The sequence below is a fragment of the Hymenobacter convexus genome (assembly GCF_030580955.1).
Lineage (GTDB): Bacteria > Bacteroidota > Bacteroidia > Cytophagales > Hymenobacteraceae > Hymenobacter.
The window spans coordinates 515,322-569,345 of sequence record NZ_JAUQON010000004.1 but is presented as its reverse complement, the minus strand read 5'-3'; the positions used below and the strand labels follow the sequence as shown (position 1 = coordinate 569,345).

43 protein-coding genes, 1 tRNA gene and 1 pseudogene are annotated in these 54,024 nt (G+C 62.1%); 19 read left to right on the top strand and 26 right to left on the bottom strand.

What is annotated here, in order from left to right; genetic code table 11:
* Positions 1 to 3,499 (bottom strand): annotated as a pseudogene (locus Q4S41_RS11650) (hypothetical protein); the annotation flags it as partial.
* Between the two features lie 99 nt (positions 3,500 to 3,598).
* Positions 3,599 to 5,860 (bottom strand): GEVED domain-containing protein, encoded by a 2,262-nt coding sequence (locus Q4S41_RS11645; protein WP_305031285.1) that lies wholly within the window; start codon positions 5,858 to 5,860, stop codon positions 3,599 to 3,601.
* A gap of 285 nt (positions 5,861 to 6,145) precedes the next feature.
* On the opposite strand from Q4S41_RS11645, the gene Q4S41_RS11640 reads away from it, so the two are divergent.
* Complete coding sequence (locus tag Q4S41_RS11640) at positions 6,146 to 6,955, top strand: SDR family oxidoreductase (protein ID WP_305031284.1); 810 nt, start codon at positions 6,146 to 6,148, stop codon at positions 6,953 to 6,955.
* A 206-nt stretch (positions 6,956 to 7,161) separates the two neighbouring features.
* Here the strand turns inward: Q4S41_RS11640 and Q4S41_RS11635 are convergent, their stop codons facing one another.
* The gene (locus tag Q4S41_RS11635; protein ID WP_305031283.1) at positions 7,162 to 8,892 is read right to left on the bottom strand and encodes a S8 family peptidase; all 1,731 of its coding nucleotides are present in this window, start codon (positions 8,890 to 8,892) and stop codon (positions 7,162 to 7,164) included.
* Positions 8,893 to 9,132: 240 nt separating this feature from the next.
* Here Q4S41_RS11635 and Q4S41_RS11630 point away from each other — a divergent pair, with 240 nt between their 5' ends.
* The 5 genes from Q4S41_RS11630 (at position 9,133) to Q4S41_RS11610 (ending at position 17,234) form a co-directional block, all read left to right on the top strand.
* Complete coding sequence (locus tag Q4S41_RS11630; RefSeq protein ID WP_305031282.1) at positions 9,133 to 11,754, top strand: PIG-L family deacetylase; 2,622 nt, start codon at positions 9,133 to 9,135, stop codon at positions 11,752 to 11,754.
* A gap of 269 nt (positions 11,755 to 12,023) precedes the next feature.
* The gene (locus tag Q4S41_RS11625; protein ID WP_305031281.1) at positions 12,024 to 13,400 is read left to right on the top strand and encodes an aspartate kinase; all 1,377 of its coding nucleotides are present in this window, start codon (positions 12,024 to 12,026) and stop codon (positions 13,398 to 13,400) included.
* A 102-nt stretch (positions 13,401 to 13,502) separates the two neighbouring features.
* Positions 13,503 to 14,144, top strand: a complete 642-nt coding sequence (locus Q4S41_RS11620) for a phosphatase PAP2 family protein (protein ID WP_305031280.1) — start codon at positions 13,503 to 13,505, stop codon at positions 14,142 to 14,144.
* Positions 14,145 to 14,325: 181 nt separating this feature from the next.
* Positions 14,326 to 15,216 carry a glycerophosphodiester phosphodiesterase gene (locus Q4S41_RS11615; protein ID WP_305031279.1) on the top strand — a complete coding sequence of 297 codons (891 nt, stop codon included), beginning with the start codon at positions 14,326 to 14,328 and terminating at the stop codon, positions 15,214 to 15,216.
* An 80-nt stretch (positions 15,217 to 15,296) separates the two neighbouring features.
* Positions 15,297 to 17,234 carry a CocE/NonD family hydrolase gene (locus Q4S41_RS11610; RefSeq protein WP_305031278.1) on the top strand — a complete coding sequence of 646 codons (1,938 nt, stop codon included), beginning with the start codon at positions 15,297 to 15,299 and terminating at the stop codon, positions 17,232 to 17,234.
* Positions 17,235 to 17,458: 224 nt separating this feature from the next.
* Here Q4S41_RS11610 and Q4S41_RS11605 read toward each other — a convergent pair whose 3' ends face one another.
* From Q4S41_RS11605 to Q4S41_RS11540, 14 genes are all read right to left on the bottom strand, one after another.
* The gene (locus Q4S41_RS11605) at positions 17,459 to 18,355 is read right to left on the bottom strand and encodes a DUF2911 domain-containing protein (RefSeq protein WP_305031277.1); all 897 of its coding nucleotides are present in this window, start codon (positions 18,353 to 18,355) and stop codon (positions 17,459 to 17,461) included.
* 77 nt (positions 18,356 to 18,432) lie between these two features.
* Positions 18,433 to 18,762 (bottom strand): DUF5615 family PIN-like protein, encoded by a 330-nt coding sequence (locus Q4S41_RS11600; RefSeq protein ID WP_305031276.1) that lies wholly within the window; start codon positions 18,760 to 18,762, stop codon positions 18,433 to 18,435.
* Positions 18,746 to 18,985, bottom strand: coding sequence for a DUF433 domain-containing protein (locus tag Q4S41_RS11595; RefSeq protein ID WP_305031275.1), 240 nt, complete (start codon positions 18,983 to 18,985; stop codon positions 18,746 to 18,748). The genes Q4S41_RS11600 and Q4S41_RS11595 overlap by 17 nt, the downstream gene beginning before the upstream one ends.
* 63 nt (positions 18,986 to 19,048) lie before the next feature.
* Positions 19,049 to 20,896, bottom strand: a complete 1,848-nt coding sequence (locus Q4S41_RS11590) for an ABC transporter ATP-binding protein (RefSeq protein ID WP_305031274.1) — start codon at positions 20,894 to 20,896, stop codon at positions 19,049 to 19,051.
* Positions 20,897 to 21,048: 152 nt separating this feature from the next.
* Complete coding sequence (locus Q4S41_RS11585; protein ID WP_305031273.1) at positions 21,049 to 21,555, bottom strand: energy transducer TonB; 507 nt, start codon at positions 21,553 to 21,555, stop codon at positions 21,049 to 21,051.
* A 6-nt stretch (positions 21,556 to 21,561) separates the two neighbouring features.
* Positions 21,562 to 23,064, bottom strand: coding sequence for a sodium:solute symporter (locus Q4S41_RS11580; RefSeq protein WP_305031272.1), 1,503 nt, complete (start codon positions 23,062 to 23,064; stop codon positions 21,562 to 21,564).
* Between the two features lie 119 nt (positions 23,065 to 23,183).
* Positions 23,184 to 24,203: an MBL fold metallo-hydrolase gene (locus Q4S41_RS11575; RefSeq protein WP_305031271.1), complete on the bottom strand. Its 1,020-nt coding sequence runs from the start codon at positions 24,201 to 24,203 to the stop codon at positions 23,184 to 23,186.
* Between the two features lie 189 nt (positions 24,204 to 24,392).
* Positions 24,393 to 25,217, bottom strand: a complete 825-nt coding sequence (locus Q4S41_RS11570) for an ATP-binding cassette domain-containing protein (RefSeq protein ID WP_305031270.1) — start codon at positions 25,215 to 25,217, stop codon at positions 24,393 to 24,395.
* A complete protein-coding gene (locus Q4S41_RS11565) occupies positions 25,217 to 25,996 on the bottom strand; it encodes an ABC transporter permease (RefSeq protein WP_305031269.1) in 780 nt (259 codons plus the stop codon). Before Q4S41_RS11565 ends, Q4S41_RS11570 begins: the two co-directional genes overlap by 1 nt.
* 147 nt (positions 25,997 to 26,143) lie before the next feature.
* Complete coding sequence (locus Q4S41_RS11560) at positions 26,144 to 27,922, bottom strand: OmpA family protein (RefSeq protein WP_305031268.1); 1,779 nt, start codon at positions 27,920 to 27,922, stop codon at positions 26,144 to 26,146.
* A gap of 54 nt (positions 27,923 to 27,976) precedes the next feature.
* Positions 27,977 to 28,975, bottom strand: coding sequence for a PspA/IM30 family protein (locus tag Q4S41_RS11555; protein WP_305031267.1), 999 nt, complete (start codon positions 28,973 to 28,975; stop codon positions 27,977 to 27,979).
* 21 nt (positions 28,976 to 28,996) lie between these two features.
* Positions 28,997 to 29,689, bottom strand: coding sequence for a hypothetical protein (locus tag Q4S41_RS11550; protein WP_305031266.1), 693 nt, complete (start codon positions 29,687 to 29,689; stop codon positions 28,997 to 28,999).
* Between the two features lie 213 nt (positions 29,690 to 29,902).
* Positions 29,903 to 31,765, bottom strand: coding sequence for a M61 family metallopeptidase (locus tag Q4S41_RS11545; RefSeq protein ID WP_305031265.1), 1,863 nt, complete (start codon positions 31,763 to 31,765; stop codon positions 29,903 to 29,905).
* A 174-nt stretch (positions 31,766 to 31,939) separates the two neighbouring features.
* On the bottom strand, positions 31,940 to 32,629 hold the full coding sequence (locus Q4S41_RS11540; RefSeq protein WP_305031264.1) for a class I SAM-dependent methyltransferase: 690 nt from the start codon (positions 32,627 to 32,629) through the stop codon (positions 31,940 to 31,942).
* A 192-nt stretch (positions 32,630 to 32,821) separates the two neighbouring features.
* Between Q4S41_RS11540 and Q4S41_RS11535 the strand changes: the two genes are divergently transcribed.
* Positions 32,822 to 32,903: transfer RNA gene (locus tag Q4S41_RS11535), tRNA-Leu, on the top strand.
* A gap of 87 nt (positions 32,904 to 32,990) precedes the next feature.
* On the top strand, positions 32,991 to 33,665 hold the full coding sequence (locus Q4S41_RS11530) for a phosphatase PAP2 family protein (RefSeq protein ID WP_305031263.1): 675 nt from the start codon (positions 32,991 to 32,993) through the stop codon (positions 33,663 to 33,665).
* A 131-nt stretch (positions 33,666 to 33,796) separates the two neighbouring features.
* On the opposite strand, the gene Q4S41_RS11525 is transcribed toward Q4S41_RS11530, so the two are convergent.
* From Q4S41_RS11525 to Q4S41_RS11505, 5 genes are all read right to left on the bottom strand, one after another.
* A complete protein-coding gene (locus tag Q4S41_RS11525; RefSeq protein WP_305031262.1) occupies positions 33,797 to 36,160 on the bottom strand; it encodes a GAF domain-containing protein in 2,364 nt (787 codons plus the stop codon).
* Between the two features lie 75 nt (positions 36,161 to 36,235).
* A complete protein-coding gene (locus Q4S41_RS11520; RefSeq protein WP_305031261.1) occupies positions 36,236 to 36,760 on the bottom strand; it encodes a hypothetical protein in 525 nt (174 codons plus the stop codon).
* Between the two features lie 98 nt (positions 36,761 to 36,858).
* Positions 36,859 to 37,518, bottom strand: a complete 660-nt coding sequence (locus Q4S41_RS11515) for a hypothetical protein (protein ID WP_305031260.1) — start codon at positions 37,516 to 37,518, stop codon at positions 36,859 to 36,861.
* A 196-nt stretch (positions 37,519 to 37,714) separates the two neighbouring features.
* Complete coding sequence (locus Q4S41_RS11510) at positions 37,715 to 39,118, bottom strand: dicarboxylate/amino acid:cation symporter (protein ID WP_305031259.1); 1,404 nt, start codon at positions 39,116 to 39,118, stop codon at positions 37,715 to 37,717.
* Positions 39,119 to 39,280: 162 nt separating this feature from the next.
* Positions 39,281 to 40,492 (bottom strand): DUF6799 domain-containing protein, encoded by a 1,212-nt coding sequence (locus Q4S41_RS11505; protein ID WP_305031258.1) that lies wholly within the window; start codon positions 40,490 to 40,492, stop codon positions 39,281 to 39,283.
* A gap of 205 nt (positions 40,493 to 40,697) precedes the next feature.
* Between Q4S41_RS11505 and Q4S41_RS11500 the strand changes: the two genes are divergently transcribed.
* Positions 40,698 to 41,720: an enolase C-terminal domain-like protein gene (locus Q4S41_RS11500; RefSeq protein ID WP_305031257.1), complete on the top strand. Its 1,023-nt coding sequence runs from the start codon at positions 40,698 to 40,700 to the stop codon at positions 41,718 to 41,720.
* 134 nt (positions 41,721 to 41,854) lie between these two features.
* On the opposite strand, the gene Q4S41_RS11495 is transcribed toward Q4S41_RS11500, so the two are convergent.
* Positions 41,855 to 42,433, bottom strand: coding sequence for a DUF6799 domain-containing protein (locus tag Q4S41_RS11495; protein WP_305031256.1), 579 nt, complete (start codon positions 42,431 to 42,433; stop codon positions 41,855 to 41,857).
* Between the two features lie 157 nt (positions 42,434 to 42,590).
* Between Q4S41_RS11495 and Q4S41_RS11490 the strand changes: the two genes are divergently transcribed.
* Positions 42,591 to 43,082, top strand: a complete 492-nt coding sequence (locus Q4S41_RS11490; protein ID WP_305031255.1) for a MarR family winged helix-turn-helix transcriptional regulator — start codon at positions 42,591 to 42,593, stop codon at positions 43,080 to 43,082.
* A 78-nt stretch (positions 43,083 to 43,160) separates the two neighbouring features.
* A complete protein-coding gene (locus Q4S41_RS11485) occupies positions 43,161 to 43,805 on the top strand; it encodes a YceI family protein (RefSeq protein WP_305031254.1) in 645 nt (214 codons plus the stop codon).
* A gap of 107 nt (positions 43,806 to 43,912) precedes the next feature.
* On the opposite strand, the gene Q4S41_RS11480 is transcribed toward Q4S41_RS11485, so the two are convergent.
* Positions 43,913 to 44,470, bottom strand: a complete 558-nt coding sequence (locus tag Q4S41_RS11480; protein ID WP_305031253.1) for a hypothetical protein — start codon at positions 44,468 to 44,470, stop codon at positions 43,913 to 43,915.
* A 176-nt stretch (positions 44,471 to 44,646) separates the two neighbouring features.
* On the opposite strand from Q4S41_RS11480, the gene Q4S41_RS11475 reads away from it, so the two are divergent.
* The 8 genes from Q4S41_RS11475 (at position 44,647) to Q4S41_RS11440 (ending at position 53,137) form a co-directional block, all read left to right on the top strand.
* Positions 44,647 to 44,928, top strand: a complete 282-nt coding sequence (locus Q4S41_RS11475; RefSeq protein WP_305031252.1) for an ATP-dependent Clp protease adaptor ClpS — start codon at positions 44,647 to 44,649, stop codon at positions 44,926 to 44,928.
* 89 nt (positions 44,929 to 45,017) lie between these two features.
* Positions 45,018 to 45,632, top strand: coding sequence for a recombination mediator RecR (recR, locus tag Q4S41_RS11470; protein ID WP_305031251.1), 615 nt, complete (start codon positions 45,018 to 45,020; stop codon positions 45,630 to 45,632).
* A gap of 209 nt (positions 45,633 to 45,841) precedes the next feature.
* Positions 45,842 to 46,786 carry a helix-turn-helix domain-containing protein gene (locus Q4S41_RS11465; RefSeq protein ID WP_305031250.1) on the top strand — a complete coding sequence of 315 codons (945 nt, stop codon included), beginning with the start codon at positions 45,842 to 45,844 and terminating at the stop codon, positions 46,784 to 46,786.
* Between the two features lie 92 nt (positions 46,787 to 46,878).
* On the top strand, positions 46,879 to 47,631 hold the full coding sequence (locus Q4S41_RS11460) for an SDR family NAD(P)-dependent oxidoreductase (RefSeq protein WP_305031249.1): 753 nt from the start codon (positions 46,879 to 46,881) through the stop codon (positions 47,629 to 47,631).
* 266 nt (positions 47,632 to 47,897) lie between these two features.
* On the top strand, positions 47,898 to 49,913 hold the full coding sequence (locus Q4S41_RS11455) for a glycosyltransferase family 2 protein (protein WP_305031248.1): 2,016 nt from the start codon (positions 47,898 to 47,900) through the stop codon (positions 49,911 to 49,913).
* Positions 49,914 to 50,068: 155 nt separating this feature from the next.
* Positions 50,069 to 51,289, top strand: coding sequence for a pyridoxal phosphate-dependent aminotransferase (locus Q4S41_RS11450; protein WP_305031247.1), 1,221 nt, complete (start codon positions 50,069 to 50,071; stop codon positions 51,287 to 51,289).
* A gap of 133 nt (positions 51,290 to 51,422) precedes the next feature.
* On the top strand, positions 51,423 to 52,433 hold the full coding sequence (locus tag Q4S41_RS11445; protein WP_305031246.1) for a bifunctional heptose 7-phosphate kinase/heptose 1-phosphate adenyltransferase: 1,011 nt from the start codon (positions 51,423 to 51,425) through the stop codon (positions 52,431 to 52,433).
* A gap of 101 nt (positions 52,434 to 52,534) precedes the next feature.
* Positions 52,535 to 53,137, top strand: coding sequence for a hypothetical protein (locus tag Q4S41_RS11440; RefSeq protein WP_305031245.1), 603 nt, complete (start codon positions 52,535 to 52,537; stop codon positions 53,135 to 53,137).
* Between the two features lie 27 nt (positions 53,138 to 53,164).
* Here Q4S41_RS11440 and Q4S41_RS11435 read toward each other — a convergent pair whose 3' ends face one another.
* Together Q4S41_RS11435 and Q4S41_RS11430 are read right to left on the bottom strand one after the other, a co-directional pair.
* Positions 53,165 to 53,722: a sugar O-acetyltransferase gene (locus Q4S41_RS11435; RefSeq protein ID WP_305031244.1), complete on the bottom strand. Its 558-nt coding sequence runs from the start codon at positions 53,720 to 53,722 to the stop codon at positions 53,165 to 53,167.
* Between the two features lie 13 nt (positions 53,723 to 53,735).
* Positions 53,736 to 53,945 carry a zinc ribbon domain-containing protein YjdM gene (locus Q4S41_RS11430; protein WP_198068951.1) on the bottom strand — a complete coding sequence of 70 codons (210 nt, stop codon included), beginning with the start codon at positions 53,943 to 53,945 and terminating at the stop codon, positions 53,736 to 53,738.
* Between the last annotated feature and the right edge of the window lie 79 nt (positions 53,946 to 54,024).

Genomic DNA, 54,024 nt, shown 5'->3' with positions numbered 1-54,024 from the left:
TGGGGTTGAGCACCGTAGCGCTGCTCAGGCCCGTGGTTGGGCTCCAGGCATAAGTGGTGCCGGCCACGGCCGTGCCGGTGCCAATGGCTACGGGCACGTTCGAGCAGGTTGCTTTGGCCAGGCCCGCATCAGCCACAGCGGCGGGGTTCACGGTCACGGCCACGGTGCTGGTGGCGGTACAACCCTGGGCCGTGGTGGCGGTCAGGGTGTAGGTGGTGACGATGGGCGCGCCGGTCAGGTTGGGCAACGTCACGGTGGGGTTGAGCACCGTAGCGCTGCTCAGGCCCGTGGTTGGGCTCCAGGCATAAGTGGTGCCGGCCACGGCCGTGCCGCTGCCAATGGCCACCGGTACATTCGAGCAGGTCGATTTGGCCAGGCCCGCATCAGCCACCGCCGCCTGATTCACCGTTACCGCTACCGTACCCGTGGCCGAGCAGCCGTTGGCCGTCGTAACCGTCAAGGTGTAGGTGGTGGTGATGGGGGCGCCCGTGGTGTTGGTCAGCGTAATGGTCGGGTTCAGCACCGAAGCGCTGCTGAGGCCCGTAGCGGGGCTCCAGGCGTAGGTGGTGCCGGCCACGGCCGTGCCGCTGCCCAGCGTAGCGCTGGCTCCCGAGCAGAAGGCCACGGCTGGGCCAGGCGTGGCCACTGCGGCCGGGAATACCGTGACAACTACCGTGCTGGTGGCCACGCAGCCGTTGGCCGTGGTAGCCGTCAGCGTATAAGTCTGGGTGATGTTGGCGCTGGTCAGGTTGGGCAGGGTCACGGTGGGGTTGAGCACCGTGGCGCTGCTCAGGCCCGTGGCCGGGCTCCAGGCGTAGGTGGTACCGGCCACGGCCGTGCCGTTACCAATGGCCACCGGTACATTCGAGCAGGTCGATTTGGCCAGGCCCGCATCCGCCACGGCAGCCGGGTTAATGGTCACAACCACGGTGGCGGTAGCCACGCAGCCGTTGGCCGTGGTGGCCGTCAGGGTGTAGGTGGTGTTGATGGGCGAACCAGTGGTATTGGTGCCGGTCACCGTGGGGTTCAGGATGTTGGGGTTGCTCAGGCCCGTAGTTGGGGTCCAGGCGTAGGTAGTGCCGGCCACAGGCGTGGCCGTGCCGCCGAGCGGGGCCGAAGTCGTGCCCGAGCAGAAGCTGATGGCCGGGCCGGGCGTGGCTACGGCGGCCGGGTTCACCGTCACTACCACCGAAGAAGTGGCCGTGCAGCCCGTGGCGCTGGTAGCCGTCACGGTGTAAGTTTGGGTGATGGGGGCGCCGGTGGTATTGGGCAATGTCACGGTCGGCTGGGCAGCAGTAGCGCTGCTCAGGCCGGTAGCGGGGCTCCAGCTATAGGTATAGCCGGTCAGGGCCGCCGTGCCGATGGGGGCCGAAGCCACGCCCGAGCAGGTGCTCAGGGCCGGGCCGGCATTGGCCGTGGCGGCGGGGTTCACCGTCACGCGCACCGTGCCCACGCTCGAGCAGTTGCTGCCGACGGATACAGTGAGGGTGTAAGTCGTGACGATGGGCGCGTTGGTCGTGTTGGGCAGCGTCACGGTGGGGTTGGCCACGGTGGTGCTGCTCAGGCCCGTGGCCGGGCTCCAGGCGTAGGTGGCACCCGCAATGGGCGTGCCACCGAGCGGCGTTGAGGCCACGCCGGGGCACACGCTGCGGTCGGCGCCGGCATCGGCGGTGGGCGGGGGCGTCACGGTCACCGTCACGGTGTTCGAGATGGTGCAGGTACCGTCGGTGCCCGTAATGGTATAGGTGGTGGTGGCCGTGGGGTTCACGGTCACGGTGGTGCTGGTCGAGCTGATGCCGCCGCCGCTCCACACGTAGGTCAGGCCGGCCTGGCCCGTCACGGTGAGCGTGGTACTGCCGCCCAGGCAAATAGTGGGCGACGCCGCCGCCACCACCAACGCGGGCAGCGGGCGGATATCCACAGTTTTCACCACCGAGTCGGTGGGGCAGCCGCGCGAGGAAATGCCTTTCAAAATCAGCGTGCCGGTGGTGTTGGCGCTGTTCCAGGTCACGTTCACCGAGCTGGTGCCCTGGCCGCTGCTGATGGTGCCGTTCAGCACGCGCCAGCTGTAGGAGGTGGGCGTGGGGCCGGCGGCGGTGTAGGTGCGCACCACGGCCGGGTCGCACACCGTGGCCGGGCCGTTGATGGCGTTGGGGCCCGCCGCGCGCGTCACCGTAACGCGGAACACATCCGACGCCAGCTTGCCGCCGCAGCCGTTGTCGCGCACCGTGATGGCGATGTCGTAGGGCGTGGCGCGGGCCTGGCCGCAAGCCGAGTTATACACGAACGTGCCCGATACCGTGCCCGTGCCGGTAGCCGTGGCCGTGCCCGTGCCCGTGGTGGACTGCACCGTGCCCGTGCTGTTGTTGAAAGTGGTATTAAACGGGCCGCTGCCGTCCAGCAACACACTATTGGCCGTGAGCACCAAGGGGTGTCCCGGCGTGCTGGACTGGGTGGCCGTAATCGGAATGCTCAGCGACTGCCCTTCCTCAATCGTATAGTTGCGGGGGATACTGATAGTTGAAGGCAACACAGGGGGCGGCGTGGCCGGACAGGTCGAAACCACCAGCTGCAAGTCGCGTCGCGTAGTCCCAATCAGCACTTCGCGCCCGTTGATGTTGCGGTATTCCTGCACATCCACCGCCACCACGTAGAGGCCGTTGGTGGTAGCGCCGTATTTGGCCACGCCGGTGCTGGCGTTAAGTAAGGCAAAATTGCCCGCTCCGGTGCCGAAAGGATTGGTGGTGCTATAGCTGGTGTTGGCGTAGGGCACGGTCTGGAACGTGGGCGGCGAGGTAGCCGCGCTGGTCAACAGGTTGTAAGGCGTGCCAAAGGAGTATGCCAGGCGGTCACCGTCGGCGTCCACGGCGTTGTTGAGCGAGATGGTGGTATCGTTCTGGCAGACGATGGCCACGGCCGTGTCCGAAAAAACGGGGGAGCGGTTGTAGATGAGCGGCGGAGCCATGCTCACGTAGAGCGTCAGGTTCTGGCTGCCCGAGTTGGAGAGGTTGGTGATGCCGGCGTTGCGGGCGCCCACCGAATACACGGCGTAGTAGCCGTCGAACGAAACCGGCAAGTTCACCACCTGCGTGAACTTACACAGGTAGAACGGCTGGCTGGGGCCCTGCACGGCGCAGCCCGTGGGCACGGGCGGCGAAATGGGCGCCGGCAGGTTGGTATTGGTGGGCGTGGGCAGCACCCGGGGAATGTTGAGGTTCAGCAGCACGCCGCCCGTGGTGCGGTTGTACACCGTGACCGGGGCAGTGGTAGGTGGCGGGGCAATGCCATTGGCGTTGGCATTGGTGTAGAGGCCGTTGCTGTAGATGGTGACCGTTATTTCGTAGCGAAACGGCGCCGCCGTAGTGCCGTTGGCGTCGAGGTAGCGGTAGCTCATCTCGCCACCCAGCAAGTGGGTAGCGTGCGCCGGGGCCATGCTCAGCACAAGCAGTGCCAGCAGCAGAATTGACCCGAAAAAACGCTGTGGTAAGGTTTTAAGCATACAAAGAGGTAAAGGGAGGGAATGCGGAACGAAAATCCGGCGGCCCGCAGGCCGCCGGATTGGTGAAGCGGATAATTGGAAAAACGAACCGACAGAAAGCTACTCGCGCACCACGCGGCGCACGGCGGTTTCGCCCTTGGCGTTGCGCAGCTGCAGCATATACACGCCGGGGGCGAGGCGGCTCAGGTCCAGCTCGGCATCGGCGGCGGGGCCGAGGCGCAGGCTGGTGGTGAGCAGGGTGGCGCCCAGCAGGTTTTGCACGGTGGCGGCGTAAGCGCCGGCGGCGCCGGCATCGGGCAGGCGCAGGTGCACCCGGCCGTCGGGGGTGGGGGTGGGGTAGAGGCTGAGGCTGGGCAGGGCCTGCGCCTCACGGGCCGCCAATGGGCCGAACACCAACTGATAGTCTTCTACCTCGGCGTTCAGCACGTTCACGCCGCAGGGGTTGGGCGTGTTGTTATTGGCCGCTATCATCACCCGCATCCGGGCGCTGAGGCCCGCGGTGGGGGTCGGCACGGTGAAGGAAGTGGTGTAGGTAGCCGCGTTGGGGCCCGCAGTGGTGGTGCCGTTTACCAGCAGCTCGTTGGTGGCGAATACTCCGTTCTGATTATAATCAACCCACACCCAGGTGCTATGGGCAGCCGCCAGGTTCGCCGTCACCGTGATGTTAACGGTGCGGCTGGCGCCCATGGTGATGGGCTGCGTGGTGTAGTTGCCGTAGCCGCCCGTCGAGTTGCCCGTCGTGTTGTTATACGCCGGCTGGGCGTTGCTCACCAGCACCGTCTGGATGCTGAAGGGGCTGGGTTGCTGAACGCCGCCGACGCCGGTGCCTCCCGTGCCATTGGCAGCGCAGTAGTTGAAGCACGGCAGCTGAATGGTGAGGTAGTTGAGGCGCGTGGTGGTGGCCGAGCCGTTGGTATTGGTGGCCGTCAGGCTCACGGTGTAGGTGCCAGCCGTGGTGTATTGGTGCGAGGGGTTCTGGGCGGTGCTGGTGGTGCCATCGCCAAAATTCCAGAGCCAGGAAGTGGGCGCGTTCTGGGTGCCATCGGTGAACTGCACGGGGTTGATGCAGTTGCCGGCCACGTAGTTGCTCGTGAAGCTCACCAGCGGGGGCGCCGTGTTGGGCCGCGCAATGATGGTGTAGTCTTCGGCCTGGCCGCTGGCCTGGCTGGCGCAGGGGCCGGTGCTGTTGCCCACGGCATCGGCAATCACGCGCAGGCGCAGGGGCTGGTTCAGGGTGATGGTGCCGGGCAGGGTGATGTTGGTGGTGGGGCTCACCGTGTTCAGGGCCACGTAAATCTGCTCGCCGCTGGTCAATGAGCCGTCGTTATTCGAGTCGAGGTACACGCGGATGTCGTGCGCGTTGGTGCCGCCCGTGGTGATAATCATCTGGGTGCTCAGGCCCACCATCAGCTCGGCGCGCTGGGTGCAGGTGAAATCCTGGTAGCCGGCGCTGCCGTCGGCCGAAGAATTATCGATGGTGCCCAGCCGGAAGCGGACGATGCCGTAGTTGCCGAAGTAGTTGATGGTGGTGGGCGTGCAGGAGGCAGCCACGGGCACCTGGGTGTTGTAGGTGATGCTGGTGGCGGCGGTGGTATTGTTGCCGGCTGCGTTGGTGGCCCGCAGCGTCACGGCGTAGGTGCCAGCGGCGGTGTAGCAGTGGCTGGGGTTTTGCACGGTGCTGGTGGTACCGTCGCCGAACGTCCAGAGCCAGGCCGTGGGCACGTTCTGGCTGGCGTCGGTGAACTGGATGCAGCCGGTGCAGGTGGTGGTGGCGCTGGTGGTGAAGCTGGCCACCGGCGGGCTGGCGTTGGCCGAAAGCGTCACGCTGTAGTCCTCATCCTGCGAATACACCGGCGTGGAGCACGAGGTCGGCACCGGGCTGTTGGCGTAGTCGGTGGCCACGCGCATGCGCAGGCGCGACGTGAGCGTGGCCGTGGACGGCACCACGAAAGTGCCCGAGTGCGTGGTGGCGTTGTCGGAGCTGAACACCAGCTCGTTGTTGCCCGTGAAGGCGCCGTCGTTGTTGTAATCAATCCACACGCGCACGTTTTGGGCGGGCGAGGTGGTGCGGATGCTGATGGGGTAGCTCTGGCCCACCACCAGCGCCGCGTTTTGCGTGCAGCTGTAGTCGTGGTAGCCGGCCGTGTACCCCGTGCGGTTGGCCAGCACGGTGGTGCCCACCGTCACGTTCAAAAGAGCCATCCCGTAGAGCGACGGATTGCTGATGCTGGCCGAGCCGGGGGTGCAGGCCGCCGTGATGGGACAGGTTTGGGCCTCAGCGGCCGACGAGACGCCCAGCGTTAACACAACGGCCGCTACGCCGGAAGCAATACGGGACCAGGAACGTAGGAGTGGAAGCATACGGTATTTTGTGGGAAAACAATAGAATTCAATGGATAAATGTAAGGAGAAAATGCCGACCTCAAGGCCGGAATCGGCCATTTTTGGTTTTTATTCGTCCATATCCCGAACGAGTTCGGCCAATACTCCATTTTACCCCCCTGCCGGGCGCCAGTGCCTTGCCTGACCGCCGCCGCTATGCCGGGTTTAAAAGCCTCTGGCAAAAATCGCACCACCCGGCCGTAAATTTGGGCGCATCCTTTCCTTTTTGCTTTTTTCAGCCTTTTCAAGTTTTCTCTTCAATCCATGCCTTCTCCAACTGTTCTTATCACCGGCGGCACTTCGGGCATTGGCCGGGCCTGTGCGTTGGCTTTCGGCCGGGCTGGCTACCAGGTAGCAGTCACGGGCCGCGACGAAAATAAACTCGCTGAAACTGCCCAGGCACTGGCCGCGGCCGGTGTAGCGCACCTCACCGTGCGGGCCGACGTGGGCGACGAGGCCGCCGCCGGCCGTGCCGTACAGGAAACCGTGACCCGCTTCGGCGGCCTCGACGTGCTGCTCAACAACGCCGGCATCAGCATGCGCGCCCGCTTCCAGGATGCCGACTTGGAAGTCATCAAGCGGCTCATGCAAACCAACTTTTTCGGCACCGTCTTCACCACCAAATTCGCCTTGCCCCATCTGCTCAAAAGCAAGGGCACCATTGTGGGCATCAGCAGCATTGCGGGCTACCGCGGGCTGCCGGGCCGCACCGGCTACTCGGCGTCCAAGTTTGCCATGAATGGCTTTCTCGAAGCCCTGCGTACCGAATTGCTCGACCAGGGCGTGAATGTGCTCACGGCCGCGCCGGGCTTCACCGCCTCCAACATCCGCAACACGGCCCTGGCGGCCGATGGCTCCTCGCAGGGCGAAAGCCCGCGCGACGAGGGCGCCATGATGAGCAGCGAGGCCGTGGCCGACGAAATCCTGCGGGCCGTGCAGCAGCGCAAGCGTACGCTGGTGCTCACCGGCCAGGGCAAGCTGGTGGTGTTTCTCAATAAATGGCTGCCGGGGCTCAGCGACAAGCTCGTGCTGAACCACTTCCGCAAGGAGGAAAAGGGCGTGGACGTGGGATAGGGGCTCGACCGGGGCGCCTCACCCCCGGCCCCTCTCCTCCGGGAGAGGCGAGCCACGGCGGGGCAAGCAACCAACTGCGTATTTTTTATAAATCAAAAAAGCCCTGACTCAAAAACGAGCCGGGGCTTTTCTGTTGAACATCATCAGGCTCCCCTCTCCCGGAGGAGAGGGGCCGGGGGTGAGGCGCCCTCGTTGGGAACCCCTGACTACAGCGTCGCCTTCTGGGCCAGCTTCACGGCCTCATACATGTCCACGATGCCGCCAGTCACCGACAGCGTGCTGAAATCGACCTGTTTCTCGGTGCCGGGCACCGAGACTTTGGTGTGGTGCACCTGGGCCGACTGCATGATGATGCGCTTCAAATCGGTGGCCGTGAGCTTGGGGAAGTACGACTTGAGTACCGCCGCCACGCCGGCCGTCACGGGCGAGGCCATGCTGGTACCACTTTCGTTGCCAAACGTGCTGCCGGGCAGCGTGCTGAAGATGCCCACGCCGGGCGCAAACACATCCACGGCCTTCTTACTGTAGTTCGAGAAATCCGCGGGCAGGGAGGCGTTGTCCTTCGGGCCGGAGGCGCCCACGGTGAGCAGGTTGGGCACCGGGGCCTTGTTGATGTAGAAGGAGGCCGGGTAGTTGTCGGTCACGTCGAGGTTGTTGTTCTCGTTGCCGGCGGCGTGCACCAGCAGCACGTTTTTGGCGGCGGCGTACTTGAAGGCGGCTTCCACGGCGGGGCGCTGGGGCGAGAACTCCTTGCCGAAGCTCATGTTGATGATGCTGGCGCCGTTGTCGACGGCGTAGCGGATGGCGTTGGCAATGTCCTTGTCGCGCTCGTCGCCGTCGGGCACGGCGCGCACCATCATGATGCGCACCGGGGCCGGGGCCAGGCCCTGCACGCCAAGGTTGTTGTCGCGCACGGCCGCAATAATGCCCGACACGTGGGTGCCGTGCATGGGGTCGGGGCCGTGGAGGTCGTTGTTGCCGTAGTAGCGCTGGGTGAGGTCGTTGGGGTTGTCCTTCACGATGTCGGCGCGCGGGTCGAACTTCAGGTTGAGCGAGTTGTCGAGCAGGCTGCGCTCCTGCTTCACGCCTTCGTTGAGCTGGCTAACCAGGGCGTCGCCATCGGCGGCGCCGGTCTGGCGCATCATCTCCAGCAGGCCGGCGGCGGCGCGCTTGAGGTTGGGGTCTTCGGGGTTGGCGTTTTTGAGGGCGGTGGTATCCAGCTTTTCGGTGCCGAGGGCCTGCTTCATGGCGGCCACCATCTGGCTGAGGGGGCCGGCCATGCTTTCGACCTCTTTGTTGCGCTCGGTTTCTTCGGCCAGGCGGGCTTTGTAGGCCTTTTCGGCTTTCTGGTAGAGGGCGTAGTCGGCCTTTTCAGTGGGCTTCACGGTGGCGGCGGTTTTGCCCTTGAAGCGCACGCGGCCGGCGGCCACAATGCGGGTCAGCTCCAGGGTTTCGGCGTTCACGTTGCGGCCGTCGGGGCCGCCGAGGAAGTTCCAGCCGTGCACGTCGTCCACGTAGCCGTTCTTGTCGTCGTCGATGCCGTTGCCGGGGATTTCCCTGGTATTCGTCCATAAAATCGGCTTCAAATCGACGTGGGCCGTGTCGATGCCCGAGTCGATAACGGCTACTACGACGGGCGTCGGCGTCAGCGATTTCAGCAATTCATTATAAGTGCGGGTGGCGCCTACGCCGGGCACTTTGTCCTGCTCGGGGTCCTTGAGGTACCACTGGGCGGCGCTCTGGTCGCCGATGGGGGCGGGCTTGGCGGGCGCCGGGGTTTCGGGCGGAATAGCATCGGCCGCCACGGGAGCGACCACGGGCACACTCACGGCCGTGCTGGTGGTAGATGCGCTGGCCTGGGGCCGGCGGGCACAGGAAGAAAACAGCGTGACGGCCAGCAACAGGGGCAGCGAAACGCGGGGGAAGGTTGTCGTCATAAGCAAGCAAAAAACCGCGCGACGGGGCGGCCGGGGGTTGAGAAGGCGAAGGTATAAGGGCTGAAACGGTAATCAGGGTAAAGACGTGCCCGGCCGCCCAATGTTGCGCCGCCCGCCAGTATGGGCAGCTTGCCGCAACCCGGGCTACTTCGTGGTTTCAGATGCACCGGCACAGGAGGCCCGTGTCACCGGCTGCAACGGTATCAGGTAACTTCACGCCCCCATTCCGGTTTCTCGCCCATGCTCCGACACCTCCGCCCGCTCGCTACGGCCCTGCTGCTGCTCACTGTTAACTGCTCCCTGTTAACTGAGACGAAGGCCCAAACGCCCAAAACCTACACCTCGTCCGAAATCCTGCTGGGCCTCAAGAAGCTCAACGTCCTCGGCTCGGTGATGTACCTCGCCGCCCACCCCGACGACGAAAACACCCGCCTCATCGCCTACCTGGCCAACGAGCGCCTGCTCGAAACCAGCTACCTGAGCTGCACCCGCGGCGACGGCGGCCAGAACCTCATCGGCCCCGAGCTGCGCGAAGGCCTCGGCGTGATTCGCACGCAGGAGCTGCTGGCGGCCCGGCGCCTCGACGGCGGCCGGCAGTTCTTCACCCGCGCCAACGACTTCGGCTTCTCCAAAACGGCCGACGAAACCTTTCGCATCTGGGACAAGGAGCAGGTGCTCGCCGACCTGGTGTGGGTCATCCGCCAGCGCCGGCCCGATGTGCTCATCACCCGCTTCCCGCCCGATGCCCGCGCCGGCCACGGCCACCACCAGGCCAGCGCCATCCTCGCCGCCGAAGCCTTCGACGCCGCCGGCGACCCCAAGCGCTTCCCCGAACAGCTCCAGTACGTGCAAGCCTGGCAGCCCAAGCGGCTGCTCTGGAACACCGGCAGCTTCTTCGTGAAGCCCGGCGAAAACATGGACGGCTACCTCCGGCTCGACGCCGGCGGCTACAACCCCCTGCTGGGCCAGAGCTACGGCGAAATCGCGGCCCGCAGCCGCTCCAACCACCGCAGCCAGGGCTTCGGCTCGGCCGCCCAGCGGGGCGAGGCGCTGGAGTATTTCCAGCCCATGAAAGGCGACAAAGCCACCAAAGACCTGTTCGAAGGCGTGGACCAGACCTGGAACCGGGTGCCCGGCGGCGCGGCCGTGGGCAAGCTCATCGAGGAGGTGATTCGCAAATACGACCCGAGTAACCCCAGCGCCAGCGTGGCGGGGCTCACAAAGGTTCAAGACGCCCTGTTTCGAATTAAAAATGATATTCGTATCTCGTCCTCTAAAGATAAAAACTACTTATGGGTCGACGAAAAGACAAAAACAATCCGAGCTCTTATTCAAGCTTGTTCGGGAATTTATGCAGAAGCAACTGTAACCGAACCAACCGTGGCGAGTGGAGGAGAAGCTACGATTGAATACGAAATAATTAATCGGTCAAATCTTCCTATCAAGTTGAATAAGGTAAGAGTTGAGAAACTTGATTTTCCAGGCGACCCGTTTTCTTTTACAATTGATGAACAGCGGATTGATGCTACCCAGACCACAGAATTGACTCGGAATAAACGGGTGAATGGAAAAGTGATGCTTAAAGGACTCAACAATGCGCTGATTTCCCAGCCGTATTGGCTGCGTGAACCTGGCACTATTGGGATGTATAAGTTTGAGGAGCCATGGACGAAAAAAGTTGCAAACGACCAGTTGCGTGGAACTCCGGAAAATGCACCAGTTGCTTCGGTATATATATCTTGTTCATTAAGCGAAGCAAACGGTGAGAGTTTTCCAATCGGAATAACCATCCCCGTCCAATACAAGCACACCGACCCAGTGCTGGGCGAATTATACCAGCCGCTGGCCGTGGTGCCGCCCGTGCTGGTGAACCTGCCGCCCGCCCGTTCCTACGTCTTCGCCGATGCCCAGCCCAAGACCGTGCCCGTCACGCTGCGGGCCGGGCGCGCCGGGGTGAGCGGCCGCTTGGCCCTGGCCCTGCCCGCCGGCTGGACGTGCGAGCCCGCCACCGCCGACTTCGCCCTCGCCGCCAAAGACGAGGAGCTGACCGTGAACTTTCAGGTGCAGCCCCTGGCCGGCGCCGCGCCCGGCCGCGCCGAGCTGCGCGCCACCGCCACCGTGGCCGGCCAGGCCTACGCCCGCGGCATCCAGAAGATTGAGTACCCGCACATCCCCACGCAGTTCCTCTTCCCCGAGGCCGTGGCCCCGCTGGTGAAGCTCGACCTGAAGCGGCGCGGCCAGAACGTGGCCTACCTCATGGGCGCCGGCGACGAAGTGCCCGACGCCCTGCGCCAAATCGGCTACAACGTGACCCTGCTCGAACCCAAAGACCTCACCGCCGCCACCCTCAAAAAATTCGACGCCCTCGTGGTCGGCATCCGCGCCTACAACACCGTCGACCGCCTCAAAACCCAGCAGCCCGAAATCCTCAAATACATCGAAGCCGGCGGCAACGTGGTGGTGCAATACGTGGTGAACCGCGGCACCGTCATGCCCGAAATCGGCCCCTACCCGATGACCCTCAGCACCGACCGCGTGACCGTAGAAGACGCCCCCGTCACCCTCACGAAGCACCAGCTGCTGGCCGCCCCGAACAAGATTACTGCCGAAGATTTCAAAGGCTGGGTGCAGGAGCAGGGCCTGTACTATCCCTCGAAGTGGGACCCGAAATATCAGACCGTCATCTCCAGCAGCGACCCGGGCGAGCCGGCGAAGGAAAGTGCCATTCTGGTGACGGACTACGGCAAGGGCCACTACATCTACACCGGTTTGTCGCTGTTTCGGGAGCTGCCGGCGGGCGTGCCGGGCGCGTACCGCATTATTACGAACATGATTTCCTACGGGAAGGAACCGGCGCAGTAGCAGCTTGTAGCGTGGACTCTGTGAGTCCGCGCATTGCAGGATGTTCGCCCGGGCGCGGACTCGCAGAGTCCACGCTACATTGCTCGTCATGCAGAGCGCAGCGAAGCATCTTGCGTGCAGTAGTAATTGATTACTTCTGCACGCAAGATGCTTCGCTGCGCTCTGCATGACGTTCTTTTGTGATTAAATTATTATCCTCCGTGTCCGCGCCGCCGTGGCTCCACCTCTCCACCTGAGAGGGGGCCGGGGGGTGAGGCGCCCGCTAGCACATGCTCACAGTTGAAAAAATCGGCGGTACCTCGATGACCGCCTTCGCCGACGTCCTCGACAACATTATCTTCCACAAGCGCGAAGGCGCGGCCCTCTATAATCGCGTGTTCGTGGTGTCGGCCTACGCCAATGTCACCAACTGGCTGCTCGAGAACAAGAAAACCGGCGAGCCCGGCGTCTACCACCGCATCACCCAGCACCAGGAGTTTCGCTCGGCGCTGCAGCAGGTGGCCGACAAGCTCAAGGAGCTGAACAAGAACTACGAGGCGCTGGGCCTGAACCTGGCCGTGGCCGATGCCTTCATCCAGCAGCGCGTCGACCAGGCCCAGGTGTACCTCGACAGCCTCGTGAACGTGCTGGCCTCGGGCTACGTCAATAGCGCCAACATCCTGCAGGCGGCCCGCGAAATCCTGGCCTCGATAGGGGAGGCGCACTCGGCCTTCAACTCGGTGAACATCCTGCAAAACCGGGGCGTGCACGCCACTCTGGTCGACCTCAGCGGCTTCGATGATGCTCAGGCCCTGACCATTGACGAGCGCATCCGCCAGGCCTTTGCCGACATCGATTTTCCGAAAACCATCTGCATCGCCACCGGCTACACCAAGGGCACGGAGGGCATCATGCGCGAGTTTGATAGGGGGTATTCGGAAGTCACCTTCAGCAAGATTGCCGTGGCCGTGCACCCGCAGGAGGCCATTATTCACAAGGAGTACCACCTCAGCTCGGCCGACCCCAACCTGGTGGGCGTGGACCAAGTGCGGCCCATCGGCTTCACCAACTACGACGTGGCCGACCAGCTGGCCGACGTGGGCATGGAGGCCATTCATCCCAAGGCCTCGAAGCCGCTGGAGATAAACGCCATTAACCTGCGCATCAAAAACACCTTCGAGCCCGACCACCCCGGCACGCTCATCACCCGCGATTTTGTGTCGAAGGATAAGCACATCGAAGTCATCACCGGCACCGACAAAGTCGTCATCATCGACATCCACGACCCGCTGATGGTGGGCGCCGCCGGCTTCGACCTGCACCTGATGCAGGTGTTTTTCGACCTCGGCGTGAGCTACATCTTCAAGGCCACCAGCGCCAACAGCATCACGCTGCTCATCTGGGAAAAGGACCTCAAGCCCCAGCTCATGGCCGCCCTCGAAGCCAAGTACGAGAACGTGACCGTGCAAACCGCCGCCCTGGTCTGCCTCATCGGCTCCAACATCGACGAGCCCGGCCTACTGGCCCGCGCCGCCAAGGCCCTGGCCGATGCCGGCATCAACATCCGCAGCGCCGGCTTTGCCCTGCGCAAGGTGAACATTCAGTTCATCGTGGGACGCGAGGACTACGAAACGGCCATCATCGCCCTGAACCAGGCGCTGGGGTAGAAGTAGCGCGGACTTTTAGTCCGCGAGTAACAAACCCTGAAAACTTGTTTTGACCCGCGCCGTTTGGACTCGCGGACTAAAAGTCCGCGCTACATTCACTCCATGACGCTTCGCCAGTTTCTCCTCTTCACGGCCCTCACGCTGCCCGCCTGCGCGCTGCTCATCCTGTTCCTCGACCAGCCGATTACCCTGTTTGTTCACCGGCACACCGGCTGGGCCGAGCCGCTTTTCTCGGCCTACACCGCGGCCGCCGATACGGCCTACGAAGCGGCCGTGAGCACCCACATGCTTAAGTTGCCGGTGCTGTATCTGGCATTGTTGGTCCTGTTTGTGTTGGGCCGCTGGGTGCTGAAGCGCCGCTGGGGCACGCTGGCGCTCATCGTGCTGCTCACCCACATTGCCAGCCAGGGCACCTCCAACGTGCTCAAGGGCACGGTGCACCGGCTGCGGCCGGAGGTGCTTTTCAGCGGCGGCTACCCGGGCACCGGGCTGTGGGCCACCGGCCCGCACAACGACTCGTTCCCTTCGACGCACACCGCCATCTATTTTAGCCTGTTCTGGCCGCTGGCGCTGGCGTTTCCGCGCTGGCGGGTGCCGCTGCTGGTGCTGCCGGGCCTCATCATGCTAGGGCGGCTGGTGATGGGCGCGCACTACCCGTCCGACGTGTGGTTTTCGGCCTGGCTGGTGGTGGCCTACACCTTCCTGTTTAGCCTGCTGGACAGGCCGCGGCCGGTGGAAATGTAGAGACGCGACACTTCGCGTCTCCTCGTTGAACGGCTTGGGTAAAACGGTACGGAATGGCTTTGAAATGCCGCTTTGATGCCACCTATCCAACGCCGGAGACGCGAAGTATCGCGTCTCTACAACCCCAATTGCCCATTACCGTTCAGCCCATCACCGGCCCGCGCCGGGCTTTCGCTTTTGCATGAGAAAATACCGCTTACTCCCCGCCGTTGCGCTGGCATTGTTCCTGATGACGCTGGCCGCCTGCACTGCCACCAAGCCCGTCGCCAACCCGAAACTGGTGGTGCTGGGCCACGCCGGCTCCGGCTTTTACACCCCCATCAGCCCCTTCAACTACCGCCCGCCGAGCAGCTGGCGCGGCATTCGGCGCGCCCTGCTGCGCGGGGCCGACGGCGTGGAAATCGACCTGCAAATGAGCCGCGACAGCGTGGTGATGCTCTACCACGACCAAAAAATGGAGGACGGCAGCACCGCCGCGGGCTGCATCAGCCAGCGCACCGCGGCCGAAATCACGCAGGCCCGCTACCGCGGCGGCTTCCCCTACGACCTCATCCAAAAGGAGCGCCCCATCAGCTTCGACACGCTCCTGGCACGCCTCAACCGCTGGCCCAGCTTTCCCTACATTCACCTCGACCTGCATGAGGACGACCAGTGCCTGCCCGCCGGCCATCAGCACGACCGCACCCCGCTGCTCGTCCGCCAGATTGCCCGCAGCCTGGCCCGCTACCACGTACCGCCCGCCAAAGTCCTCTTCATCACCCAGGAAGGGCCCACCATCACGCTGGCCCGCGCCGCTATGCCGGGGGTGCGCGTCGGCCTCGAAATCGCCTCCGACGAATTTGCCTTCGGCCTGAAAGTAGCCAAAACTGAGCGGGTGCATACCGTAGTGCTCGACGCCGACCGCGTGACACCCGAGCAAAGCGCGCAGGCCCACGCCGCCGGCCTCACGGTGGTGGTGTTTGGTGGCCGCTCGCCCAAGGACCTGCGCCGCGTGCTCGCCACCCAGCCCGACGAGATTGAGGTGGACAATGTGAAGCGCTTGCTGCAAATGCAGGGCCGGGGCCAGAAATAGCGCCGTCCGGGAGTGGGTTTGATGGCGACGAAGCCGGCCATTACCTTCGCCGTTCATCAGCCTTACAATCTATGCCCGGCATGAAATCAGTTTTACTGTTTGCGGTGGTGCTCGGCGCCACGGCCACGCACGTCTGCGCCCAGCAGGTGGGGGCTTCGTACCCGGTGTGGTCGGAAGTCGACAAAGCCCGTTACGCCACCATCATTGCGGACACTTCCTACATCAAGCAGCACTACAAAAAAACGGAATTCCAGGTGCCCATGCGCGACGGGGTAAAGCTCTACACCATCGTGTACGCGCCGAATGATGCCGACCAGGTGCGCTACCCCATCATGCTGAACCGCACGCCCTACGCCATCGGGCCCTATAAATCGGCCCGTATGAAGCTGAACCTGGGCCCCAGCACCGAAATGATGCACGAGGGCTACATTTTCGTGTACCAGGACGTGCGCGGGCGCTACATGAGCGAAGGCCAGTTCATTGACGTGCGCCCCGAAAAGGAAGTGCACAAGGGCAAAACCGATGTGGACGAAGGCACCGACACCTTCGATACCATCGAGTGGCTGCTCAAGAACAAGCAGGCACCCAAGAGCAACGGCCGCGTGGGCCAGTGGGGCATCAGCTACCCCGGCTACTACACCGCCACCGGCCTGCTGGCCCGCCACCCGGCCCTGAAAGCCGCCTCGCCCCAGGCACCCATCGCCGACTGGTTCTGGGACGACTTCCACCACAACGGCGCGTTTTTCCTGCCCCACGCCTTCAATTTCCTGGCCTCGTTTGGCCTGCCCCGGCCGCAGCCCACGCCCACCGGCAACCCCGCCTTTAAGCACGGCACACCCGATGGCTACGACTTCTTCCTGAAAATGGGCCCGCTGAAAAACGCCGATGCCCGCTACTACAAGGGCCAGGTCAGCTTCTGGAACGACCTGATGCAGCACCCCAACTACGACGAGTTCTGGCAGGCGCGCGACCTGCGGCCCCACCTCAAAAACCTGCAGCCCGGCACGGCCGTGCTCACCGTGGGCGGCTTCAACGACGCTGAGGACTTGTTCGGCGCTTTGCACATCTACAGCGCCATCGAAAAGCAGAACCCGGGCCTGCGCAACAGCCTGGTGATGGGCCCCTGGGTGCACGGCGGCTGGGCCCGCGGGTCGGGCGAAATCGTGGGCAACGTGGCCTACGGCGACGCGCCCTCCTTCTATTACCAGAAAGAAATCGAAGCCAAATTCTTCAAGTCTTACCTGAAAAACGGCAAGCCGGCCGACCTGCCCGAAGCCACCGTGTTTGAAAGCGGCACCAATCAGTGGCGCACCTTCGATGCCTGGCCGCCCAAAGCCGCGCAGGACCGCACACTCTACTTCCAGCCCGGCGGCAAAATCAGCTTCGACAAACCCGCCGGCGGCCCCGAGTTCGACCAGTTTCTGAGCGACCCGGCCCACCCCGTGCCCTTTTCCGAAGTCACCACCACGGGCATGACCCGCGAGTACATGACCGACGACCAGCGCTTCGCCAGCCGCCGCCCCGACGTGCTCACCTACCAAACCGACGTTCTCACCGCCCCGCTCACCCTGGCCGGCCCCATCGAGGCGCTGCTGCAGGTAGCTACCACCGGCACCGATGCCGACTGGGTGGTGAAAATCATCGACGTGTACCCCGACAACACCCCCGACAACCCGCGCCTCAATCCCAGCGTGCACCTCGGCGGCTACCAGCAAATGGTGCGCTCCGAGGTGATGCGCGGCCGCTTCCGCAACAGCTTCAGCAAGCCCGAGCCCTTCGTGCCCGGCCAGGTTACGCCCGTGCCCTTCACCGTGCAGGACCTGATGCACACCTTCCAGCCCGGCCACCGCCTCATGGTGCAGGTGCAAAGCACCTGGTTCCCGCTCGTCGACCGCAACCCGCAGAAGTACGTCGACAACATCTACAAGGCCGATGAAGCCGATTTCCAAACCGCTACGCACCGTTTGTATCACTCGGCTGCCAATGCCTCGCAACTGGCGGTGAAGGTGCTGCCGTAGCAACAGCCGCCCGTCGCGCCCGCTTGTCATCGCGAGTGGAGCGCAGCACAACGTGGCAATCCGTCCTCTCTCGGTGACCAACTCCGAGACGTGACACGGACTTTCTTAAAACGTAAAAAGCCCCGTCTCTACGCAGAGCCGGGGCTTTTCACTTCAGAAGGCTAGTCGCTGAGAGAGGACGGATTGCCGCGTTGTGCTGCGCTCCACTCGCAATGACAGGCGATTTACTTACCCATCTTCTTGGCCTGCGCCATCAGCTCCTCGTTCATTTTCACGTACTCGCCATTCGGCGGCGTGGCGGCCAGCGCGGCTTTCTTCGAGGCTTCGGCGGCTTTGGTAGCACCGGCGTAATCCTTCATTTTCAGGCGGATTTTGGCTTCCGTGTTCAGGTTCCAGTACTTGGTGGGCTCGGCGGCGTTGGCCTTTTCCATCCAGGTCACGGCCTGCTTCAGGTCCTTGTTGTTGTCGTAGTAATACACGGCGGCGGCGGCCAGGTCGGCGGGAGCGGGAGTGGCGGCTTTGATGACTTTCTCGTCAATCTGGGCCATCACCTTGCTTTCCACATCGGCGGTGATTTTGAACTTAGCGCCGGTGTTTTCCCACTCCATGGCCACGTTGGCGGTGGCGGGCGTCAGGTCGGTGAAGGCGATGGTGAAGGTTTCGACCTTGCTGCCAGCCACCTTGTAGGGCTTAATGGTGAAGCGGGCCACGTCTTGGTCGTCCTTGAAACCGTCCACGTCGGCGCCCTGCTTGAGGCTTTTGTTCAGCACCACGGTCCATTCGCCGGGGCGCGGCACGGTGTAGATGCCGTACTCGCCGGCCGGAATCTTCTTGCCTTCGATGGTCACGTCATCGGAGAATTTGATGCTGGTGGTGGCGTTGGCGCCAGTGCGCCAGCGCTTGCCATTCGGCACCAACGAGTTGTCGCTGCCGAAAATGCTGCGGCCCTTGGCGCTGGGCCGCGAGTACACGATGGTGACATCAGTGAGGCCCACGCGTTGCGTAATGGTGCTTTGGGGGCTGGCCGCGGGCGTGCGGATTTGGGCGTGGGCAGCCGGAGCGGCCAGCAGGGTAGCGGCCGTTGCCACAGCGACGGAGAAACTCAGGAAGTGCTTGCTCATCAGTAAGGAGAGAGTGAGGGAGAGTTGTTGAGGGGCTAAAAATACGAAACCCGCGCTTGGGGCGCGGGTTTTTAGGTTTAGCCTGCCTGAATAATGATGGGGCCGGGCGGTAAATCGCCCGCAGCCAGCAGCGTGTTGATTTGGGTAGAAAGTTTTGTCAACTCAGTGTAGGTATTAATGGGGGCATTCAACACAAATACCGTTAGGGTGTACTTCTCGAAATTCTGCTGGTGCTGCAGGTTTTTATCAAACGTCAATAGCGCCTCAAAGCCTTCAGCCACCATCAGTTTCAGGAGTTCTCCGTTCTTGATGCCATTCCACTGTTTGTCGCGCACCGTGAAAATGTCGTGGTCGACGAAATCCTGTTTCAAGTGCTTGGGCAGGTTTTCATCAAGCAACAGCCGCATACAGTTGGGCTACGTTGGCGGAGGTAAGCAGCTTGGTGGCCGCTTCAAGTAGCGCAATGGCCTGCGCTTTGGAAACCGTGGGGAAATCATCCAGAAACTCGTCCACCGAAACTCCCGCTTCCAGATGGTCAAACAGAGTCTCGATGGGCACGCGGGTACCGGTAAAAACGGGCTGACCGCCGAGAATATCGGGGTCAATGGTGATGAGGGCGTGGAGGTCCATGAGGTAAAAATACGAAACCCGCGCTCGGGGCGCGGGTTCCATGAAAATGATAAGTATTGTGCTCTACGTCAGTTCAAACTGCAACCGCAGCAGATTCGCATACAGCCCGCCCTCGCGCTCGCTCAGCTCCTCGTGCGAGCCGGCCTCCACGATGCGGCCGCCGTCGATGACCAGGATTTTGTCGACTTTGCGGATGGTGCTCAGGCGGTGGGCGATAATGAGGCTGGTGCGGTGCTGCATCAGCTCGTCGAGGGCGCCTTGCACCAGCTTTTCGCTTTCGCTGTCTAGGGAGGACGTGGCTTCGTCCAGAATCAGGATGGCGGGGTTTTTCAGGATGGCGCGGGCAATGGCCACGCGTTGGCGCTGCCCGCCCGAGAGCTTGATGCCGCGGTCGCCCACCACCGTATCGAGCGCCTCGGGGAAGGCTTGGATAAATTGCCAGGCATTGGCGCGCTCGGCCGCTTCGATGATTTCGGCGTCGCTGGCGCCGGGCTTGCCGTAGGCAATATTCTCGCGAATGGTGCCGCCAAAGAGCAGCGTTTCCTGCGGCACAATGCCGATGTGGCGGCGCAGGGCTGTGAGGTCGTAAGCATCTATGTCGTGGCCATCGACCACGATGCGGCCGCCGCTGAGCGGATAAAACTGCATCAGCAGGCCGGCAATGGTGCTTTTGCCCGCGCCGCTGGGGCCCACGAGGGCAATTTTCTCGCCCGCTGCAATGTGAAAGTTGATGTCTTTGAGCACTGGCACGTCGGGCCGGGTGGGGTAGCGGAAGGCCACGTGCTCGTACCGGATATCGCCCTGAATGCGGGCCGGCGTGAGCCCCACGGCCGGCTCGATATGGGTGGGCTCGGGGGCTTCGTCGAGGATTTCGAGGATGCGCTCGGAGGCGCCCAGCGTGCTCTGCACTTTGCCGTACAGCTCGCCCAAGCCGGCCACCGAGGCACCGATGTAGGCCGTGAGGATGATGAACGTCACCAAGTCACCGATTTCGAGGTGGTTGGGGTCGCCCGGGGGCGTGTGTACCAGTGTGGCCCCGCGCCACAACACCAGAATAATGCCGCCAAACAGGCCGATGATGACAAACGACACAAAGCCACCGCGGTAGAGGTTGCTTTGCAGCGCCGCCCGCACCACCTTGCCTAGGGACAGGTTGTAACGGGCGGTTTCGAACTTCTCATTGGTGTAGGCCTTCACCGAATTGATGGCTTGCAGGGTTTCCTCCACAATGGTGTTGGTGTGCGCCAGTTCCTGCTGTACGGTCTTCGACAGGTTGCGGATTTTGCGGCCGAACAGGCCCGCCGCCAGCACGATGGGGGGAAACGTAAGCAGCATAAACGCCGACAGCCGCCACGACACAAACATGATGAAGCCAATGCCGACCACGAGCGTAAACACCTGCCGGAACAGCTCGGCCAGCGTCAGCGAAAACGAATCCTGAATCTGGGAAACGTCGCTGGTAATGCGCGACGTGATGGCCCCCACGCGGTTTTTCTCGAAGAACGGAATGGGCAGTTGCACAAACTTGGCGTAGAGCGCCTGGCGAATGTCGCGCACCGAGAACTCGCTCACCTGCGTGAAAAACCAGATGCGCCCAAACGAAAAAAGCCCCTGCAACACCGTGACCAGGAAAAGCCCCAACGCAATGCGGTTAATGTCGAGCACCAGCCCGCCAAATATTAAGGGCTTGCCAGTGGCCGCATTCACCAGCTTGCCGGCTATCCACGGGAAAGACATGGTGCTCAGGCTGCTGAGCACCAGCAAAGCCATGCCCACGGCAAACTTGCTGCGGTAGGGCAGCACGTAGCGGAATATGCGCAGGCCGCGCTTGAGGGATTCCCGGGTTACTTTCGGTTTGGGCAGGTCGGCGGCAACGTCGTTGCCACTGGTATTAAGTCCACTACGGGCCATCGGGTCTTATCTAATCAACTAATTATAACGCGGCAATTTCTGCCGTCGGGCATGAGGCGCGGGTGAAGCGCTGGAGTGGGAACATCACCCTACGGCCCGTCATGCAGCGCGCAGCAAAGTATAACGGGCTTTTAAGGCATGTCAGCCGCCCATTACTTCACGCGCCGGCCCGACGCGGGCGAGGGCCGGTTGTTCATTTCAATCTTCATGTTGCCCGCGCCGCCGAACGGCACCGGCAGCTGAATGAGCACGGGCAGCGGCCGGCCTTTGCGCATGGCCGGTTGCCAGCCCGTGAGCAGCGGCACCACGCGCAGGGCCTCGGCGTCGCACTCCGGCGAGAGCGACTTGGCCACCACCGGGTTGCTCACCGTGCCATCCGCATTCACCGTGGCCGTCACCAGCACAATTCCGCTGAGCTGTTTGACGCGCGCGGCGTCGGGATATTTTATATTATCCAGAAAAAACAGGCCCAGGGCCTGCTCGCCGCCGGGGTACACCGGGGCGCGGTCGGGGCGGTTGGCAGCCGAATGGGCCTGCACCTGCATGTTGTCGGCCTTCAGGATGATGGGCTGTTGCGGGGTAGTGGCCGGCGCCGTTTGAGCCAGCGCCGATGAAACCGAGGCCAGCATCAGCAGGCCGGTGAGGATAGTCTTATTCATGATTGATTAAACCGCGGTTTGCGAAAGGGGGTTCACCGCCGCTGGGCGCGAAATGGCCAGCAGGCCCAGGTACACCAGCGCGCCGTTGAGCAGCAGGATTTCGAAGCCAAACTTGTAGCCGTTTAGCCACTCCACGGAGTGCGTCACGATGAGCAGCGTGAGCAGCACGGCCGCCGTGCAGGTGGGCAGCACCAGCCGGTCGCGCAGCTGCCGCTGGGTGAGAATGCCGAAGGCAAACAGGCCCAACAGCGGCCCGTAAGTGAAGCCGGCCGCCTTGTACACGGCATCAATCAGGCTTTGCTCGTTGAGGGCGCGGAAGATGAGGATGATGACGATGAGCACCACCGACCAGCCCAGGTGCGTGAGCTGGCGCAGGCGCGTCTGCCGGGCCTCGGGGTACTTCTGAATGTCGAGAAAGTCGACGCAAAACGAGGTGGTGAGCGAGGTGAGGGCCGAATCGGCCGAGGCGTAGGTGACGGCGATAATGCCCAGAATGAAGATGATACCCGCCGCCAGCGAGAACTGCGTGGTGGCCAGGAAGGGGAATACTTTGTCGGTATCGAGGGTGCCTTTGAGATTCAAAAGCTGCTTCATCTCGGTGAGGTGCAGGCCGCGGGCGGCGGCGTACTGGTACATAAGCACGCCCAAAGTGAGGAACAGAATATTGACGCTCACGATGACCGGCGTGAACCAGAATAGATTTTTCTGGGCCTCGCCGAGGCTGCGGCAGCTCAGGTTTTTCTGCATCAAATCCTGGTCGAGGCCCGTCATCACAATGGTGATGAACATGCCCGAGGCAAACTGCTTCCAGAAGAACTTGTCGTCGCGCACATCCGAGAAATAGATTTGCGACATGGGGCTTTCGCGCACCGCCGTCACCAGCTGCTTGAAGGAATAATTCAGCGCATCGGCCATGAAGTAGATGCTCAGCGCCACGCAGCTCAGCATGGCCAGCGTCTGGAAAGTATCGGTCCAGAGGATGGTTTTCAGGCCGCCCTTAAAGGTGTAGAGGTAGATGAACAGGATGCTGACCACAACAGTGACCGAAAACGGCACGCCCATGGCATCGAACACGGCCAGTTGCAACACGCCCGCCACCAAATACAGCCGCAGGGCCGAGCCCAGCGAGCGCGAAATCAGGAAAAACAGCGCGCCAGTCTTGTAGCTCCAGTAGCCAAAGCGCTGGTCCAGATAGGAGTAGATGCTCACCAGCCGCAGCCGGTAATAGAGCGGCATGAGCACGGTGCCAATCACCACGTAGCCCGCCACGAAGCCCATGGCCACCGCCAGGTAGCTCCAGCTTTTGCCGTACACGTTGCCCGGCACCGAGATGAAGGTGACGCCCGACAGCGAGGTGCCAATCATGGCAAACGCCACCATGTACCACGGCGCGTTGCGGTTGGCCACGAAGAAGCTTTCGCTGGTGGCGCCCCGCGAAGTGAGCACCGCAATGATGATGAGAACGGCAAAATAGCCCGCGACCAGGCTTAAAACGAGAGTTGGCGACATTTAATCAGGGTGGGAGGGTTCGGGAGCAGAAGGGCGGAAGTCTGGAAAGTCAATCGGGAACAAAGGTCGTTAGAATAACTCATGCCCTCTTACCCAGCTGCCCGACATTCCCCAAAAAGCTATTCCCAGTCTTGCCAGCGCAGCACCTCGCCCACGGCGGGGGCGTGCAGCTCGCCGCGCAGCATGCCCCCGGCCGCCACATCTGTGAGCTGGCGCAGGGGCTCAGAGGCGGGCTCGTCGCTCAGGGCGAAAGTGCCGTAGTGCATAGGCACCACGTGGCCGGCGCGCAGCACGTTGGCCGCTTTGGCGGCCTCGTGGGGGTTCACGTGGCTTTTGGCCATCATGTAGGCCGGCTTGTAGGCCCCGATGGGCATGAGGGCAATATCGATAGGGCCGAAGCGGGCTTCGATGGCCTCGAAGTGGTCGGCATAGGCGGTGTCGCCGGCAAAGTAGATGAGCTTTTCGCTGCGCTTGTCCCGAATCAGAAAGCTGCCCCAGAGCACCTGGTTCAGGTCCAGCAGGCCGCGGCGGTGCCAGTGAGCGGCGGGCAGGTAGCTGATTTCCAACGGTGTATCAGGTCCTAGGTCGTATTGCTGCCACCAGCCGGCTTCCTGCACCGGCAGGCCCGGCGCCATGCCGCGCAGCAGCGGCGCCATGCGCAACGATGACAGCACTTGCATCTCGGGGTTCTGCGTGGCCAAGAGCTTGATGGATTTTTCGTCCAAGTGGTCGCGGTGGCCGTGCGAGAGCAGCAGGTAGTCGATGCTGCGAATGGCCTCGGGCGGGCAGGGGAGGGCGTGGCGGTGGCGCAAACCCAGCGAGCTGAACAGCACCGGGTCGAAAAGCAGCGAAATACCGTTTACCCGCAACAAAAAGCAGGAATGGCCCAGCCACACCAGCATATCCTCGGTGGCCGAAAACGCGGTGGTGCAGTCCACTACAGTAGGCGCCCAGGTATCTGCTTTTTTCTCGGCCTTCTGCGGGTTGGTTTCGAGCTGCCACTTCAGCACCGTGCCGAAACTGGGCTCAAAAAGCTCCTCGCCATTGGCGAACTCGTTGCCGAACAGCTTGTTGCCGGGGTATCCGGGCCGCACGGTGGGCAGGGCGTCGTTGCGGAGGTAAGAAATGCGGGGAGGCATTGAAGGGATGAAAAACGTGAAATGAGCAGACTTCAGCAGGTGAAGCAGGTTAGCACGGTCATGCTGAGCGCAGCCGAAGCATCTCTACCGCGGTGGTAAATAGATTGCATTGCGCGGTAGAGATGCTTCGGCTGCGCTCAGCATGATGTTCCAACAAAAGCCAGCGATTTCCTAACTAACTATCTGCCTTCAGGTTTTGCGAATCTCGTCTTTCAGATGCTCAATGAGCTGCACAAATTCCGGCCGGGCCTGAATGCCGGGCTGCCAGGCCAGGCCCATCTGGGCGAGGTTGTACTGGTGCTGCTTGCTGATGGTGGCGCCCGCCAGGCACTGCCCGGCGGCGTCGCGCTCAGGCCCCAGCAGCCACAGGGTATCCGACAAGGCCGTGGTGGTGGCCAAATCGTGCGATACAATGACGACGGTGTTCAGCTCGTCCAGGGCCGTGACTTCGAGGATGATTTTTTTCACCTCGTCAATCATGGCAATGTCGAGGCCGGAAAAGGGCTCGTCCAGAATGATGAGGTGCTCGGAGCACAGCAACTGCTGGGCAATGGCCGCCCGCTGCCGCTGCCCGCCCGAGAGCTGGGCGGGGTACTTGCGCCGGTGCTGCGCCAAGTCGAAGCGGGTGAGGAAGTCTTCGACGCGGGCCTTGGCTTCGGCCGGCGCGTGCTTGCGGCCCGCGGCCACCAGCAGGTTGTCGAGCAGGGTGCGGTGGTCGAACAGCGGGTAGCGCTGCTGCACGAAGCCGACGTCGCCGGGGCACACCGGGCGCGCCGGGTCGGCCACCAGCACGGTGCCGGTGGTGGGGGGCAGCAGCCCCGCAATGATGCGGCATAGCACCGACTTGCCAATGCCCGAGCGACCATAAAACCCCACCACCTGCCCCTGGCTCAGGCCCGGCCGCACCACGTTCAGCACATCCAGGCTGATATCGCGCAGGATGACTTCGCCCCCGAACTGCATGGAAATGTCCCGCAGCGTCAGAATGGGCTCTTTGTAAGAGAAATCCGTCATTATTTCGCTGCTCTGAGTTCGGAGTAAGGAAAAAACATGCGCCGCAGAAAGGCGAATAAATAGTCCTGCAAGGCGCCGGTGGCGAGAATGACAATTTGGATGGCCACGACGCCGGCCAAATGCAGGTAGCGGTTTTGCTTATAGAGCAGCAGGCCGATGCCGCCCTCGGACTGGTAGAGCGTTTCGACCAGCGTAATCATGGTCCAGATAATGGCGAAGTTCTGGCGCACCACTTCGAGCATCTCATCGAGCTTGCCCAGCACCACCACTTCGTAGAAGCTGCGCCACTCGCTCATGCCCAGGGTGCGGGCGTGGTCCATTTCCTCCTGCGTGGTGGTCAGAATCACGCTCGTCATGCCCGTCACCAGGTACACGGTGGCGCCAAAGACCAAAACCGAAAGCTTCACCTGGTGGCCCGAGCTCAGCATCAGGGCCATGAAGAAGGTCAGGCCGGTCAGGGTGAGGTAGCGCATCTTGGAGGCCGCGTAGGCGATGGGCCGGAAGAAGGGCAGCGCCGTGAGGTACGATATGAGCAGTGCCAGCACCGTGGCAATGCCCAGGGCGCCCAGCGCCGTGGTCAGGCTGGCCCACAGTTCCTGAATCAGGCCCTGCGTCGTCACCAGCTCTTTAAACGAGGCCACGACTTCGCCCAGGCTGGGGAACAGCTGCAAGGGGTAAAACAGCCACAGCAGCAGCAAAAACAGCACCTGGCACGCCACCATGGTGAGAAACACCGAAGGCCGGGGCTTGGCATTGGGCACGAATAAGTCTTTAATCATAGCAAGGAAAGCACGACAGTAGGGAAAGAAACAAAGAACGTCATGCTGAGCTTGTCGAAGGATGTCCACCGGGCAAGTAAATAATTACTGTTGCGGTAGAGATGCTTCGACAAGCTCAGCATGACGTTCTGATTAGCAATTCAGCGCTTAGTTGCCCAGCACGATTTCCACGCGGCGGTTTTTGGCTTTGCCCGCGGGTGTGCTGTTGCTCTCCAACGGTTCGGTGGCGCCGTGGGCATACACCTGGATGCGGCCTTCGGGGAAGGCGCTACGGCTCTTGGTTTCCAGCCATTGGCGCACGGCCATGGCCCGGTCTTCCGAAAGCTGCTGGTTTTTCTCGGGGGCACCCGAGTTATCGGTGTGGCCGTGCACGGCCACTTTGAGGTTGCCGGCCACCACGAGGTCATCAAACAGCTGGTTCAATTCGCGCTCGGCATTCGGGGTGAAGGTGCTTTGGCCCGAGTTGAACTCAATGTTCCAGGCGCGCTTGCTCACGTTGCGCCGGATTTCGTCGCCCGCCGCAAACTTCTGAGTTTCGGCCGGGGCCACGGTTTTGCCCTTGTATTGCTCCTGCAGTTTCTTCAGCGGCGTCAGGTCCAGCATGTCGTTCAGGGGCACGTAGGTCGGCAATTCCTTGGGGTAGAGCTTGCTCTGCACGTCGCCAAAGGCCTTATACACCGAGGCGTAGATGTTGGTGCCGCCTTCGTTCAGCCCGAACAGGTTCAGGTTGTCGGCGAAGTTGAACACCTTGCTGCCGCCCAGCTCCACCACGTCGCCGTTGCGGTCGGCCTCGCTCACCCCTTTGTAATACTTCAGCCAGTAGGCGCCGTTTTTGTCCTTGTCGCCATACACATCCGCCGAAATGTCGGCGGCACGGGTCAGGGCCTCGGGGTGCGATTTTACCTGGTCGCCGGCCACGGCGTGGGCCAGAATGATGCCTTCCACCTCTTTCTGGTGGGCGTCGTACCAACGCTTGGTGGTCACCATGATGTTGGGCATCTGGTTCGAGTATTCTTTGGTGCTCACGATGCTCACCAGGCCGCCTTTTTGCTTGGCGATATTCACGTCGCCGGGCGTCCAGGTGGCCACGGCGTCGGCCACCACGTCCACCTTCACGCCGGTGTTCTTGCCGTCCACAATCTTGTCGCGGCTTTCGGGCTTGCCGAGGATGTACTTCTCAGCGGCCACCAGGAAGTCGCTGGCCGACATAAAGTTTACGGCCTGCGGGTCGTAGGTGGTTTCGTCGGGGTTGACTTTGAGGCCGTTGTCGGCGCACCACTTCAGGGCGATGTTCTGGTCGCCGTCGCGCAGGTAGCAGGCCACGGTTTTGCCCAAAGCCAGCTTGGGGTTGTCGAGCCATTCCTTCGGGCCCATTAGCTTGTCTTCACCGTAGCTCTTGCCCACCGAATACGGAATGATTTGCAGCTGGGTGCCGGCCTTTTTCAGCTCTGTTTGCACGGCCGAAAATCCGGGCAGGCCGTCGCCCATGATGCTCACAATCAGGCCCGGCGTGGCGGGGTTGCTTTCCAGGTCAGCCGCGTTTTTTACCAGGTCGGCCTGCATCTTGCTCACGTCGTCCTGGCGCACAATCTGCATGTCGAGGCCGTTGGCCGCCATGGCCGAGCCGGTGGTGGTGCGCGCCCCGCCGTTGGCCAGCATGCCGGCCATCTGGCTGTTCCAGGCCATCACTTCCCACACCACGGGCGTGCCCTTCTCAGCGGGGGAGGAGCCCGGCAGCGGGGCCAGCGGCACTACGGTATTAACGCCGTTGCCGCCCGAGGCAGTCGGCAGTTCAATGGAGTTGAGCAGCACCGATTCCGTAGCCGCCTTCTTGAAGAGCAGGTTGCTGGAAGTGAGTTTGTTGATGCCAAAATACAGCCCTACCAATACGATAATGGCAATGAGGACTTTCCCGCGTGTGGTCATGTAGAAGAATTAGGTATCGGTGTTGAAGTTGGAGATGACGAGAACGGCCAGCGCTTAGTCCAGCAGCTTGCCGTAGGCGTCGTCGGTGGCTTTGGCCGTGGCCGCAGTGTTGCTGAGGCGCACCGGCGGCTCATTGTCCATAATGGCGTTGAAGTCGCCGTTCTGGTACTTGCTGAGCAGAGCCTGGCCTTTCTCGCTCATCACGCCGTTCTGGATGTCCATCTCCTTGACGAACTCCTGCGAGTAGCGCATGGCCTGCTTGATTTGGCCCAGTTGCTGGGCCATGTCCTGGGCCACGCGGTCGGTGGCCAAGTCGAAGAAGTACTTCTTGTCCGGGTCGCCGCGCAAAATGTTCATCGCCGCGCGCATGCCCGAGCTGGTGCGCTTGACCAGCTCGTACTCGTCCTTGAGCAGGTTGACCTTGAACTTGCTGCCGTCAATCTGGCGCAGGGCGGCCTTGAGAATCTGGCGCATCACCACCGAGACGTTGGCCGTGGTGGTGGCCATGGGCTGCAGGCGCTTGTTGTAGTCCTCCAACTGGGCGGCCCGGCTGGCGTAGCTCTCGGCTGCGTCTTTTTCGCCCTGGCGCACGGCCGAATCAGCCAGGGCCAGGTATTCCTGCATCTGGGCGCGGTTGGCGTCCATTTTGCGCTTCACCAGCTGGCTGGCGCCTTCGATGTGGCCCACTTCCTCCTCCATGTTGCGGGCTTCTTTCTCGGTGTTCGAGATGTAGTCTTCCATGATGCCGATGGGGTCCGTCTTCACAAACAGGCCCGCTGCCGTCCGGAAAATGCGCTGCCCCAGATACCACAGCCCGGCCTGAATGCGCTTATTGGTAGCCAGCAAAAACAGCACGAACAGTACCCCCAGGCCAATGCCTAGCTTCACTGTATCGAAAACAATATCAATCAGATAGGGTAGAATCTGGCCCCAGTAATACACGCCCATGCCGGCGAGCACGGCCACAAAAACCCAGGCGGCCACTTTTTCAGGCTTCTGCCAGGAGGGAAGGCCGTCGGAAGGCGATGGCGGGCCCAGTAAAGGTGTATTCATCAAACAGGGTAAAGGATTCGGTTACTTGGCGGTGTTCAAAAAGGCCTCCGCGGCCTTGTGGTGGGCTTGCAGCTCCGACATAGCTGCGGAGTTGGCCAATTCGTAGCTGGCCAGCGCGGACTGGGTTTTTTGGCGTTCCTCGGCCAGCTGCTGCTGGGTCTGGAGGAGCTGTTGCTGCTTGGCCTGGAGCTGGCGGGTGAGGTCGGCGAGGTCGGCGGCGAGCTTCTTTTCCTGGGCCGTGAGCTGCACCACCGCGCTGGGCGCCGCGCCGGGCACGGTCACCTCGCCCATTTTCTCGCGGTGCCGGCTCAGCACTTTGTCGCGGTCGGTGGCCAGGGCCTGCTCAAACTGCGAAGCCGACGCCAGCAGCGCCGGCACCGAGCTGCCATTCACCGCCGAGAAGGCGTTGAAAGCCGTTTGGTAGAGCAGCGGGCCCGACATGCCCGCCGCGGCCATGCTCTTCACCATCTTCATGTAGGCTCCGAAATCCTTGCCATCGCCGGCCAGCAGGCCCGCAATGTGGTCGAGGTGGCGCTGCTCGGCCTGCGTCACGGCCGGCGCCGCGAAAGGAGCCGGTGTAGCGCCCGCCGCCGGCGCGGGCGGCTGCGAAGTCCCAAACTGCGCAGTGGGCGGGGTGTTGGGCGCCGGAGCCCCTTCTTCAGGCTCAATAAAAAACTCTTTGGCGGCGTGGGTGAGCTTCTCGAAGATTTCCATAAAGAGAAAGGAATAAAACGCGTGGCAGGACGAAGCGAACGGGTGAAATTAATCGATATGGGCTGGCATCGTGCTGAAAGCAAGGAGGCCCAGCCAAAGGTAAATATATTAGCCACTCCGCCGCGCTTGGGCCGACGTAAAAAAGGCCCTACTGAAACAACCCGTGCCCTCGCACAAGCCTTTTCAGTAGGGCCTTTCCAGGCTAAAGTCGCTTTAGTTGGAAGCCTGGCTGGCCAGCCAAGCCTCGCGCAAGGCCTTCTGGGCCGGCGAGTACACCATTTTCTCCACCGATTCCACCGGCTTCACGCCCACGTTGGGGTCTTCGGCCAAAATGAGTTGGGTGGTGCGCTCCACACCGCCGCGGGTTTTCACCTTCACAAACACCACGTCGCTGGGCGAGTGCTTGTGCAGCACGCCGTCGAGGTCGCCCCGGCTTTTGAGCTCCTTGCCATCGAGCACCAGCAGCTGGTCGCCGCGGTCGATGCCGGCCTTGTAGAGGCCCGAGCCGATGGTGGTGTTGTGCGCCACAATGCAGCGGCCTTCCTCGTCAAACTCTACCTGGTTGGGCAGCGCCGCGCCCAGCACCCGGGTCGGAATCACGGCCAGGCCGGCCACCAGCAGGTTTTCGCTGAAGCGGGGCGTCTCGCGGCCGTACACGTACTGGCGGAAGAAGCGCCCGGCAAACACCGTGTCCTTGCTCACCTCGCCCAGCACGCGCTGCAAATCCTTCACCGTGTAGGGCGCGGCCGGCGCGTAGTTTTCCTGCTTCGAGCCGTACTGCTGCCACATGGCCTGCATGAACTTGTCGAGCGACGAGCGGTGAAACTGCCGCAGCTGCATGTCGAGTACCAGCGCCAAACCGGCGCCCTGCGTGTAGTACGACAGCGTGGTGTTCACCGCGTTGGTGGGCGCGCTGGTGGCGGCGCCATCAATGAAAGTGGCCTGGCGGCTCATGTCGATGGCCGAGGCGTAGCGGGCGCCGGGGGCGTTCTGGCGCTGGTTTACCCAGTTGCTGATGTCTTCAAAAAACTCCTCGTCTTCAATGAGTTTGGCCCGGCGCAGGCTCAGCCGGCCGTAGTACTGCGTAAAGCCTTCGGCAAACCACAGCGCGTCGCTCATGTTGGCGCGCTGGAAGTCAAACGGCTCTAAATCGCGCGGGCGCAGGCGCTCCACGTTCCAGGCATGGAAAAACTCGTGCGCCACGGTGCCCAGGTTGCGGGTGGCGTCCTCGTCTTTGAGGGTGCGCGAGCTTGTAACGGAAGTGGAATTACGGTGCTCCATGCCGTCGCCGGTGGCTTGGCTCAGGTAGTCGGCCACGAAGGTGTAGCGCCCGAAATCAAACTTTGGCAGCTCGCCAAAAATGGCTTTTTCCTCCTTCACCACCTTCTGCACTTTCTTGGCATAGGCGTCAATTTCGCTGTTCGAACCCTGGTAGAGCACCGACAGCTCAATGGTCTGGTCGCCCTCTTGCCACGTGCGCAGCTGCTGCACGCCCAGCGATACCGGGCTATCCATCAAATACTGAAAGTTCGGGGCCGAATACACCGTCTTATCAGCGCCGGAGCGCAGCTGCGTGGCCACTTTCCAGGTAGCGGGCAGCTCAAACTTGATTTCGGCCGCCCGGTCTTCCAGGCCGGTGGCGTAGCACAGCGCGGCGGGTAGGTTGAGGTGGGCGTGCTGCTGGTCGATGCCCACGTAGGTGCCGTCGGTCTGGTCGCCATACAGGGTGTAGCTGAAAATGACCGTGCCGTCGGCGGCCGGCGTCACGTCCCAGCCGTAGGGGTCGGGCCGGTTGAGCGGCAGCGGGTGGTTGGCGCCGTCGGTGGCCACCACGTAGTACACGTTTTTCGAAAAGTCGTGCACCGAGTAGCGCCCCGGCGAACTGCGGGCCATGCGCACGTGCAGCGGCCCGCCGGGCAGCCCCGAGAAGGTGGCCGTCACCTTGGCCTCGTGGTGTACCGCGTTGGGAAAGGCCATGGTGTAGCGCACCGCCGGCCCCGCGCCCGCCGTTTGCGCGTGAGCATCAAGGGCTTCGAAAGAAAGCAGCGCGAGTAGAATAGGGGCGAGGTTTCGCATAGTAGAAATGATAGGGAAACAAGTTATAAGCCAGCCGGCGTATGTGCCGCGCAGCCACAAAGTTGCGGAAAATTTACAATAAAATTCAAGAAATTGGGTAGCAGAACCCAATTTGTAATGATAAAATTATGTTTTAAGAATCTTGCGGCTGATTATTAAATATCAGAGACAAAGTCAATTCCGGCTTTCGGTAAACACGACGGCCTCCATGGACTTGGCAAAAAACAAGAATGATTGCTGCGGCTGCAAGCCCAGCTTGCCCAGCTCCGTCCGCAAATCGGGCAGCGAGCGGGCCCGCAGGCCGGTCGTGAGCCGAAAAAACAGGTACATCGCCGCCAGCAGCCACCGGCGCCACCCGCCCCGGGCCGGCCGGAAATCGGCCAGCAGCCACGGTGCGTCCGCACGCTGCGCTTGCCGCAGCTGCGCCAAAGCCACCGGCAGCTCCGGCTGGGCAATGCAGTCGAGCACAAAAAAGGTGATGATGGTGTCGAACCGTTCCGTCGGTTGCAGCGCCGCCTGGGTACCGTGCCGAAACGCTACCTGATGGGCGGCCTGCGGGCACTCGCGGGCCAGCCGCTGGCGTGCCCGGGCCAGCATTTTCGGCGAGGCCTCCAAGTAAAGCACCGTGGACTGCGGCCGGCGGCGCAATACTTCGGTGAGTACCCACCCGGTGCCGCCGCCCAAAATCAGCACGTGCGGCGCGGCCTGGGGGGGCAGGCCGGCCAGGGCCGCGCGCTGCGTCAGGCGTTGGGCCGGTCCAAATACCAAGCCGGCCAAGGCGTCGTAACACCAGGCCACGCGGTCGAAACCCGTCGGGTTTTCCGCTTCGGCAGGTTTGGGAGAGGACTTTGGCTGCTCAAACACGCCGAAATACGCAGGGACACGAAAAAAATATCAGGCAGCAAGTAACTGAAAAACAATCGGGCGTGTGGCCGGGAGGACCCGACAGCCGAAAAAAAAGAAGTAAAAGTTGCGCCGGGGTTAACGGAGGCTATATCTTTGTACCATCAAAAGGCCGCACTGCTTCACTGGTAGCACGGCTTTTTAGCCCCAACTGCGCTTGTGGCGAAATTGGTAGACGCGCTGTCTTCAGGCGGCAGTTCCGCAAGGTGTGAGAGTTCGAGTCTCTCCGAGCGCACGTTTAGAAAAGCCAGCCCCCACGGGCTGGCTTTTTCTGTTTTGCGTATCAACGTTTTTCACGCTATTTCGAAGCGTAGGCCCGTCCATGAATCGCCTTACTTCCCGCTTACTCACGCTGGCCGGCCTGCTCACGGCCGAAGTAGCCCTAGGGCTGGCGATGTTCGTGGCGGCGTTTGCCGGATTTTTCTATATGGCGCGGGTGGTGTTTGTGCACCATTCCCAAGCCCTCGATACGTGGGCCTTCGCCACCGTCGATGCTTGGCAACAGGCGCATCCCTGGGCCGAAGGGCCCATCAATTTCGTCACGTTCTTCGCCTCGCTGCCGTTTTTGCTGCCGGCCACCATCATCGGGCCGCTGGTCATGCGCCGCTTCGGCCACCCGCGCGAAGCCTGGGAGTGGCTGCTGGCCATGGCCGGCAGCGTGCTGCTCAATCAACTCCTGAAACTGTATTTCAACCGGCCCCGGCCCGTCAATACTTTGCTGCACACCTACGGCCTGAGCTTTCCGAGCGGGCACGCTATGCTGGGCCTTACGTTTTACGGCTGCCTGGCCTGGCTGCTGGCGCGGCACCTGCGGCAGCGCCGCTGGGTGGCGCCGCTGCTACTCTGGGCGGGCCTCATTGGCGTCACGCGGGTGTGTCTGCACGCCCACTACGCCACCGATGTGCTGGCGGGCTTTGCCGGCGGCGCAGCCTGGCTGGTGGCCTTCCGGGCCGGTTTGAAACTGTTCTGGAAGGAAGAAAAAGCGGTGTTGGAGTGAGATTCTTAATATAGAAAACCGTCATCCTGAGCGCAGCGAAGGACCTTCTCACGTCAGTATGCAATAAATGGTGCTATTGACGTGAAAAGGTCCTTCGCTGCGCTTAGGATGACAGGAGATTATCTTGTCATCTACACAATGCGCACGCGTACCCGCAGCGCCAGCAGGCCCTTCACGCCCTGTAGCTCTTCCAGCTCCAACTCCTCGACGCCGGGTTCCAGCAGGCCGCGGTCCTGGAGGTAGTCGATGTACTCGTAGTACTCCACGGCTTCGCGGGTTTGGGCGTATACCAACGCAATGGTGCCGGGCTGGGTGAGGCGCTCGCCGGTGCCCATCACCGTGGCTTTGTCGATGCGCTTCTTGATGATTTCGTAGCGGATGTTGTAGGCGCCGTCCACGTCGAACTGCCGTTCATCTTGCCGAAACCGGATGCTAAGCGGCTGGCCGTGAATGAGGATGAGCTGCGTTGTGTCTAGGGGCACGGGCAGCGTTTCCTTGAGGGCGGCGGTGCGGCGCGTAATTTCCACCATGGTGAGGAGCTGCCACAGGCGCAGGTTTTTCAGGAAAACCAGGTCGAAGGTTTTGTGCTCCACCAGCGTGCTGCCCACGTAAATGTTGAACTCCACGCCATCGGTTTTGTAGCGTTGGAAATAGTGCGGATACATCTGCTGGGCCTTTTCCTCTTCCTCGTCGAGGTAGTCACTCACGGCATCGTTAAGGGTCGTCACGCTCGTCTCAAAATCCTGCCGGCGCTTATACAGAATGCCCAGCTTGGGGTCGATGTTGCTCCAGTACTTCGTGATGATGGGCCGCAGCTCGGGCGTGTGCACGGCCAGATACTCAAACAGCGGTTCCACCTCGCGCTTCAGCGAATCGTAAATGTTGGCCTCGTCGCCCGTGAGCATGCCTTCGTGCAGCCGCTTCAGGTGCTTGGTGACGTAGAACTTCAACTCGTCCAGAATCGGCAGTTCCTGAAATTCGGACGCTTTTTTTAGCACCTTGTTGGCGAGGGTAAGGTGCTCAATCAGGTCGCCCTGAATGGCTTCGTTGCGCACGGTGCTGCTGCTGCGAATGTCGCAGGAGCCGTGCAGCGGGTACACGTCCTCGAACACAATGGGCTCCATCTCGGCCGTGCGGTTGCCGGCGTCGAGCTTGCCGAGCAAGTTGCGGGCCGCGTCCATAAACCGCCACTCCATGGTGGGGTGAATGGCCGTGAATTTCTCTCGAATAATGGATTGCACGCGCGCCTGCAGGTCTTCGGCGTTGCGCTTCACGGCCACCGCAAACAGCGGCACAAACTGCGACACCTTGTCCATGTCGAACTCGTCGAGCGCGTTCACGTCGGGCGTGCCCAGCTCCAGCAGGCCAACCGTGTCGTTGCCGTAGGGCAGCAGGGCAAGAATGGCCGAATTGATGCCCAGGCCCATAATCTGCTGCCGCAAATCCTCAGGCAGGTCCGACGTGGCCACATCTTTCAGCACCAGCGGCTCCTTTTCGCGCAGCAGGCGTTCGTAAATCTGCCGGAAGCTGCCGTCGGCTGCGTTGCCTTGCACCTGTTTGGTGAGAAAGCTGTGGTTGATTTTATGGCCGAAATCCACAAACGCCCGCTTCTTCTCGTCGTAGGCCGCAATGCCCAGCTGCAGCGACGGCTGCGCAAACAGCACCCGCAGCTTCTCCTGAATCTGCTCGAAACGGGCCGGGGTTTGCAGCACGTCGCGCTCCAGCAGGTCGTATTTCAGCTCCGACAGGATTTCCTGGTCGGTGATATCCACCAGTTGCAGCAGGTTGAAGCCCTCCAGCTCGAAGTGCTCGGGCGGCAGCAGCTCGCGCCACAGCTCGGGCCGGTGGCGGTTGTGCACCAGCATTTCCAGCTGTTCGGGCGTGAGCACGGGCGGTTCGCCCACCACTTTGACGGTGATAAAATCGGAATTGAAATCGACGCCGTAGTGGCGGTAAAGGCCGATTTTATAATCGGGCACGGTGAACACAATGGTGCCCAGCGGCGGAATTTCGGCGCCGTATACCCGATTGAGTACCAGGTGGTAGGCCATCAGGCCCATCTGCCGCTCCATGGCCGCCATGTCAATGTTGAGCGGCTGCTTGATGCTGCGGTCCTTGCTCAGCATCACCTCCTCAAACAGCTTGGTGGAGTAGAAGCTGTACCGCTGGAAAGGCCCTATCACCCCGCTGATGTCCGTCGAAAACGAGGCCGGCGGAAACACGGCCAGCATCAGCGTTTCCACGAAATCACAGTTGGCTTCCAGCACCGCACAGTCGGCCAGAGGGCCGCGGCTCCAGGGTGCCTGGGCCACCTGCTGGCCAATGGCTTCGGCCAGCAGCCGCACGCCCGCGTTGGGCGAGTCCTCCCGCTTTTTCCAGTAGGCAATCAGCGGCTCCAGGCTGAGCGTGGAACGAAACGGAAACGAAGTAGGGGCGGCATTGGTGCGCGAGTCGGGCACCGCCAGGGCCAGGGACAGAGAAGAATCAACAGCCATAGGAACGAGAAACACCGGTATTTGCCCAATCGTTGCAGCGCGGCTCGTACTATACGTGCCGCGCACCCGGCTCGGCTACTTGGTTACCCTCAAGATAGGATTTGCGCGCAGGTCAACTGTTTTGCCTCTGACAACGGCCGTCTTGGTAATGTTGCGGTAACTGGTGCAACAGCCGCTGGTTTTCACATATTCTCCCTGCACGTGTAAGTCTTCAAGAGCCAGCACTTCGGTCGGAACCCCCTTGTTGATACCGTTGGGATGCGTCAAATACTGCACCACGTAGCGGTAAGCTCCCAAGTTGGCATTGCCCACCCGCGAAAACGGCGTGCTGTTGTTCAGCACAATGATGGAGTCGCTCACTTGAAGGCCCGAACGGGCGAGCGTTACGTTCTCGGGGCGGGTGCTGGACGTGTAATCCTTGGGGTAGCGCAACAGAATGACGGTGTCCAGGTCGGCAGCGCTGAACCGGGATAAATGCAGCTCGATAGCATCGGCTAGTGGGTCATCGGCCTGGCACACGTCGTTGGCGCAGCAGCCGCCCCAAAGCGCGGAGCCCAGCAGGGCAAAGGCAGAAAAACGAAGAAAGTGCAAGTGGGCCATAGCACCTCAAAGGTAAGGCCCGAGGTGCTTTCCGCGGGGGAAGCACTTCGGGCCAGGCCGGGTTAATTTTCAACGGGCCCCGTGGGGCCAAAAGCTGCTTAGCGGCTGCCCGTAACGACGGACGACGACGGCAGGGTGGGGTTATCCACGGCGCCGCCGGCCATGAGCAGGGGCCGCAGGCGGGCCGTGGCCGTATCAAGCTGCGGGCGAATCTGGGCCATGGCGCCGCGCAGGGCAATGATGTCGGCCAGGCGCGGGGCGGTGGTTTGGGAGTAGCCGTGGTACATGGCCACCTTCACTTCGGAAGTACCGGTGCCCGAGTACGAGCCCAGCAGGTTGCCGGCGGCATCGCTCACCTGCACTTCGGCCTGCAGCGTGGTCTTGTACCATTCGAGCGGGATGCCCAGCACGGCCGGAATCATGAAGGTGAGCACCTGCAGGCCCTGCACGGCGCGGCCGGTGCGCAGGGTTTTTACTTTTTTTACCACCAGCTTAGCGTAACCAAAGGTGGCCGAATCGGTAGGCTCCGTCAGGTTGATGCGGCACTCTTGCTGGAACAATTTCAGCGGGTCTTCGGGCAACGCCCCGTCGTTCATCGCGAGCGGGCCCTGGTCAGCCAGGATTTCCAGCGCCGGCAAGCGCTTGGCGATGGAGGCCGTGGGCGTGCTGCGCATCTGGTTTTTTACCGACACACAGGCGGGGGCCGCCAGGAAGGCCGGCACAGAGGCCAGTAGCGCGAGTCGACGAGTCAATTTCATAGCTATAATTTAACGAAAGCGAAGGAAAGGAAAAGACGGAAGCCGAATAGTGCCAAAAACCAGGGTGGATGGAGCACCAGACGCTTTAAGTTGTACCAAATTAACGAATTGAATTGGTAGGGTGTTCAAAATCTCGGCGAATGGCGCGAAAAAGCCCCTGACCGGAACCAAAAAAGCCGGCCAAAATGGGCCGAAATCAATGCGCCAATTCGGACTCCTCGGCCACCACCGCGGGGTCCGGTCCCTGGTAATCGTCCACAAATTCGCCTTCCCACCGGGCCACCACCGCCGAGGCCAGGCAATTGCCCAGCACGTTCACGGCCGTGCGGGCCATGTCCATCAGCGCGTCGATGCCCAGGATGATGAACACCGGCCACGGCGGCAGGTTGAACGAAGGCAGGGTGGCCAACAGAATGACGAGCGAAGCGCGCGGCACGCCCGCCACGCCCTTGCTGGTGAGCATGAGGGTGAAGACGAGCAGCATTTGGTCGCCAAACGAAAGCGGCACCCCGGCCGCCTGGGCCACAAACACCGAAGCCAATGACAGATACAGCGTGGTGCCGTCGAGGTTGAACGAATAGCCCGTGGGCATCACGAAGGCCACGATGCGGCGCGGCACCCCGATGCTTTCCATGGCTTCCATGGCGCGGGGCAGGGCCGCCTCGCTGGAAGTGGTGGCGAAGGCAATGCTCATGGGCTCGGCCACGGCCGCGATGAAGCGGCGCAGCGGAATGCGCATGAGCAGCGCCACGGGCAGCAAAATGAGCAGGATGAAGGCAATGAGCGCGCCATACAGCGTGAGCAGCAGCTGGAAGGCGTTGAGCAGCGGCCCGAAGCCGAGCTTGGCCACCGTGTAGGCCATGGCCCCGCCCACGCCCAGCGGCGCGAAATACATCACCACGTTGGTGAACTTGAACATCACCTCCGACAGGCTTTCGCAGAATTCCAGCATCACGCGGCGGGGGCGCTCGGGGGTGAGCGCCAGGCCGATGGCAAACAAAACGGCGAAAATGACCACCTGCAGCACCTGCCCCTCGGCCACCGATTTGGCAATGTTTTCGGGGAAGATGTGCAGGATGATTTCGGCCACCGTCTGGGGCTTGGCCGCCGTAATGGCTTCTTCCTTGATGCCGTTCTGGCTGATGCCCACGCCGGCTTTGGTGAGGTTGATGGCGGCTAGGCCAATGAAGAGGGCAAACGTGGTAACAATTTCGAAGTACACCAGCGCTTTGAGGCCCATGCGGCCCACTTGCTTCAGGTTGGCGTGGCCGGCAATGCCCACCACCAGCGTGCCAAAAACCAGCGGCGCAATGATGGTTTTCACCAGCCGCAGAAAGGCGTCGCTCAGTACTTTAAGGTTGAGCGCCACCGCGGGCGCGTCGTGGCCCAGCTCGATGCCCACCAGCATGGCCAGCACAATCCAGAGGGTGAGGGAGCGGCGGGGATACACGGCCACCGCCAGCGCCAGCAGGGCCAGCCAGCGGGCCGCCAGCAGCGCCGCCTCGGGCAAGGCTAGTAGGTGGTTGGCATTCAGCGCGGTGAGCAAGCCGGCCAGGACCAGGCAAACCAGGGCAATAGGGAGTAAACGGGATTTCGCCATGCTTTGGGAAAAAGGGCAGGGTGGGGGAACGAGGCCATAAAGAACGGCATTATCCAGCCAGCGGAACGGGTGCAGGGGCAATTACCCGGCGGCGGGGGCATAAAAAATCCGCCGTGCGCGGTGAGGCACGGCGGATTTGGTTTGGTTGCCCGGCGGCAGCCTTTACGGCAGCGACAGCAGGTAGCCGATGGTGAAATTCGTGTCGTAGCCGAACACAAACTGCTGGCAGCCGGTGGCCTCGGCCACGGCCTGGTAGATGTTGAGGCCGGCCTGGGCTTTGGCGCCCGTCAGCTCGGGGTAGGCGCCGGGCGCGCGCAGCACCGTGAACGACTCCTTGCCCTGGCGGGCGGCTTTGGCCAGTTCATAAGGCACACCCCCGATGATGAAACAGGTACTGCGCTGCGCCGCCGGCACCTGGCCGGCCTTCGCTTTTACGTCGGCCGCAACCACGGCTGGGTCGGCGTTCTTCTCGTAATATTTTGCGCCGTAGGTGGCCTTCACCTGGGGCTGGCCATTTTGCAGCCACGCCAGCTTGGTGTTGCCCGAGCCCATATCAACCAGGAAGGCCTGGTTGGCAAAGGCGGCGGGCAGGGCGGCACGCAGGCCGTACTCGCCCTCCTGCTTCGGCGTCACGGTGGTTACCACGTACTTCAATGCTTCCAGGCCTTTCACAATTTTGCGGGTCACCTCGGCCATGGCCGCGCCCGAACTCACCACGAAATGAATATCGCGCCCGGCCACGCCAAAGTCCAGCATCTGGCCGATGTACGCTTTCAGTCCGTTGCGGATGTCGGCCTCGGTGGCCATGTTTTCCATCACCAAGCTGTTGCCGAATTCCGACTTTTCCAGCTTCCAGTTCCGCTTCTCATCCACGCGAATGATGAACAGGTTGAAGCCGCTGGCCCCCAATTCTACCACGCCGCGCAGCTTGCCGTTCACCGGCGCGGCCGGATGGTAAGAAAAGGCGGGCGGCGCCACCGGTGCCGGCCTGGGAACTGCCACCGGCGCTTCAGTCGGCGCCGGCACGTTGGCTACCGCCACGATGGCCGGCTCTGCCACCTGCGCGGCTGGCTTGCGTATGAATTCGCCGTTCAGGCTCAGCATGTCGCCCTCGCGCAGCGCCACGCGGCTGCCGTTGGTGAGCAGCACCGACTGGGTGCGGTACTCCACCCGCACCCCGTTGGGCAGGGTCACGTCTTTGCCCAGCGGTTTGGCTTTGGAGCCCGTTCGAACTACCAGCACATCATTCTGCACCGTGAACCACGGAATGGAACCGTCGGGTTCGGCGGCCGAAACCTGCGCTCGGGCGCCTTGGGGCGAGCCAGCCAGTATGAAGCCGCTCAGCAAAATGGCAAAGAATAAAGGTTTTGTCATGCGGTGAGGCTCATTATCTGAGTCTTGGATAAAAGGTGAATGAATTTGAATGGGCAAAGCTCAATTCATAAAATCAAAATAACTATATATTTTATTTGAAACCAATATATGTCAAGTTCAATCGGCCTTTTTATTGGATGGTGCGTAGCTGTGGTGTTTGCGCCGCATCTTCGGCTTCCCATTCCGCTGCCTCGCTTTCTCATCCATGCCCACCTGGACCCTGACTGCCCACTCGCTGCCCTTGCGCTTCGTGTGGAAAATTTCGCGCAACACCTCCGCCACCAAAACCAACCTGTTCGTACACGTGGAGGGCCACGGGCACCGCGCCGTGGGCGAAGCCGCGCCCAACGTGCGCTACGATGAAACCCCGGAGCTGCTGAGCCAGCAGTTTGCCGACTTGCAGGCCCGGGGCCTGGCCGACGTGGCCACCCTGGCCGATTTGGATGCCTTGCTGGCGGGCCGGCCCGTGGCGCATGCCCTCAGCTTTGCGCTGGAATCGGGGCTGGTGCAGTGGCTGGCCGCGGTGGCGGGGCAGCCCGTGTGGCAGTGGCTGGGCGTGCCCGCGCCGGCGCCCACCGTGCCCACCGCTTTCTCGCTGCCCATCATGGACGTGGGCGAAGTCGCCGGTTTTCTGCGCGAGCTGGATATGCAGCGCTTTGAGCTGCTGAAAATCAAAGTGAACCAGGCCGAAGGGCTCGACCTGTTGCGCGAAGTGGCGCGCGCGTTGCCCGGCCACGCCCTGCTGGTAGACGGCAACGAGGCCTGGCCCAATGCCGACGCCGTGCTGCATTTTCTGGAGCAGGCCGCCGCCCTGCCTGGCCTCAACCTGCGCTTTTTGGAGCAGCCGCTGCCCGCCGCCTTTGCCGACCACTACCGCTACCTCAAGCCGCGCAGCACCGTGCCGCTGCTGGCCGATGAATCGGTGACGGACACGGCCGACTTTGCCGAAATCGCCCGGCAATTCCACGGCGTGAACGTGAAGCTGATGAAAGCCGGCGGCTACCGGCGCGGCATCGAGCTGCTGCGCAACACCCGCGCCCACGGCCTCATCCCCATGCTGGGTTGCATGGTCGAAACCTCGGTGGGCATTGCGGCGGCTCTGCAAATCAGCGCACTAGCCGATGTGCACGACCTCGACGGCTTTCTGATTGTGAAAGAAGAGCCCTTCGGACTGGTAACGGAGGCGGTGGGACAGCTGCGCTTGCGGTCCAAGGAGATTTTCGAATGAAAGAACGGTCATGCTGAGCGCAGCCGAAGCAGCTCTACCGCGCAACTAATTCATCGTTAGTGTTGCGGTAGAGCTGCTTCGGCTGCGCTCAGCATGACCGTTCTTTTGGGCTTGTGTGTGCGCTAACTGCCGCTCTACTTCGGCGAATTCAGCTGCGAATTGATTTGCGTCAGCTGGTCGTCGATGGACTTGGTGTCGGGCAAATCGGTGCGGCCCTGGCTGAGCAGCTGCACTTTTTGCGTCAGCAACTCCACCTTTTTCTGGAGCAGGCCCACCTGAATGCTAGGGTCGGTGAAGCCGGGGCCGCGCTCGGTGTAGGTTTCGTAGCGCGCGCCGTTGGCGCCGGGTGTTCCAGCCGCAGCATCGCCCCGGGCGGCGGCGGCGCTGCCGGGCGTAGCGAATACCACGCCGCCATCGGGGCGCACGTAGTCGCCGTCGTGGAGGGTGATTTTCTTGCCTTTGGGGTTTATTTTGTCGGCGGGCATTTCCACGATGCCGCTTTTGTAGTTGATTTTAACGCCGTTGCGCAGCTTCACGTTTTGCGAGAGCGGGGTAATCTGGCTGCCTTCGCGCCGTACTACTTCGCCGTTTTGCATGAGAAACTGGGTTTTCTCCGTGGTTTGCACGGGGAAGCCGCCGTCTTGGGCAGCCGCGAGGCGGGGCGAGGCGGTCAGGCAGCCGGCCACAGAAGCAATTAGCAGAAAACGAAACATAGCTAGAAGAAAAGGTGAGCAATGCCGAAGAATACGTTTTTGCGGCCGTCACGGCCATATTCATCGGCCGACACCAACTATTTTTAATTATTTAAGTGAACGATGTTGCAACATTAAATGTATGTACATAAATTTGCAACCGATTCCACTGCCTCTCATGCGCATCGAAGACGAAATCAAGCAGCCCACTTTCCGCGACGAGTACCAGAAGGCCATCATCAACCTGGTGTACACCACTGGCTGGCTGCAGCTGCGGCAGGCTACCGCGTTCAAGACGTTTGGCCTCACGCTGCCGCAGTTCAACATCCTGCGCATTCTGCGGGGGCAGCACCCGCTGCCCGCTACCGTGGCCCTGCTCATCGACCGGATGCTGGACAAAACCAGCAACGCCTCCCGCATCGTGGACCGGCTGGAGGAGAAAAAGCTCGTGACCCGTACCGTGTGCCCCGCCAACCGCCGCGCCGTCGACATCCGCATCACCCCGGCCGGCCTGGAGCTGCTGAAAACCATTGAGGATTCCGGCCTGATGGAAAAGAATGGCACCCAGTTTCTCACCCCCGACGAAGCCCGGCAGCTCAATGCCCTGCTTGATAAAATCCGGACCGAGGACGGCGACGGAGCAACCCTGCACCAGCCTTCCTGCGAGTAGGCATTGGCATGCTTTTTAGTGGCTGCCCAGCCACGCTTTGAATTAATTACACTTACCCTTTTTTACTTTTTTCTTCAGATGAAAAATTTCCTGATGCCCGCTCTGTTTGCTGTTGCTGTACTGGGCGCTGCCCCCGCTGCTTCGGCCCAAAAAAATAACAGCGCCAAAATGGCCACCAACGCCCCCGCCTTCGCCCTGCAGCCGCAGCTGAGCACCCTGGGCTGGGAAGGCAAAGCCGTGACGCACGGCCACAACGGCACCATGAACTTCAGCTCGGGCGAGCTGCTGGTGAAAGGCAACGCCATCGTGGGCGGCACCGTGACTGTGGACATGAAAACCATGAAAGCCACCGACATCAAGGATGCCGACAGCCAGGGCAAATTTGTGGGCCACATGAGCAGCGACGACTTCTTCGGCGTGGCTACCTACCCCACCTCGACCTTCAAAATCGTGAGCGTGGCCCCCATCAAAGGCGCCGCCAAAGATGCCGACAACGCCACCATCACCGGCGACATGACCATCAAGGGCGTGACGCAGCGCATCAGCTTCCCCGCCAAAGTGGGCGTGAAAGGCGACCTGGCCTCGGCCGCCGGCAAGGTGACCATCGACCGCACCAAGTTCGGCCTGAAGTACGGCTCGAAGTCGTTCTTCGAGAGCATCGGCGACAAAGCCATCTACGACACGTTCGACCTGACGTTCAATGTGATTGCCAAGAAAGCCTAACCACGGCTTGGCTCGAATTTTTCGGACTTCACGGGTTTTGTGACCGTTTTATTCGAGTAGATTTGAATAAAAAAAGCCCGCCAAATCGGCGGGCTTTTTTTGTGGCTTTACTCCGGAATTTCAAGCTTTCGGGGCAGCTCGAAGCTAAGGTGGTGGCTTTTGCTGCGGCTGTGCAGCTGGCGCAGAATTTCGTCGATGTCGTCCTTGTATTCCACCCACAGGTCTTCGTGCAGGCTTTTGAGGACGAGGGCCGGCAGCTTGGCCGCCAGCCGGGCCGTGGCGCGGTAGAAGCCGTCATACACGCTGTCGAACTGGCCCGAATAATTGTCGATGCACTGGCGCAGGATGTAGAGCAGCAGGTCGATTTCGAGCTGCTTGTTTTTGGTGATGCGCCGAGCCCGGGCGGCCTCCTGCACGCTGGCCCGCACGGCTTTCACGAGGCTACGGTTGAGCAGGCGGCCGGTCACGGCCACGTTGAACAGTTCGTGGATGCGGTCGGCGGTTTCTTCCTGCACCTGGGCCAGCGTGACGTCGGCCAGCAGCTCGAAGCGGTAGGTTTCATAGAGCTCGGCGTCGCGGCGCACGGCGCGCAGGAGCAAGGCCTCTTTTTCGGGCTCGGAGAGGCGCTTGAGGGCTTTTTTGAAGTCGGCGGAAGGAACGGGCATGGGCGGCGAAAGGGGAGTGGCGCGAACGTTGTCGTGCGCGGGCCGGAACGAGCGGGCGGCGCGAAAACGCGAACCACAAAGTTCGCGCGACAAAGCTCCTTCCAGCGAAACGAATCTGCGCCGTTTACAGTTATCAGGAGCTACCCCGCGCGGGCTTTCCTGCGTAAATTTGCTTTATGAATACTCGCCCGCAAATTGAGCACGATGAGGACGTCCTGCTGCTCGAAGAAGAACTCGAGTTGCGCAACCTCGTGGTGTACAACGACGACATCAACACCTTCGACCACGTCATTAAAACCCTGATGGACGTGTGCGGCCACCAGCCCGAGCAGGCCGAGCAGTGCACCCTGCTCATCCACTACAAAGGCAAGTGCGCCGTGAAGGTGGGCACTTACGAGGAGTTGGAGCCCATGTGTACGGCCATCCACGACCGCGGCATTTCGGCCGATGTCGTTTAGTTGCTTGTTGTTAGTTGTCAGTTGTCAGATAATAACGACAATGCGCGGCTAACAACTGACAACCGACAACTGACAACTAACCAACCCGAATGGAATTTCCCTCCAAACTGATTGAAAACGCTGTGGGCGAGCTGTCCCGCTTGCCCGGAATCGGCCGCAAAACAGCCCTGCGGCTGGCCCTGCACCTGCTCAAGGCCGAGATGGACACCACCGCCTCGCTGGCCGAGGCGCTGGCCAAAATGCGGTTTGAAATCACCTATTGCAAAACCTGCCACAGCATTTCCGACGCGGAGGAATGCGGTATTTGCGCCAATAAGCTGCGCGACCACAGCCTGGTGTGCGTGGTATCGGACGTGCGCGACGTCATCGCCATCGAAAATACCGGCCAGTACAAGGGCGTGTACCACGTGCTGGGCGGCGTGATTTCGCCCATCGAAGGCATTGGCCCGTCCGATTTGCACATTGATTCGTTGGTGGAGCGGGCGTCGGGTGAGGATTCAGAGGTGCGCGAGGTCATCCTCGCCATCTCGCCCACCATGGAGGGCGACACCACGGCCTTCTACCTCTCGCGCCGCCTGCGCGACCTGCCCAACGTGCACATCAGCACCATTGCCCGCGGCATTCCAATGGGCGGCGAGCTCGAATACGCCGACGAAATCACCCTCGGCCGCAGCATCGTGGACCGCCTGCGCCAAGCGCGGTAGCGTGGCCCACGCCGTCATTGCGAGGAGGCACGACGAAGCAATCCGTCCTGTTCTCAGCGACCAACTTACTAACGTGACAAGCCCCAGCTCTGTAAACGAGTTGGGGCTTTTAGTTGCGGCTCTGTTCGAGTGAGCCGCGCTGGCCCTGGCAAACCTTCCGCGCCGCAGCGAGTTGCTGAAGCTTTGAATCTTACAAGCAACCTGCTGCCATGACCACCACCGCGCTCAATACCCTCTATCAGGAGTTGGCTCCCTGCCTTGGCCTGGACCTGACGACGCTGCTGCCCGGCGGAATACAGCGCGAGGTCGGCCACTTCAATGTCTTTGACTTGGCCGATTTCTGGGAGTCGACCCGGTTGCGGCCCGACACGTCGTACCCCTGCCGGTCTTTCTACAAAATCAGTTTGCTGCGCAGCCACAGCCGCGCCGAGTACGCCGACCAAACCATTGCCATTGCCCCCGATGCCCTGGTGATTTCAACCCCCAAAGTCTCGTTTCAGTGGCGGCCCTCTGAGCCGCAGCAGGGGCAGTTCTGCTTGTTTACGGCCGAGTTTCTGCTGCCGGTTCTGGGCGGGCTCACCCCCGACGAAATGCCGCTGTTCCGGGCCGATGGCTACCTCGTGTTTCAGCTGACACCGGCCGAAACGGCGCGGGCAACGGGCATTTTCACCCAAATGCGCGAGGAACTGGCGTCCGATTACGCCCACAAGTATGACCTGCTGCGGGCCTACGTGCTCGAACTGCTGCACCTGGGCCAGAAGCGGCAGCCGGCCACCACGCTGCACCCCGTCCACACGGCGGCGGCCCGGCTGGCCTCGCGCTTCGTGGAACTGCTGGAACGGCAGTTTCCGCTCACCACGCCCCAGCAGCGCGTGCAGCTGCGCACGGCCAAGGACTTTGCCGACCACCTGGCCGTGCATGTCAACCACCTCAATAAGGTGCTCAAGGACAGCACCGGGCGCACCACCACCGACCTCATCGGTGGGCGGCTGGCGCAAGAGGCCAAGGTGCTGCTGCGCGAGTCGGAGTGGACGCTCTGGGAAATTGCCGATAGCCTGGGCTTTGTGGATGTGGCGCACTTCTCGCACTTCTTCCGCCGCTACGCCACCGTGAGCCCCGGCGCTTTTCGGACGCAACACACGGTGGCGGTTTGATTTCTACAAGAAGCTGATTGGCCTATACAACACGGCCGGCAGCGGGTGAGGGGACCTTTGTCGTGTTCAAACAACACCCAAATACCCTCCCCATGAGTACTTCCAAAATCGCCCTCGTCACCGGCGGCAGCCGCGGCCTCGGCAAAGACATGGCCCTGAAACTAGCCCAGCAGGGCATCGACGTTATCCTGACCTACCGCAGCCAGCAGGGCGAAGCCGCCGCCGTGGTGGCCGAAATCGAAGCCTTGGGCCGCCGCGCCGTGGCGCTGCCGCTGGATGCGGCCTACATCAGCACCTTCGAGGCCTTTTTTGCCCAGGTCACCACCGCCCTGGCCGATACTTTCGGCACCGACCGGTTCGACTTTCTCATAAACAACGCCGGCACCAGTCTCACTGCTTCCATTGCCGAGAATACCGAGGCGCAGTTTGATGAGATGCTCAACATTCATTTCAAGGGCGTGTATTTCCTCACGCAAAAGGCCTTGCCGCTGCTGCGCGACGGGGGCCGGATTATCAATATTTCCTCCGGCACCACGCGGGTGGCTTTCGCCGGGAGCTCGGCCTACGCCAGCATGAAAGGCGCGGTGGAGGTTTTCACGCGCTACCTGGCCTTGGAGCTGGGCCCGAGGGGCATTGCGGCCAATGTGGTGGCGCCCGGCGCCGTGTTTGGCGGCGGCGCCATGACGGACACGCCCGAAATCCGCGCCTACGTGGCCCAGATTACCGCCCTGGGCCGCGTGGCCGAGCCCGACGATATCGGCGGTATTGTCGCCTTTCTCTGCACCGATGCTGCCCGGTGGCTCAACGGCCAGCGCATCGAAGCCACGGGCGGCATGATGCTGTAAGGCCGGCCGATAGGATGCGCGCCCGCACGTTGCCCGGAAACGATGGCAGCGCCGCTGCTTTTTGAACAGAACTCCCCAGCCCTGACGCAGAGCCGGGGAGTTCTGTTATTGCGAGGTGCTCCTTTGGCTTCAGAATATTCGTTTTGCCGACTCTGGCTAAACTGGACTCCTGACGGAAGTTCGTTCAGAAGCTCCGGTTGCGGCAAGAGTGCTAAAAGTAAATCCCGTAGCCGCTGGCCGGGCGGCGCTGCTTAAATTCGCCCTCCGTGGTCAAGCTCTCCGTCATCATTGTCAACTACAACGTCTGCTACTTTCTGGAGCAGGCGCTGCTATCCGTGCGGCGGGCGGTGGAGAAGCTGGGCCAGCCCGTGGAAGTTTTTGTAGTGGATAACAACTCGGCCGACGGCTCGGTGGGCATGGTGCGCGAGCGGTTTCCGGAGGTCATTCTCATCGCCAACCGCGACAACCCCGGCTTCTCGAAGGGCAACAACCAGGCCCTGCGCCGGGCCACCGGCCAGTACCAGCTGCTGCTCAACCCCGATACCGTGGTGGAGGAAGACACCTTTCAGGCCTGCTGCGCCTTCATGGACGAGCACCCCAACTGCGGCGGCCTGGGCGTGAAAATGCTCGACGGCCAGGGCCATTTCCTGCCCGAAAGCAAGCGCGCCCTGCCCACGCCGGCCGTGGCGTTCTACAAGATGTTCGGGCTGGCCAGCGTGTTTCCCAAGTCACGCACCTTCGGGCGCTACCACCTGGGCTTTCTCGATAAAGATGAAACCCATGAGATTGAAGTGCTCAGCGGCGCCTTCATGCTGCTGCGCAAGGAGGCGCTGGACCAGGTAGGCCTGCTCGACGAAGACTATTTCATGTACGGCGAGGACATCGACCTCTCGTACCGCCTCACCCGGGGCGGCTGGAAAAACTATTATTTCCCCGGCACGCGCATCATCCACTACAAGGGCGAAAGCACCAAGCGCACGAGCGTAAACTACGTGTTTGTGTTCTACCGGGCGATGGTGATTTTCGCCCAGAAGCACTTTGCGCCGGGCCGGGCGGGCCTGTTTTCGCTGCTCATCAACGCCGCCATCTGGCTGCGGGCCGGCGCTGCCGTGCTGGAGCGGCTGGCCGTGCGCATCGCCCCGCTGCTGCTCGATGCCGGCCTGATTTGGGGCGGCATGTACTTCCTGAAAACATACTGGGAAAACAACCACAAGTTTGTGCCCGGCGCCTACCCGCCGCAGTACATGGAAGTGGCCGTGCCCGTTTACATCCTCATCTGGCTGATTTCGGTGTATTTGAGCGGGGGCTACGACCCCCCAATCCGCACCTCCCGCGTGGCCCGGGGTGCCTTCGTGGGCACGCTGGTGATTTCAGCGGCTTCTAACTACCTCGATGCCTGGCGCTTCTCGAAAGCGCTGATAATTCTGGGCGGCGTGTGGACGGTGGCGGCACTGGTGGGCCGGCAGGTGCTGGGGCATTTCCTGCGCTACCGCGACCTGCGCCTGACCGAGCGGCGCCAGAAAAACATCGCCATCGTGGGCTCCGGGCCCGAAAGCCGCCGCGTGCGCCGCCTGCTCGAAGCCGCCGGCGTGCAGGCCCGCGTCATCGGCTACGTGTCGACAGTGCCCGTCGAAACCCTAGTGCCGGCGGCCATGGAGGCCACGTATTCGCACCGCTACGACGCGCCCGAGCCGCCCGAAGAACCCCTGGGCGAGCTGCGCCAGCTGGGCGACATTATTCGTCTGTACGCGCTGGATGAGCTGATTTTTTGCGGCAAAGACCTGCCCGCCAGTCGCATCATTGCCCTCATGCTCAGCCTGCCCACCCACCCGCCGGTGGCCTATAAAATCCTGCCCGAAGACAGCCAGTACATCATCGGCAGCAGCAGCAAGGACGCGCCCGGCGACTACTACACCCTCGACATCGCCCTGAACCTCTACCAGCCCCGGCAGGCCCGCGCCAAGCGCCTGCTCGACGTGCTGCTCAGCGCCGGGCTGCTGGGGCTGGCCCCGCTGCTTATCTGGCTGCAGCCGAAAAAAATGGGTTTCCTGCGCAACTGCGCGGCCGTGCTGCTGGGCCGCCGCACGTGGGTGGGCCTGCGCTACACGCCCGGCCCGGCCCGCGCGGTGCCCGCCGTGGTGTCGCCGGCCGATGCCGCCGTATCGGCCGCGCCGCTCAACGACACCACCAAGCGCCGCCTGGAGCTGCTCTACGCCAAAGACTACGAGCCCGGCACCGACCTGAGCGTGCTCTGGCACTGCTGGCGCCGGATGGGGGAGTAGCTTCGGCAATCTGTCATCCTGAGCGCAGCGAAGGGCCTTATCACGTCCGCGCAAACTACTGAAACGTGATAAGGTCCTTCGCTGCGCTCAGGATGACAGCCAAGAAAAGGGTGCCGCGTCGGCCTTACCTTTACCGCTTCAATCGCGCCCTTGCTATGTCCGAAACCGCTGCTCCCACCACCTCGCCCTTATCCGACCGAGTCACGGTCATGCAGGAATCGGCCACCATCGCCATGGCCAAAAAAAGCCGGGAGCTGGTGGCCAAGGGCTTCGATGTCATCAACCTCAGCTTCGGCGAGCCCGATTTTCAGACCCCGCAATACATCAAGGACGCGGCCAAGCAGGCGCTCGATGACGGCTTCACGTTCTACACGCCCGTGGCCGGCATTCCCGATTTGCGGCAGGCCATCTGCGACAAATTCAAGCGCGACAACCAGCTCGATTTCCAGCCCAACCAGATTGTGGTGAGCACCGGCGCCAAGCAGGCCCTGGCCAATGCGGTGATGAGCCTGGTGAACCCGGGCGAGGAAGTCATCGTGTTTTCGCCCTACTGGGTGAGCTACGAGGAGATGGTGAAGCTGGCCGATGGCGTGGCCGTGCCGCTGGTGGGCTCGCTCGAAAACGAGTACAAGGTGACCGCCGCGCAGCTCGAAGAGGCCATCACGCCGCGCACCAAGCTCATCATGTACTCTTCGCCCTGCAACCCCACGGGTGCCGTTTTCAGCCGGGCCGAACTGGGCGCCATTGCCGAAGTGCTGGCCCGACACCCGCAGGTTTACGCGCTGGCCGACGAGATTTACGAGTACATCAACTTCGTGGGCGAGCATGCCAGCCTGGCCCATTTTCCGGCCGTGGCCGACCGGGTTATCACGGTGAACGGCTTCTCGAAAGGCTACGCCATGACCGGCTGGCGCTTGGGCTACCTGGCCGCCCGCCCCGACATTGCCTATGCCTGCGAGAAAATGCAGAGCCAGATTACCTCCGGCACCTGCTCCATTGCGCAGCGCGCCGGCCTGGCCGCCTTGCGCGGCGGCCGCGCCTCGGCCGATGAGATGGTGGCTGCCTACCGCCGCCGCCGCGATTTAGTGCTGGATATCGTGAAGGACATTCCCGGTTTCATCACGCCCACACCCAGCGGGGCCTTCTACATCTTTCCGGAAGTCTCGGCCTACTTCGGCCGCACGGCGCCCGATGGCAGCACCATCAACAGCTCCATGGATTTGGCTTTGTACCTGCTGAATGACGCGCTGGTATCGGCCGTGTCGGGCGAGGCATTTGGGGCGCCGGCGTGCATGCGCTTCAGCACCGCCGCCTCGGACGAGAAGCTGGTGGAAGCATTTCGGCGGGTGAAGGAAAGCCTGGCCAAGCTGGCGTAATTATTCATCATTCCTGTCATCCTGAGCGGAGCGAAGGACCTTGTCACCGATGAACGGTTTGTCGCAAGTGGAAGCGGCGCAAACGTGATAAGGTCCTTCGCTCCGCTCAGGATGACAGCTTTTATCTTCGAGTTTGCCTACTCCTGATTCTTCCCTGCAAGCGCTTTTCAACGACTTCAACCACCTCCGCGTCCTCATCATCGGCGACGTGATGGTGGACGCCTACGTGTGGGGCCGGGCCACGCGCCTCTCGCCCGAGGCGCCGGTGCCCGTGGTGCACGTGGCCCGCACCGAAAACCGCCTCGGCGGGGCCGCCAACGTGGCCCTCAACGTGCAGGCCCTCGGCGCCACGCCGCTGCTCTGCGCCGTGATTGGCACCGACGCGGGCGGCGACCAGCTGCTGCAGCTGCTGCACGACAGCGACCTGCCCGCCGATGGCATCATCCGCAGCGCTGGGCGGCCCACCACGGTGAAGCAGCGCATCCTGGCCCACGGCCAGCAGCTGCTGCGCATCGACTCAGAGATAGAAACCGACCTGGATGCCGACGAGAGCGTGCAGCTGCTCACAGCTTACGACGACCTGCTGGCCCGCGCCGACGTGGTGGTGTTTGAGGACTACGACAAGGGCGTGCTCAGCGAGGCCATCATCACGGAGTGCATTGCCCGAGCCCGGCAGCGCGGCATTCCTACAGTGGTCGACCCCAAGAAGAAGAACTTCCTGGCTTACCGCCACTGCACCCTCTTCAAGCCCAACCTGAAGGAGCTGCGCGAAGGCCTGAAGCTGGAGTTCGGCGACCCGGTGGCCGACCGTCCCGGCTTCGAGGCGGCCGTGGCCCGGCTGAAAGAAGAACTGACGCCCGAAATCGTGCTGGTCACGTTGTCGGAATATGGGGTCTTTGCCCAGCAAAACGGCCAGAAAACCTACCTGCCAGCCCATCTGCGCACTATTTCGGACGTGTCGGGCGCGGGCGATACCGTTATTAGCATCGCGGCGCTGTGCGTGGCGTTGGGGCGGCCGGCGGCTTTCACGGCGGCGCTGGCCAATCTGGGCGGCGGGCTGGTGTGCGAGCAGGTGGGCGTGGTGCCCGTGGAGAAGCAGCGGCTGCTGGAGGAAGCCGGGGAAGCGGGGCTTTTGCTTCACTAGCCACTACGGCGGCGTTGGTGGGGCAGGGCGCTTTCGCGGGCAAAATTCTGCTATGTTTAGCCGGAGCATGATATTGGTGCCGCGACTAATCATCTGGATGCATGAAAGCTTTGTTCGTTTCGCTCGCTGGTACGATGGTGTTGGTGGCGGGCTATGGGTTGCGCCCACTGCAAGGCTCGCCGCCACTTGCCGCCACGTCTGCGCCGGTTCTGACTTCTGCCATTACCCTTGACCGCCTCCTGTGGCTACGCGACCAGCCCCTTCCGACTGCCAACCGCTACCTGCAAAGCCGGGGCTGGAAATTTATCAGCAAAGACAACGACACCCAGGAGCCCGACCCCAGGTATGCCCGCACCGCGTACATCTGGGCCTATCCCAAGCCAGCAGCGGCCAGGGTAGCGGACACGCTCACGCTTTCGACGGGGAGGTATCCGGTGGAAATGGGAATACTGCGCTACCATTCTCCCAAACGGGACGAATATGCGCGGATTTGGGCGGCGGTTAAAGCCCGCCGTCTGCCTTATTCAGGCCATAGCGGACCGGCAAACAGCGATTTTATGGTTTTCGATGGGCCGCATCAGCACATTTTTCTGACAATCGAAGCCGAAGGGGCCAGTCAGGATTATCAGGTCGGCATCGAGTATCGGGACCCTAAAATGGTCGAGTTCCTGCCGCCCCCTATGCCACCCAAACGGCATCGGTAGCCAACCAGTTGGTGGGTTGAAGCAATATCAGGCCGTGAGGTCCTTGATAACCCGCGCCGGATTGCCCACCGCCAGCGAATAAGGCGGGATGTCCTTCGTCACCACCGACCCGGCCCCGGTGACGCAGCCCGGCCCGATGGTGACGCCGGGGCAGACAATGCTGCCGCCGCCCAGCCAGCAGTCGTCGCCGATGGTAATGGGGCGGGCCAGCTCCAGAGTGCGGCGCACCGGGGCATCGAGCGGATGGGTGGCGGCGTAGAGCTGCACGCCGGGCCCAAACAAGACGTTGGAGCCGATGGTGATGCGGGCCGCGTCGAGTACCACGCAGTTCACGTTGAAGTACACGTTGTCGCCGCAGTGGAGGTGGCTGCCGTAGTCGCAGTGGAAGGGCGGCTCGACCCACAGGTTGCGGCCGGCGTGGGGGATAAGCTCGGCCAGAATCAGGCGGGCCGCATCGGTGACGAGGTATTCCGTGACGTTGAGGCGGTGCAGGAGCTGTTTGGCGCGGGTGCGGGCCTGCAGCAGCTCGGGGTCGAAAGCGGCGTAGAGTTCGCCGGCCAGCATTTTCTCCTTTTCGCTGCGCATGATACGGGAGCGGCTAAGCCTTCTTCAGAAACTCCGTTTTCAGCACCATCGTGCTGCCGCCGGCACGGCCTTCAATCTCGGCGGCGCTATTGGTGAGGCGGATGTTTTTGACCAGCGTGCCGCGCTTGAGCGTGAGCGAGGAGCCTTTTACCTTGAGGTCTTTGATGAGGGTGACCGAGTCGCCTTCGGCAAGCAGGGTGCCGTTGCTGTCTTTTACGTCCATGGGGAGATTGAAAGGTTGATTGAACGATGTAGAGACGCAATGCTTTGCGTCTCATCGGCCGCGCTATCAGGCTATCATC

Coding starts and splice junctions, on each gene's coding strand:
- Q4S41_RS11645 (WP_305031285.1), bottom strand. CDS start 5,860: ATGCTTCCACTCCTACGTTCCTGGTCCCGTATTGCTTCCGGCGTAGCG.
- Q4S41_RS11640 (WP_305031284.1), top strand. CDS start 6,146: ATGCCTTCTCCAACTGTTCTTATCACCGGCGGCACTTCGGGCATTGGC.
- Q4S41_RS11635 (WP_305031283.1), bottom strand. CDS start 8,892: ATGACGACAACCTTCCCCCGCGTTTCGCTGCCCCTGTTGCTGGCCGTC.
- Q4S41_RS11630 (WP_305031282.1), top strand. CDS start 9,133: ATGCTCCGACACCTCCGCCCGCTCGCTACGGCCCTGCTGCTGCTCACT.
- Q4S41_RS11625 (WP_305031281.1), top strand. CDS start 12,024: ATGCTCACAGTTGAAAAAATCGGCGGTACCTCGATGACCGCCTTCGCC.
- Q4S41_RS11620 (WP_305031280.1), top strand. CDS start 13,503: ATGACGCTTCGCCAGTTTCTCCTCTTCACGGCCCTCACGCTGCCCGCC.
- Q4S41_RS11615 (WP_305031279.1), top strand. CDS start 14,326: ATGAGAAAATACCGCTTACTCCCCGCCGTTGCGCTGGCATTGTTCCTG.
- Q4S41_RS11610 (WP_305031278.1), top strand. CDS start 15,297: ATGAAATCAGTTTTACTGTTTGCGGTGGTGCTCGGCGCCACGGCCACG.
- Q4S41_RS11605 (WP_305031277.1), bottom strand. CDS start 18,355: ATGAGCAAGCACTTCCTGAGTTTCTCCGTCGCTGTGGCAACGGCCGCT.
- Q4S41_RS11600 (WP_305031276.1), bottom strand. CDS start 18,762: ATGCGGCTGTTGCTTGATGAAAACCTGCCCAAGCACTTGAAACAGGAT.
- Q4S41_RS11595 (WP_305031275.1), bottom strand. CDS start 18,985: ATGGACCTCCACGCCCTCATCACCATTGACCCCGATATTCTCGGCGGT.
- Q4S41_RS11590 (WP_305031274.1), bottom strand. CDS start 20,896: ATGGCCCGTAGTGGACTTAATACCAGTGGCAACGACGTTGCCGCCGAC.
- Q4S41_RS11585 (WP_305031273.1), bottom strand. CDS start 21,555: ATGAATAAGACTATCCTCACCGGCCTGCTGATGCTGGCCTCGGTTTCA.
- Q4S41_RS11580 (WP_305031272.1), bottom strand. CDS start 23,064: ATGTCGCCAACTCTCGTTTTAAGCCTGGTCGCGGGCTATTTTGCCGTT.
- Q4S41_RS11575 (WP_305031271.1), bottom strand. CDS start 24,203: ATGCCTCCCCGCATTTCTTACCTCCGCAACGACGCCCTGCCCACCGTG.
- Q4S41_RS11570 (WP_305031270.1), bottom strand. CDS start 25,217: ATGACGGATTTCTCTTACAAAGAGCCCATTCTGACGCTGCGGGACATT.
- Q4S41_RS11565 (WP_305031269.1), bottom strand. CDS start 25,996: ATGATTAAAGACTTATTCGTGCCCAATGCCAAGCCCCGGCCTTCGGTG.
- Q4S41_RS11560 (WP_305031268.1), bottom strand. CDS start 27,922: ATGACCACACGCGGGAAAGTCCTCATTGCCATTATCGTATTGGTAGGG.
- Q4S41_RS11555 (WP_305031267.1), bottom strand. CDS start 28,975: ATGAATACACCTTTACTGGGCCCGCCATCGCCTTCCGACGGCCTTCCC.
- Q4S41_RS11550 (WP_305031266.1), bottom strand. CDS start 29,689: ATGGAAATCTTCGAGAAGCTCACCCACGCCGCCAAAGAGTTTTTTATT.
- Q4S41_RS11545 (WP_305031265.1), bottom strand. CDS start 31,765: ATGCGAAACCTCGCCCCTATTCTACTCGCGCTGCTTTCTTTCGAAGCC.
- Q4S41_RS11530 (WP_305031263.1), top strand. CDS start 32,991: ATGAATCGCCTTACTTCCCGCTTACTCACGCTGGCCGGCCTGCTCACG.
- Q4S41_RS11525 (WP_305031262.1), bottom strand. CDS start 36,160: ATGGCTGTTGATTCTTCTCTGTCCCTGGCCCTGGCGGTGCCCGACTCG.
- Q4S41_RS11520 (WP_305031261.1), bottom strand. CDS start 36,760: ATGGCCCACTTGCACTTTCTTCGTTTTTCTGCCTTTGCCCTGCTGGGC.
- Q4S41_RS11515 (WP_305031260.1), bottom strand. CDS start 37,518: ATGAAATTGACTCGTCGACTCGCGCTACTGGCCTCTGTGCCGGCCTTC.
- Q4S41_RS11510 (WP_305031259.1), bottom strand. CDS start 39,118: ATGGCGAAATCCCGTTTACTCCCTATTGCCCTGGTTTGCCTGGTCCTG.
- Q4S41_RS11505 (WP_305031258.1), bottom strand. CDS start 40,492: ATGACAAAACCTTTATTCTTTGCCATTTTGCTGAGCGGCTTCATACTG.
- Q4S41_RS11500 (WP_305031257.1), top strand. CDS start 40,698: ATGCCCACCTGGACCCTGACTGCCCACTCGCTGCCCTTGCGCTTCGTG.
- Q4S41_RS11495 (WP_305031256.1), bottom strand. CDS start 42,433: ATGTTTCGTTTTCTGCTAATTGCTTCTGTGGCCGGCTGCCTGACCGCC.
- Q4S41_RS11490 (WP_305031255.1), top strand. CDS start 42,591: ATGCGCATCGAAGACGAAATCAAGCAGCCCACTTTCCGCGACGAGTAC.
- Q4S41_RS11485 (WP_305031254.1), top strand. CDS start 43,161: ATGAAAAATTTCCTGATGCCCGCTCTGTTTGCTGTTGCTGTACTGGGC.
- Q4S41_RS11480 (WP_305031253.1), bottom strand. CDS start 44,470: ATGCCCGTTCCTTCCGCCGACTTCAAAAAAGCCCTCAAGCGCCTCTCC.
- Q4S41_RS11475 (WP_305031252.1), top strand. CDS start 44,647: ATGAATACTCGCCCGCAAATTGAGCACGATGAGGACGTCCTGCTGCTC.
- recR (WP_305031251.1), top strand. CDS start 45,018: ATGGAATTTCCCTCCAAACTGATTGAAAACGCTGTGGGCGAGCTGTCC.
- Q4S41_RS11465 (WP_305031250.1), top strand. CDS start 45,842: ATGACCACCACCGCGCTCAATACCCTCTATCAGGAGTTGGCTCCCTGC.
- Q4S41_RS11460 (WP_305031249.1), top strand. CDS start 46,879: ATGAGTACTTCCAAAATCGCCCTCGTCACCGGCGGCAGCCGCGGCCTC.
- Q4S41_RS11450 (WP_305031247.1), top strand. CDS start 50,069: ATGTCCGAAACCGCTGCTCCCACCACCTCGCCCTTATCCGACCGAGTC.
- Q4S41_RS11440 (WP_305031245.1), top strand. CDS start 52,535: ATGAAAGCTTTGTTCGTTTCGCTCGCTGGTACGATGGTGTTGGTGGCG.
- Q4S41_RS11435 (WP_305031244.1), bottom strand. CDS start 53,722: ATGCGCAGCGAAAAGGAGAAAATGCTGGCCGGCGAACTCTACGCCGCT.
- Q4S41_RS11430 (WP_198068951.1), bottom strand. CDS start 53,945: ATGGACGTAAAAGACAGCAACGGCACCCTGCTTGCCGAAGGCGACTCG.